This is a genomic window from Pseudomonas sp. FW305-25 (assembly GCF_017351415.1).
GTDB classification, from domain to species: domain Bacteria; phylum Pseudomonadota; class Gammaproteobacteria; order Pseudomonadales; family Pseudomonadaceae; genus Aquipseudomonas; species Aquipseudomonas chlororaphis.
In genome coordinates this window covers 1-56,665 of record NZ_JACNDE010000038.1, presented here as the reverse complement: position 1 = coordinate 56,665, position 56,665 = coordinate 1, and the positions used below count along the sequence as shown (strand labels likewise).

Genomic DNA, 56,665 nt, shown 5'->3' with positions numbered 1-56,665 from the left:
CGAGAGTTGGCGGAGGCCTTCTACAGTCCGCCGGCGGCACGCAATCACTACCTGTCGATGGCCAGGAAGAACTTTCGCGGCTACCTGCAAGGCGACAGCGTGCGGTTCAAGAAGTACTTCTACGTGCTCCGGCCGTTGCTCGCGGTGCGCTGGATCGATCAGGGGCGCGGCCGCCCGCCGATGACCTTCGCCGAGCTGCTGGACACCGTCGACAACCGGCCACTGCTGGACGAAGTGGATGAGTTGCTGGCCTTGAAACGCAGCGCCGACGAGTCTGCTTACGGGCCGCGGCGCCCGGCGCTGCACGCCTTTATCGCCGCCGAACTGGAACGCCCGGTGCCCAAGCTGGCGCGTACCCATCAAGACAACGCTGTGCTGGACGCCTACTTGCGCGACAGTGTCCGGCGCTACGCCTGAGGAATGTGATGAAACAGGATGTCATCGAACTGGACGGCGCCATCGGCGGCGGCCAGGTCCTGCGCAGTGCCCTGAGCCTGTCGATGCTCACCGGCAAGACCCTGCGCATCCACAATATACGGGCCCGGCGCAGTCGCCCGGGGTTGCTGCGCCAGCACCTGACCGCGGTGCTGGCGGCCGCGCAGGTCTGCGCGGCCAGGGTCTCGGGCGCCGAGCTGGGTTCCCGGGCGCTGACCTTCGAGCCGGGGCCGATTCGCGGCGGCGACTACCGTTTCGCCATCGGCACCGCCGGCAGCTGCACCCTGGTGTTGCAGACCCTGCTGCCGGCCCTGATGCAAGCCCCGGAGCCCAGCCGCGTGAGCATCAGCGGCGGCACCCACAACCCGCTGGCGCCACCGGTGGATTTCCTCCAGCAGGCCTGGCTGCCGCAACTGCGGCGCATGGGTGGGCAGGTGGAGTTGCAGCTGCTGCGCCATGGCTTCGTTCCCGCCGGCGGTGGCGAACTGCAAGCCTTTATCCAGCCCTCGACCCTGCAACCCCTGCACCTGGAACAGCGTGGCGAGCTGCTCGGGCGTCGGGCCTGGGCCCTGAGCGCCGGCCTGCCGGAGCATGTGGCGGAGCGCGAATTGTGCCGGGTCGGCACTCGCCTGGACCTGCCTCGGGAACACCTGAGCCCGGTGCGCCTGGATGAGCAATGCGGCCCGGGCAACGTGCTGTTGCTGGAGTTCGTCTTCGAGCACCTGACCGAGCTGTTCAGCGGTTTTGGCCAGAGCAGCCTGCGGGCCGAAAGCGTGGCCGATCGGGCCATCGACCAGGCCCGCGAGTGGCTGGACTCCGGCGCGGCGGTGGCCGAGCACCTGGCCGATCAGCTGCTGCTGCCCATGGCCCTGGCCGGCGGCGGAAGCTTCACCACCCCGCGCATGAGCGAGCACCTGCAGAGCAATATCCGGGTGATCGAGGCGTTTTTACCGGTGCGTATCGACTGTTCGACGGGCGCTCACGGGGTGCTGCACGTCGAGGTTCTAGCCCAGCGTCATTGAGCTTGTCCCTCACCAGACCCGGTTCTCTGCTTGCGGCAAGTTCTTGCTGGTCAAGGCCGGGATGCGGCTGGAGATCGAGCGCTTTGGCATGCTCAATCGCTTGATCCATTTCCTGGTGCGGCGCATGCGGGTTCCCGAGCCGCTGAGCCTTTGCCTTTTGAGCTACCGTGGAAGCGTGCTGCGCGTGCCGGCCGAGGCTATCCATCAGCATCCGACCTATCGCCTCGCGGACTTCCAGCACTGGAGTGAACAACCCGGGTAAGCAACCCGTCAGATGCAAGGCCCAGTCAAGCGAGGGGATGGTCATGTATCAACTTTATGGGACCCAAGGCTCCGGCTCGGCCATCGTCGAGATTGCCCTGGAGTGTTGCCAGGTGCCGTACCGCATCGTCGAAGCCTCGTCCTGGGCGCCGTCGCCCGGGGCCGACGAGCTGGCGCGGCTCAATCCGCTGAAACAGGTCCCGACCCTGCAACTACCGGACGGCAGTGTCCTCACCGAGAGCGCGGCGATCCTGATCGAGCTGGGTTTGCGTTATCCGCGCTCGGCGCTGCTGCCCGAGGATGAGGGCGCCCGGGCGCAGGCCATTCGCGGCCTGGTGTTTATCGCTGCCAATTGCTACTCGGCGATCAGCGTGATCGATTACCCGGAGCGCTGGCTGCAGGGCGCCGATGAAGCGCTGAAAGCGCGGGTGCGGGACGCGGCCCATGAGCGCCTGCACCGCAACTGGGAGGTGTTCGCCGATCAGTTCGCCACGCAGCTGTACGCCAGTGGTTCACCCCTGGCGGCCCTGGATTTCCAGGCGGCGGTGGTGTCGCGCTGGTGCGGCACGCGCGAGCATCTGCGGCGCGAACGCCCCGAGTGTTGCGATCTGCTGGAGCGCATCGACCGCCACCCGCAGGTGGCGCAGGTGCTGGCGCGGCACTGGCCTGGCTGAATACGGCAGGGCGCGAGGCAGCAAAAGCCGTCGATGGTTGGGCGCGAGGCTCTTATACTCGCCGGCTGTCTTCAGGCTCATGTTTCATCGCCTATCGCTCAACTGCCCACTTTCAAGAGGAATGCCCCTTGGCCAACGAAACGGATCAGGATTTCTACAACCGCGCCGATGCCATCATCGAACTGGCAAACACCCATATCGGCGACAGCAGCCGCGGCAAGGCCAGTGCCTCGCTGATGTACGCCAACTCGCGTTTCGCCGCCTGGGTCAGCGCCTGCGGTTGCCGCAACGCCGAAGAACTGGCGGCGGCCAAGCAGCAGGCGGTGGATTATTTCGTCGAGGAATTCCGCCTGATGATGGAAGAGAACCTCACCGACTACATCGAGAATTTCTCGCGGTACATGACTCCCCAGCAAGACTGAATCCTTCCCCCCGACAGGCTTCACAGCCCAGCTGTGAAGCTGTCCCGGCACTCGACTCCTGGCTCTTCGGAGCATGGGCGCTCCGCGGTTTTTTATAGCCTTGTGGTGTCTGCATTTGGCCGTGCATAGCGCTTTGATCTGAGGGCGGCGGGGCCGCGGCAACCGCTGGTCCAGTTGTCTCCCGGGCGCCCAGGGAGCCGGCAACGGCTCGACTACACTGCGCCTGCGGCAGGCAATCCAGAGGCGTTGAACATCCTCTCCAGGATGATGGCGATCATGAGTTGCCAAGGCATTGCTGCGTCAGTGGTTACACCCAGGAACCTACCCAATCAGCAAGGAGTGCCAAACATGATCGTTCTTCCTCAACGTGTGATTGAAAACGGTACTGTCATCTCGCTACGCGGCGACTCGGGCAACTACATGTCGCGGATGGGCGCGACCGGGCTCGAACTGTCCAAGGGCGCCATCGACCAGTACTGCAAGTTCAGGGTCACCCTGATCCAGATCGGTAACGACAAGAAGCTGGCATTGCAGGGCGACACCAACAAGTTCATGTCGCGGATGGGGGCGACGGGGCTTGAACTGTCCAAGGACAGCATCGATCAGTACTGCCAGTTCTCCTATGCCATCGACACCGCCAGCGGGCAGATTTCCCTGCGTGGCGACAACGGCAAGTGGATGTCGCGCATGGGCGAGACCGGGCTTGAGCTGTCCAAGGACGGCATCGATCGCTACAGCCAGTTCCTGGTGGTGGTCGAGGGCTAGCGCCAGGCGGTACCCGGCGTCGGGGCAGGCTTCTTGATTGGCGTGGCCAGCACTCCAGCGGTTGGCCACGAAGTCCCGGCGTCGATCGAGGGGCGATGTCTGGAAGGGGGGACAGGCAGATCGTCCCCCGCTTACCTGTGACGTTGCGTCTCAGGTCCTTACAACCCCATCTCCAGTTCCAGCAGGTCCGCCAGCGGCTGGCGGCGGCGGATCAGTTTCACCTGGCCATCCTCGAACAGCACTTCCGGCAGCAGTGGCCGGCTGTTGTAGTTGGAGGACATGCTGGCGCCATAGGCACCGGTGTCGTGGATCACCAGCAGGTCGCCGACCCGGGCCTGGGGCAGCAACTGCGGGGTCAGGCTTTCGTCGTCCTGGGTGAAGATATCGCCGGATTCGCACAGCGGGCCGCCGACCACGGTGGGCCGCAGTGGACGCTGCACCGCCTGGCCGTTGGCGTCGATCAGGCTCATGGCGTGATAGGCGCCGTACATGGCCGGGCGCATCAAGTCGTTGAAGCCGGTGTCGGCCAGCACGAAGTGATGGTTACCGGCGTCTTTCACCACCCGCACTTCGCTGACCAGGCAGCCGGCCTCGGCCACCAGGAAACGCCCGGGTTCGATTTCCATGCGCACGCCGTGGCCGAGCCAGGCTTCGATTTCCTCGCGGGCCTGGCGCCAGGCATTGGCATAGCGCCGCACGTCCACCGGCTCATCGCCCACGCGGTACGGGGTGGACAGGCCGCCGCCGATGGAGAAGGCCTCGATGTCGTGGTCCAGGGACTTGACCGCGGCCACCATGGCGGCGCCGACCTGTTCCAGGTGCCCGTAGTCCACGCCGGAGCCGATGTGCATGTGCAGGCCTACCAGCTTCAGGCCGTACTGGCGGATCACCGCGAGGGCTTCGCCGACCTGTTCGTGCCAGATGCCGTGCTTGCTGTTTTCACCGCCGGTGTTGGTCTTGCGGCTATGGCCGTGGCCGAAGCCCGGGTTGATCCGCAGCCACACGCGGTGGCCCGGGGATTTCTCGCCAAGCTGGCGCAGCATGTCGATGGAGCCGGCGTTGACCTCGATGTTCAGCTCCACCACCCGTTGCAGGGTGGCGGTGTCGAACAGGTCGCAGGTAAAGACGATGCCGGCCGGATCGCCTTGCGGGCTGAACCCGGCCAGCAACGCCCGCTCGATTTCCCCCAGGGACACCGCGTCCACCCGCACCCCGGCCTCGCGGATCAGGCGCAGCACCTGCAGGTTGGAGCAGGCTTTCTGTGCGTAACGCACCACGTCGAAGGCCTTCAGTTGCTGGATGCGCACCTTGATGGTCCGCGCGTCGTAGCACCACAACGGGGTGCCGTACTGGCGGGCGGCGGCGGTCAGTTGCTCGGGAGAAAAGGGAATGGCCATGGCAATCGTCTGTGGCGAGGAAAGAGGCCTGCATGATGCCGAGGGTGATGTATTCAATAAAATATCTATTCTTTGTATCTCGATTCAGTTTTGATATGGGTTGTGTGAGTCAACGTCTCAAACCAAGGAGCGAGCGGTGGACATTTCCCTGCGCCATATCGAGGTGTTCCGCGCCATCATGCAGGCCGGCAGCGTCACCGGCGCCGCGCGCCTGCTGTTCACCTCGCAACCCACGGTCAGCCGCGAGCTGGCGCGGCTGGAGAGCCTGTCCGGGCTGAGCCTGTTCGACCGCGAGGGCGGCCGCTTGCTGCCGACCGCCCAGGCCATGCTGTTGCTGGAAGAAGTGGAGCGAGCCTATGTCGGCCTGGAGCGGATCAACAGCGTGGCGCAATCGATCCGCCGCTTCGAGCACGGCCAGTTGAGCCTGACCTGCCTGCCGCTGTTTTCCCAGACTTTGCTGCCGCGGGTGTGCAAGCACTTCCAGGAGCAACACGCCGGCATCGGCCTGAGCATCACCGCCCAGGAATCGCCCTTGCTGGAAGAGTCCCTCAGCGCCCAGCGCCACGACCTGGGCCTGACCGAAAGCGAACACCTGCCACGGGGCACCCAGGGCGAACTGCTGTTTTGCGCCGACATGGTGTGCATCCTGCCGGAAGGGCACCCGTTGCTGGCCAAGCCGCTGCTGCACAGCGAAGACTTTCGCGGGGTGGATTTCATCAACCTGTCAGGCCTGGACATTTATCGTCAGACCCTCGACGAGCACTTTCGCCAGGCCGGCGTCGACCGCCGGGTGGTGATCGAGACCACCAATGCCGCCTCGGTCTGCGCCATGGTGCGCCAGCAGCTGGGGGTGGCGATCATCAACCCGCTGAGTGCCATGGAGGAGGCGGGCAGGGGCCTGGCGATCCGCCCGCTGCAGTTGTCGGTGCCGTACCGGGTCATGCTGATCCGCCCGGATTTCCGACCGTCGTCGATTTTCGTCGAGGCCTTCTGCGCCTCCTTGAAACAGGAGGCCTCGGTGTTGGCCGCCGCCCTCGAGCGCCGGCTGCGGCGGGAGTGAAGGCAGCAGGGCCGCCGTTGTGCGCCTAGGCTTGAAGCGACCGGTAGCGTTTGTACCCCTTGAGGACTGTCTGTCATGTCGGAACCTGCAATGAGCGACACCGGAAAGCCCCTGAGCCGCGGCATTCCGCGCACGGTCTGGGCGCTGGGATTCGTCAGCCTGTTCATGGACGTGTCGTCCGAGCTGGTGCACAGCCTGTTGCCGCTGTACATGGTCGGCACCCTGGGCATCAGCATGCTGGCGGTCGGCATCATCGAAGGGGTGGCGGAAGCCACGGCGCTGATCGTGAAAGTCTTTTCCGGCGCCCTCAGCGACTTCATCGGCCGGCGCAAGGAACTGCTGCTACTGGGTTACGGCCTGGCGGCGCTGACCAAACCGCTGTTCCCCCTGGCGAGCTCGGCGGAACTGGTGTTCAGCGCGCGCCTGCTGGACCGCATCGGCAAGGGCATTCGCGGCGCGCCACGGGATGCCCTGGTGGCGGACGTGGCCCCGGCAGAAATTCGCGGCGCCTGTTTTGGCCTGCGCCAGTCGCTGGACACCGTGGGGGCGTTCCTTGGCCCGATCCTGGCCATCGGCCTGATGCTGTGGCTGGCCAACGATATCGCCCAGGTCCTGTGGCTGGCGGTGATTCCCGCGGCGCTGGCCGTGGCGCTGTTGGTCTTCGCCATCCGCGAACCCGAGCATGCCCCCGGCAGCCGGCACTTCCAGTCGCCATTGCGGCTGGCCTCGCTGCGGCGGTTTTCCCGGCATTACTGGTGGGTGGTGGCCATTGGCGCGGCCTTCACCCTGGCCCGTTTCAGTGAGGCGTTCCTGGTGCTGCGGGCCCAGCAACTGGGCTTCTCCGCCGCCTGGGTGCCGCTGGTGATGGTGGTCATGGCCGGGTTCTACATGGTCTCGGCCTATCCAGTCGGCAAATGGTCGGACCGCATCAACCGCAGCGCCTTGCTCAGCGTCGGCCTGCTGTTGCTGATCCTCGCCGACCTGGTGCTGGCCTATGCCGAGTCGGTGCCGCTGGTGCTGCTCGGCGTCGCCCTGTGGGGCCTGCACATGGGCTTCAGCCAGGGCATCCTCGCCACCCTGGTGGCCGACACCACGCCGGCCGACCTCAAGGGCACGGCCTTCGGTGTGTTCAACCTGTTGAGCGGAATGGCCCTGCTGCTGGCCAGCGTGATCGCCGGCTGGCTGTGGCAGACCCATGGCGCGGCGCTGACGTTCTACGCCGGGGCGGGGTTTGCCGGCTTGTCGTTGCTGTTGCTGATGGGCAAGCCGAAGTCACAGTGACAGCCTCTGGGGGGCAAGGCGCTAACGGCTCCCGCCGGGCTGATCGGCCGACAGGCCCCAGACAATCGAGCTGAGGATGCCCAGGTCGAGCAACAGGGCCTGCGAGCGCAGGACCTTGCGCAAGGATGGGTAGTCGGCCTTGGTCGCCTTGAAGCTGGACCTTTCCAGTACATGGATATGCCGGGTCACCACAGTGACGGCGAGGTTGGCCAGCTGCTTCTCGGTGTCGGGCACCGCGATATCCAACTCTTGCAAGCGCTTCTGGAAGGCGCTGATGGCGTCTTTTTCACTGTCATCCCGGGGCTGGTAGAGGATCTTCTGCTCGGGGGCGCTTGCAGTGACTTTCTTGTACAGGGCGACCGACTCGTTGAAGTGCTCCAGGGCTGCTGCCTTGGCCTCGGTGGCATGCAGGGTGTCCCGCAGTTCGAGGTACATCAGCATTTCGTGGAATTTCTGCAAGCCTCGGTGCAGCTCGGCGCCGGCGTTGGTCGAGAGTTTCTCGAGTCCTTTTCTGTCCGCGTCGAAGGAGGGGCCGGCACTGGCCTGGAGGCTGGCCAGCCCCGCCAGCACTATGCAAAAGCCGGTGTAGAGCAGGCATCTGATCGGGCGCATGTTCCGCTCCTCGTTATCGGGTCGATGAAGCAGGCGAAGGACTGGGTGGCATACCGGGCTCTGCCCATGCGGGCTTGAGCGCTGTGATCCGGCTTCGATGGATAAGGCTCCGTGCACCGGCCTGGACTGTTTCAGCCGTGAGTCAGTGGGCAGGAAGGCGTGGAAAACGAGTCTCGCCAGCCGCATGAGTTGAATGTAGCTGACGGGCGGGCGGCTGCCAGCGGCCTCTGGCCGGCGTCTGCCGGGCCGCAAAACGAACCCGGCGCACCATGGGGTGCGCCGGGCGTATTGCCGGCCAGCCGCCGGATGTCGTGGGTCCGAGGGCCGGCCGTGGTGCGCGGTAAGCGTTAGCGTTCGATAGCCAGCGCCACGCCCTGGCCGCCACCGATGCACAAGGTCGCCAGGCCTTTCTTGGCATCGCGCTTGAGCATTTCGTGCAGCAGGGTCACCAGTACCCGGCAGCCCGAGGCGCCGATCGGGTGGCCGAGGGCGATGGCGCCGCCATTGACATTGACCTTGCTCGCGTCCCAACCCAGCTCCTTGCCCACCGACAACGCCTGGGCGGCGAAGGCTTCGTTGGCTTCGATCAGGTCCAATTGCTCCAGGGACCAGCCGGCCTTGTCCAGGCAGCGGCGGGTGGCCGACACCGGGCCGATGCCCATGATGGCCGGGTCGACGCCGGCATTGGCATAGGCGGCGATCTTCGCCAGCACCGGCAGGCCCAGGGCCCGGGCCTTGGCCGCGCTCATCAGGATCACCGCGGCGGCGCCGTCGTTCAGCGACGAGGCGTTGCCGGCGGTGACCGTGCCGTCCTTCTTGAAGGCCGGCTTGAGCTTGCCCAGGGATTCGGCGGTGGTACCGGCGCGCGGCTGCTCGTCGGTGGCGAAGGCCACGGGCTCGCCCTTGCGCTGGGGAATCAGGATCGGGGTGATCTCATCGACGAAGCGCCCGCCCTCGATGGCGGCCACGGCCTTCTGCTGCGAGGCGGCGGCGAAGGCGTCCTGGGCTTCGCGGCTGATGGCGTATTTGTCCACCAGGTTCTCGGCGGTGATGCCCATGTGGTAGTCGTTGAAGGCGTCCCACAGGCCGTCGCTGATCATGGTATCGACGATCTGGCTGTGACCCATGCGCAGACCGGTGCGGGCACCGGGCAGCACGTAATTGGCCAGGCTCATGTTCTCCTGGCCGCCGGCGATGATTACCTCGGCGTCGCCGCAGCGGATCGCCTGGGCGCCCAGGTGCAGGGCCTTGAGGCCGGAGCCGCAGACCTTGTTCAGGGTCAGGGCCGGCACGGCGTGGGGCAGGCCGGCCTTGATCGCGGCCTGGCGCGCGGGGTTCTGCCCGGCGCCGGCGGTGAGCACCTGGCCCATGATCACTTCATCGACCTGGGCGCCGTCCAGGCCGGTCTGGGCCAGCAGCTGGCGGATCACCGCGGCCCCCAGATCGACCGCGGGAATGTTCGCCAGCGAACCCTGGAAACTGCCGACCGCGGTGCGGGTGGCGGCAACGATTACGACGTCTTGCATGGTCTGGTTGCTCCTCAGGCGAACTGCATTTCAGGCACGTGGGCCGGCACGATCAGCTTGCCGGCGGTCTTGCCGACGATTTCCTCGACGCTCACGCCCGGGGCGCGCTCCTTGAGGATGAACGCGCCGTTCTCGATCTCCAGGTAAGCCAGGTCGGTCAGCACGCGCTTGATGCAGTTGGCGCCGGTCAGCGGCAGGCTGCAGCGCGACAGCAGTTTCGACTCGCCGTCTTTCGAGGCGTGGGTCATGGTGACGATGATGTTGTCCGCGCCGGCCACCAGGTCCATGGCGCCGCCCATGCCCTTGACCAGCTTGCCGGGGATCATCCACGAGGCGATGTTGCCCTGCACGTCGACCTCGAAGGCGCCGAGCACGGTGAGGTCGATATGGCCGCCACGGATCATCGCGAAGGATTCGGCGGAAGAGAAAATCGACGCGCCGATGCGCGCGGTGACGGTCTGTTTGCCGGCGTTGATCATGTCCGCGTCGACTTCGTCGTCGGTGGGGAAGGCGCCCATGCCGAGCAGGCCGTTTTCCGATTGCAGCATCACTTCCATGCCGTCGGGGATGTAGTTGGCCACCAGGGTCGGGATGCCGATGCCGAGGTTCACGTAGAAGCCGTCCTGCAGTTCGCGGGCGACGCGTTGAGCCATTTGTTCGCGGGTAAGAGCCATTTTTTATTCTCCGTCAGTCGTTGGGCGGGCGATTACTTGCGCACGGTGCGCTGTTCGATGCGTTTTTCGAACGTGCCGCAAATGATCCGGTCGACGTAGATGCCGGGGGTGTGGATCTGCGTCGGGTCCAGCTCGCCCGGCTCGACGATCTCTTCGACCTCGACCACGGTGATCTTGCCGGCGGTGGCGGCCAGCGGGTTGAAGTTCTGCGCGGTGTGGCGGTAGACCACGTTGCCGAAGTGGTCGGCTTTCCAGCCTTTGACGATGGCGAAGTCGCCGGTGATGGATTCTTCCATCAGGTAGGCGCGGCCGTTGAATTCACGGGTTTCCTTGCCGTCGGCGACCGGGGTGCCGACGCCGGTGGCGGTGAAGAAGGCCGGGATGCCGGCGCCGCCCGCGCGCATTTTCTCGGCCAGGGTGCCTTGCGGGGTCAGCACCACTTCGATTTCACCGCTCAGCAGCTGCTTCTCGAACAGGGCGTTTTCACCGACGTAGGAGGCCACCACCTTGCTGATCTGTCGGTCTTCCAGGAGCACGCCGAGGCCGAAGCCGTCGACGCCGCAGTTGTTGGAGACCACGGTCAGGTCGCGGGTGCCGCGACGCTTGATCTCGGCGATCAGGTTTTCCGGAATGCCGCACAGGCCGAAGCCGCCGGAGATCACGGTCATGCCGTCCTTGAGACCTTCGAGGGCTTCCTCATAGGACGCTACGCGCTTGTCGAAACCTGCCATCTGCACATCCTCTTGTTATTGGTATTTGCGTTGCCAGCCGGCTGGCTGGCCGTATGAAGAGAGTGAGCCGCAGTGTTGCGCCGAGGCATTCATTTGTTAAGTTTATTTTTAAGGTTGATTGATTTATAAAACAGGATAATTGGCTGCAAGCCACAAGCCACAAGCCACAAGCCACAAGCCACAAGCCACAAGCCACAAGCCGCTTCTAGCTTGCAGCTTGCAGCTTGCAGCTGCCTCTCTCTTGGAGCTTCCAATGACCGTCAAACAGATCCGCGCCTTTCTGGCCGTGGCCCAGAGCCTGAGTTTCGCCGTGGCCTGCGAACGCCTGCACCTGTCGCAGTCGGCCCTGAGCCTGACCATCAAGGCCCTGGAGGACGGCCTCGGCGGGCGCCTGTTCAGCCGCAATACGCGCAATGTTGCCCTGACCCCGGAAGGCGAGGCGCTGGTGCCCCTGGCGCGGCGCCTGATCGCCGACTGGGACAACGCCGAGGACGAACTGCGCCAGCGCTTCACCCTGCAGCGCGGGCGGGTGACCCTGGCGGCCATGCCGTCCTTTGCCGGTAACCTGCTGCCGCCGATCCTCAAGACCTTTCGCGCGCGCTACCCGCAGGTCAACGTCACGGTCAACGACGTGATCAACGAGCAGGTGCTGGAGATGGTTCGCGACCGCCAGGTGGAATTGGGGGTGGCCTTCGAGCCGCAGCAAAGCGCGTCGCTGCAATTCACCCCGCTGTACATCGACCGCTTCGTCGCCGTGGTGCCCAGCGATTCCCCCCTGGCCGACCTGAAGGACATCGACTGGCAATCGCTGCTGGAACAGCCCTTCATTACCCTGCAACGGCCGTCCACGGTGCGGGTGATGCTCGAAGAGCACCTGCGGGCGCGGCAGATGAAATTGCCGGTGGAATTCGAAAGCCATCAACTGGCGACAGTGGGGCGCATGGTCGCCAGCGGCCTGGGGGTGAGCGCGGTGCCGGCCCTGTGCGCCGGGCAGATGCGCGAGCTGGGCGCGCGCTGCATCACCCTGCGCGACCCGGTGGTGGAACGCGCCGTTGGCGTGCTGACCAACCCCGGGCACGAACTGTCGAGCGCGGCCCAGGCGTTGTTCGACATTTTGCGCGGGGCCGGCCTGGCCGAACGCTTGTCGGGGGTTGCCTAGGAGGTCAGGCGCTCGGCCAGCAGCGGCAACAGCTGTTCGCAGGAGGCGGCGATCTTCAGGTCCAGCAGCTCGTCGGCGCGGGTCTTGCCGAAGTTGATGGCGATCAGCGGCTTGCCCTGGTCGGCCATGACCTTGCACAGGCGAAAGGCCGAATAGGCCATCAGCGACGAACCCACCACCAGCAGGCCGGCGGCCTGCTCGATGCTGTGCATGGCCTTGGCCGCGGTGGCCTGGGCCATGTTTTCGCCGAAGAACACCACATCCGGTTTCAGCCGCTCGCCATCGCAATGAGGGCAGCGGGGCACCTGGAAACGTTCCTCGAACACCGGGTCGAGCAGGGTGTCGCCGTCGGGCGCCTGCACCGCGTCGATGCCGGCCAGGTAGGGATTGTGCAGTTCCAGCAATTGCTGGATCGCCTGCCGATCGCTGCGTTGGCGGCAATCCAGGCAGACCACCCGGTGCAGGTTGCCGTGCAGTTCGATCACGTCGCGGCTGCCGGCCTGGTCGTGCAGGGTGTCGACGTTCTGGGTGATCAAGCCGGCGATTTTCTGCCGCGCCTGTAAATGCGCCAGGGCCTCGTGGGCTGCATTCGGCCGGGCCTGGCGGATCCGCGGCCAGCCGAGCATGGCCCGTGCCCAGTAGCGGCGCCGGGCCTTGGGCTCGGCCAGGAACTCCTGGTACATCATCGGTTGCTGGCCGCGCCGCACGCCGTCGTTGTCGCGGTAGTCGGGAATCCCCGAAGGGGTGCTGATGCCGGCGCCAGTGAGGACCATGAAGGGGCGCTCGGCCATCAGTCGCTGCAGCTGCTCCAGAGGGGTGTCCAGGGTGTCGGTCATGTGCGTCCTCGTACTCCGGCGGTGGCGCTGCGGACCGCAGCGAGGCCATACCTTGTGCCTGACGAGGAGTTTAGACAAGGGCGCGGGAGCTGGACGGTGGTGCTGCCGTCCAGCGTCCCGGGGAGGCGATTCAGGAGGCGTGCGGGTTGTCGTCCTGGGGTTCTTCGCTGTCTTGCTCTTGCCCCGGCAGTTCGGTGATCACGCTGAAGTCACTGACCTCCACCGCGCCCAGGCCGTAGCCCAGCAGGTGGAAGGAGAAGGCCTTGCGCGATTCCGGGTTGGCGAAGCTGAAGTCCATTTCCAGCGGCTGGTCGGGGGTGACCAGCATCTCTTCCGGCAGGCCCAGGGCCACATCCTGCTCGCGCTCCTTGCCCTTGAGCAGGATGTAGGCGTTCTGCTGCGGGTCGGCCGAGCGCACGGTGAAGCGCACGCGGGTCAGCGAGCCCTTGGGCATTTCCAGGTACTGCGCGCCGATCAGGTTGTCGGCCCAGTCATCCTTGATTTGCGCCTGCAGCGGGATGATCGCCGGGCTGCCGAACTGGTAGTGCAGGTTCAACGGCGATTGCAGCAGGGTGCGGTCCAGGCCTTCAGCCCGGGCGCTGATCTGGCGCGCCCGCAGGCCGCCGTACTGGCCCTTGAAGGTGGCGCTGTCGGCGATGAAGCCGGTGCTTGAGTAGTAGCGGCAACGCTGCTGGAAATCGCACTCGGTCAGGGTGCCCTGGCCATCGTGATAACGCAGCTTGCCGTTGGTGTAGGACATGATCTCCCGGCCCAGGGCGTAGTCGCGAAATAGCGAGCGACCGCTGAGGCTGTCCGGCACCTGGAAGCCGAAGTAGTCGAGCACCGAGGCGCTCAGGTCGACATGACCGTAGGTCCCGGACTTGAGCCTGGGCAGCTGCGCCTGCTCCGGGGCGAGCATCAGGTTGAAACCCCAGGACGAGGCCAGGCGCACGCCATCGATGCCGTGGGACTCGTCCGAGGTGATCACCACCAGGGTGTCCTTGAGCACGCCCTGGCGCTCCAGCTGGTCCATGAACTCACCGATGGCATCGTCCAGGTAGGCCACCGCGGCCTGCTTGGGCGTGTCGAAGCGGTTGAGGTAGTCCTCCGGCGCGGAGTAGGGCTGGTGGGTGCCGACGGTCAGCAGGGTGAGCATCCACGGCTGCTTCTGCTTTTTCAGCTGGCCGACATAGTCCAGCGCGCCTTCGAAGAAGGCCTTGTCGTCCTTGCCCCAGGGGAAGTCCAGGTAGTTGGCGTTGCTGAACCACTCCAGGCCATGGGTCGAGTCGAAGCCGATGTGCGGCATGATCTTGTCTTTGGCCATGAAGCGCAGGCCGGCGCCTTGCAGGTAATGGGTGTTGAACCCCTGCTTGCGCAACTGCGCGGGCAGGCAGGCCTGGTTGCGCTGGCTCTGGGTCAGCAGCTCGATGCCCTTGGGCGTACCGTTGTCGAGCTTGTCGTAGTCGCCGCAGAGCATGGCGTACAGGCCGCGGATGGTCTGGTGGCTGTGCAATACATAGTCCGGGGTGTTCATGCCGCGTTCGGCCCAGGCGCTGAGCTTGGGCATCAGGTTGTCCTGGTAGCGGCTGTGCAGGGCCTCGCGGTTGGTCTTGATATAGGCCCCGGGAATGCCTTCCAGGGCGATCACCAGCACGTTGCGCGCCTGGCCCGGGGTGGCCAGCAACGGCTCGCCGTCGAGGTCGAGCTGGGTCAGGCCGGCCATCTGCACCGGCAGCTCGGGCACATCGCCTTCCAGCCATTGTTCCAGCTGTACCTGGCCCTGGCCGGCGGTGGCCGCGAGCAACTGGTGCGGCAGGTTGAACAGGCGCCATTGATCGGCTTCGCTGGGGTTCAGGTATTGCACGCCGCCATGGGCCAGCCACAGCAGCGCCGGGGCGGTCCAGGCATGGCGCGGCAAGCGCGGGGCGCGGGTGCCGCGGGCCGCCCATTGCACGCCCAGCCACAACGCCAGCCCGGACAGCAGCGCCGCCGCCAGCCAGGGATGGGCCAGGCCGCCGCCGGTGGAGTTGCCGACGAACTGCGGGTCGAACAGGTAATGCAGGTCGGAGGCGTTGGGCAGGCGGCCCACGGCGCTGACCAGCTCGGCGCTGGCGATGCTCAGCAGGCTCCACACCAGCAGCACCGGCAGGGCCAGCCACCAGGGCCGGCGGTACAGCAGCAGGGTCAACAGGCCCGCGGTGCCCAGGTCGGAGAGATAGCCCAGGGGATCGGACCAGCCGAGCAGCGCGCGCGCCACCAGGGGCACGAGCAGCACCAGGCTCAGCAGTGCGCCGAGGGGGGCCAGGGGATGATGGAAAACACGCCGGATGAAATTCACGAAAAACCTGCCAGTCATTAAATCTTCATGCAAATGTGCGCCATGGTAACAACAGCCGGCGGCAAGACGTTTCTTATTCGAGAAGGAAATAAGCTCCCGGGTCGCTGGCGAAACGGCCCGGGGTGCTGCAGGACAGTGGCTTGAAGCCCGTATTCAGGCGCCTGGCGGCGGGGCCAGGGAAGGGCGGATAGCGCTTGGATTTACTATTTCAGAGTGTTTAAAGACGCGCGGCTCCAGGGGTCAGCGCGACCACTTGATGATCAGCCGGGCGAAAAAAGCGCCGCTGACAATCACCGCGAACAGCCGCAGGGTCTGCATGGCCAGCACCAGGCCGACGTCGGAGTGGGTGTCCACCGCGATGATCGTCATGGCGTCCAGGCCGCCGGGGCTGGTGGCGAGGTAGACCGAGAGGAAATCCTTGTCCAGCCAGTGCGCCAGCAGCCAGGCCGACAGTGCGCAGAGGGCGATCAGCAGCACCGCGCCGAAGATCATCGTCGGCAGGCGGGTCCAGACGTAGCGCACGGTCGGCCGGTCGAAGCGCAGGCCGATGTAGCAGCCGATGGCGCCATAGGCCAGGGCCAGCAGCCAGCCGGGCAGGGTGATGTGCAGCAGCCCGGAGATCTGCAAGGCGCCGCCGATCAGCAGCGGTACCAGCAGGGCCCCGGCCGGCACCCGTGAGCCGAGCAGCACGCCGAGCACGATGGTGCCCAGGGTCAGGCCGAGGTTGAGCAGGGTGAAGGTCTGCAGGACCACCTCGGTGCTGTGGGCCTGGCTGCCGCCGGCCGGCACGCCGATCCAGTGGCCGGCCAGGGCGCCGATCATCACCACGCAGACCACTCGCACGTACTGCATGGTGGCCACCACCCGAGAGTCGGCGCCGAAATCGTCGGCCATCGCGACCATGGCCGAGGCCGCCCCCGGCGCAGTGCCCCAGGCCGCGGTGCTGGGTGGCAGGCCGCCGAGGCGCACCAGCGCCAGGCCGACCAGGGCACTGAGGCAGACGGTGAGCACGGTGGCGAACAGCATCACATGCCAGGACTGCACCATCGAGGCCAGCACCGCCATGGTCATGGAGTGGGCGGCCAGGACCCCGACCGAACCCTGGCCGAGGCGAAAGGCCTGGCGCGGCACGCGGATGCTGGCGCCGCTGACGCCGAAACCGATGGCCACCAGCATCGGCCCGAGAAACTGCCCGGCGGGCACCTCGAAGTGGCTCAGCAACTGCCCGGCGCTGCCGGCGAGGATCAGCAGCGCCAGCCATTGCAGGGCAAGGGGGCAGGCGGACAGGGACAAAGGCGAGGGACGAGGCAAGGGCATTCTCCAGCGCGCTGGCCGTTCCTGTTGCGGGACCGTTGCTACCAGCGCTTCGGAGCAAATTATTGATAGCGCAATTGATCAAGTCCAGTTTCTAATTGTGATCAACCAATAACTCTGGTTTATCGATCATGGACCTGCGCGACCTGACCTATTTCGAAACCATCGCCGAGCTCGGCCACCTCGGGCGCGCGGCGCAGAAGCTCAATCGCAGCCAGCCGGCGCTGACCAAGAGCATCCAGCGCCTGGAGGAGTCCTTTGGCACCAAGCTATTCGAGCGTGACGGGCGGCGGATCAAGCTGACGGCGGTGGGCCAGTTGCTGCAACAGCGCGCTCGGCAGTTGCAGCAGAACATCGCCGAGACCCATCGCGAGGTGCGCGATTTTGCCAGCGGCGTGCTCGGCAATATCCGCCTGGGCTGTGCCGCCAGCATGGCCGAGCACTTGCTGCCGCAGATGACCGCAACGCTGCTGGAACGCGCCCCGGACATCACCCTGAACCTGGTGATCGGCCAGGACGACGTGCTCCGCGAGTCCCTGCGTTCGGGGCGCCTGGACATGGTGATCTGCCCGCTGTCCGAGGGTGACCCGCACCTGAGCCATCACACTCTGTTCGAAGACCAGGCCGTGGTGGTGGCCAGCCGCGACCATCCGGTGTTCGACACGCCGATGCGCCTGCAAGACCTGTGCGACTACCGTTGGGTACTGCCGGGAACCGGGGTCTCGGCCCGCCGCTGGATCGACAATGTGTTCCAGAGCCACCAGCTGCCACTACCGGCGGTGCAGATCGAGACCAACACCATTTCCCTGCTGCCGCGGTTGATCGCCAAGACCGGGCTGCTGAGCTTCCTGGCCCGGGAAACCCTGGACGACTTCAAGGGCATCGCCCACCTGCGGGAAGTGCCGCTGGCGCAAACCCGCATGCACCGCAGCATCGTGGTACTGGTGCGGACCGAAGGTTACCTGTCGCCGGCGGCCCAGCTGCTTTTGGATTTGCTCAAGCGCGATGGGCGGCAGTTCTTCACCGCGGGGTAAACGGCGCCTGGTAAGGGGCTACGCATGGCGTGCCTCCGTAGGAGCAGCCGGTCGACGCTCGATTGCTCGCGATAGCCGGCAAGGCCGGTGCAATTGAACGCTGCTGGTCGTTCAGTGTGCTGGGCTTTGCGTCAGCGAGGCGGGAATGTCCCGCATGGCGTGCAGGACGCGCCACACGTCAATGTGGTCGTCGTGCCGGGTGTAGAACACCAGATAGGGATAGCGACTCAATGGCCAGTAGAGAAGCCCTGGCAAATCGAGCTCATGGGTGTAGCGGGAAAGGCCTGAGGCCGGATGCCGGGCGATATGCGCATAGGCGGCTTGCAGGTCGTCGATGAAGCCCAGGGCCGCCTGCTCGGCCTGTTGAGCCAGGTAGTAATCGATAGCGTCTTCTACATCCTGATTGGCCAGGGCCCTTGGAATGACCCGCTGTGCCTTCATTCCTTACGGACCCTGTCGCGAAGGGCGTCGAAGTAACGATCATCCACAGGAGCGCCAGGCGCCGATTCAGCACCCGCCAGCAGCAGACCGCGCAGGTGCTGTCGATCCTGATCCTTGCGGATCAGCTCCCGTACATACTCGCTGCTGGTGCTGTAGCCCCGCTGGCTGACCTGATCGTCGACGAAGGCCTTGAGGGCTTCTGGCAGGGAAATGTTCATGGTGCTCATGGTTTTGTCCACTGTTGACAAAATTTGCCAAAGTATACTCCGCTAACCTGGCCTTGCCACAGTCGATGAGGGGTGATGCTAGGGTGCCCGATTGCGCCGAACCGCGTCGGCGGGATGCTGCAATGGTTTGGCTGTGCAGGAGCCGGTCGGTGGGCCTCTTCGCCGGCAAGCCGGCTCCTGCGGGGGGATGGTAGTGGTGAGGGGAGGGCTACTCGCCGCGAATGTACTGTTCCAGCTGGCGGATCAGGTCGGCCTGTTCGGCGATGGCTTCCTTGACCAGGTCGCCGATCGACAGCAGGCCCAGCAGCTGGCCGTCTTCCACCACCGGCAGGTGCCGCAGGTGGCTGTCGGTCATGATGCCCATGCAGGTTTCCACGCTCTGGTGCGAGTCCACGGTGATCACCGGCGAACTCATGATCGCGCTGACCGGCGTGCCCACCGAGGAGCGGCCGTGCAGCACCAGTTTGCGCGCGTAGTCGCGTTCGCTGATGACCCCGACCACTTCGCCGTTCTGCATCACGGGCAGGGCGCCGACGTTCTTCTCGGCCATCAGCATCAGTGCTTCGAGCACCATCTGGTGGGGCGCGATGGTGTGCACTTGCTGGTTGTGCTTGGCCTTCAACTTCAGTACTTCAGCGACGCTCTTCATGGGGCGCTCCTGTTGTTTTGCCCAAGGCGGCCTGGCGCCGCCCCGAGGGGGTCTCTACAGAATCGTAGAGAGTGAACGAAGGGGCAAGGTTGAAAGCGGCACCCACAGAAGGAAAAACGCCACTGAATCGTTTCTTCCCGGAAAACGCCCCATCCAAGGGCGTGCCCTGTAGCCGCTGCCGAGCCTGCGAGGCTGCGACAAGGCCCGCAGGGCCTTCATGGGTCTTGAGATCGTTGCGTCCCTGCGGGCCGATCGCAGCCTGCGGCAGCGGCTACAGGGTTTTGTGTGGGGGCTAAAAGCAAAAAAGGCGCCCGAGGAGGGCGCCAAGGAGTCACCTGAACCGAGGGAGCCAGGCGAGCCCGTTCGCAGGTGTGTCGCGGTGGTAAGGCGCGACTGAACGGAAGAGGGCAGCGGCGCCCGCCGCGATGGCGGGCGGGCGCGGGGTGTCATTTGCCGAGCTTGATCCGCGTCCAGCCACGGTTCATCACGCGCTGGATGGCGATCGGCTGGTCGGGCACCGCGTACAGGGTGGCGAGCACGGCCTGCGGCGGGTACGAGGCCGGGTCGTTGCGGATGGCTTCGTCCACCAGCGGCGTGGCGGCGGCGTTGGCGTTGCTGTAGCCGAGGCTGTTGGTGACCTCGGCGATGATGTCCGGGCGCATCAGGAAGTTCATGAACAGGTAGGCGTTGTCGACGTTGGCCGCGTCCTTGGGCATGGCCATCATGTCGTAGAAGCTGCCGGCGCCTTCCTTGGGAATGCTGAAGGCGACCTTTTCCTTGTTGCCGGCCTCTTCGGCGCGCGAGCGGGCCTGCAGCACGTCGCCGGAGTAACCCACGGCCACGCAGATATTGCCGTTGGCCAGGTCGGAGATGTACTTGGAGGAATGGAAGTAGGTCACCGAAGGACGGATCTTCATGAACAGCGCCTCGGCCTCGAGGATCTGCGCCTTGTCCTTGCTGGTCACCGGGTAGCCCAGGTAGTGCAGGGCGGCGGGGAGCATTTCCGTCGGCGAGTCGAGGAAGCTGATGCCGCAAGCCTTGAGCTTCTCGGCGTTCTCCGGCTTGAACAGCAGGTCCCAGGAGTTGGTCGGCGCATCGCTACCGAGCACGGCCTTGACCTTGTCCGGGTTGTAGCCGATGCCGATCGAGCCCCACATGTAAGGGAAGGCGTGGGCGTTGCCCGGGTCGCTGGCGGCGACGTTCTGCAACAGCACCGGGTTGAGGTTCTTCCAGTTCGGCAGCCGCGACTTGTCCAGTTCCTGGTAGACCCCGGCCTTGATCTGCTTGGCCATAAAGCTGTTGGACGGGACCACGATGTCATAGCCGGACTTGCCGGTGAGCAGGCGCGCTTCCAGGGTTTCGTTGCTGTCGAAGACATCGTAGATGACGTGAATGCCGGTCTCGGCCTCGAACTTCTTCAGGGTGTCCGGGGCGATATAGTCCGACCAGTTGTAGACACGCAGCTCCTTGTCGCTGGCTTGAGCGCCGGTCACCATCGTGCCCATCAAGGACAGGGTCAGCATGGTTTTGGCGAACAGTGTCCTGCCAAGCATTTTCATCACTACAACTCCATTTCTTATTGTGCAGAATTGCTGCATTCGCAATGCGGTGTGTCAGGGTGGGCGCCATCGCCAGCAAGCTGGCTCCTACAGGGACGGTGCATGTCTGTAGGAGCGAGCGTGCTGGCGATCCAGGCGCCGGCGTGTGTCGTGAACGCGATGGCCTAGGCCGTCGCAGGCGCTGGTGCAGCAGGTTTGCTGGCGGCCGCTGGCTGCCAGGATTCGTTGGCGGTGTAGTCCATGGCTTCCTGGATCGCCCGCTTGCGGGCCGCTTCGGCGCGTCGGCCGAAGTACCAGACCAGGAAGGTCACCAGCGACACCGCCAGCAGGATCAGGCTGGCCACGGCGTTGATCTCCGGTTTCACTCCGAGACGCACCGCCGAGAACACTTCCATCGGCAAGGTGGTGGAGCCCGGGCCGGAGACGAAGCTCGCCAGCACCAGGTCGTCCAGGGACAGGGCGAAGGACATCATGCCGCCCGCCGCCAGCGACGGCGCGATCATCGGGATGGTGATCAGGAAAAACACCTTCCACGGCCGCGCACCCAGGTCCATGGCCGCCTCTTCGATGGACAGGTCCAGCTCACGCAAGCGCGCGGAGACTACCACGGCCACATAGGCCGCGCAGAATGTGGTGTGGGCGATCCAGATGGTGACGATGCCACGCTCCTGCGGCCAGCCGATCATCTGCGCCATGGCCACGAACAGCAGCAACAGCGACAGGCCGGTGATCACCTCCGGCATCACCAGCGGCGCGGTGACCAGGCCGCCAAACAGCGTGCGGCCCTTGAAGCGGGTGACCCGGGTCAGCACAAAGGCCGCCAGGGTGCCCAGGGCCACCGCGGCGATCGCGGTGTAGCAGGCGATCTCCAGGGAGCGCACCACCGAGCCCATCAACTGCTGGTTATCCAGCAGGCCGACGTACCACTTCACCGACCAGCCGCCCCAGACCGTCACCAGCTTGGAGGCGTTGAACGAGTAGATCACCAGGATCAGCATCGGCAGGTAAATGAACGCCAGGCCGAGCACCAGCATCAGGCTGGAAAATCCGAAACGTTTCATGCCCGTCCCTCCATCTCTTTGGCCTGGCTGCGGTTGAACAGCAGGATCGGAATAATCAGGATCGCCAGCATCACCACCGCCAGGGCGGAGGCCACCGGCCAGTCGCGGTTATTGAAGAACTCCTGCCACAGCACGCGGCCGATCATCAGGGTTTCCGGGCCGCCCAGCAGCTCGGGAATCACGAACTCGCCGACCACTGGAATGAACACCAGCATGCAACCGGCAATGATGCCGTTCTTGGCCAAGGGCACGGTGATTTTCCAGAAGTTGTTGAAGTTGCTCGAACCCAGGTCCGACGCCGCTTCCAGCAGGCTCTGGTCGTGCTTGACCAGGTTGGCGTACAGCGGCAGCACCATGAACGGCAAATACGCGTACACCACCCCGATATAGACCGCGGTGTTGGTGTTGAGGATCTCGATCGGCTCCGAGGTCAGGCCGCTCCACATCAGGAAACCGTTGAGCAAACCGTTGTTGCTGAGGATGCCCATCCAGGCATAGACGCGGATCAGGATCGCGGTCCAGGTCGGCATCATGATCAGCAGCAGCAAGACGTTCTGGGTTTCCTTGCTGGCCTTGGTGATCGCGTAGGCCATGGGGAAGCCGATTACCAGACACATCAGGGTGCTGAGCAGGGCGACCTTCAGCGAGCCGAGGTAGGCCGAGATGTACAGCTCGTCACCCACCAGCAACGCGTAGTTGCCGACGTTGAGCAGCAGCTGGAATTTCTGTTCGGCGAAGCTGTAGATCTCCGAGTAGGGCGGAATCGCCAGGGCCGCTTCCGAGAAGCTGATCTTCATCACCAGGAAAAACGGCAGCATGAAGAACAGGAACAGCCAGAGGAATGGAATGCCGATCACCAGCTTGCGACCGCTGGGCAGCACACGGGACAAACGCTGATTGAGAGTCATGCTGGAGGTATTCATGCGCGCAGTACCACGCCGCTGTCGTCTTCCCACCAGACGTACACCTGGTCGTCCCAGGTCGGCCGCGCGCCGCGGCGTTCGGCGTTGGCCATGAACGACTGGACGATCTTGCCGCCGGGCAGTTCGACGTAGAACACCGAATGCCCGCCGAGGTAGGCGATGTCATGCACCTTGCCCCGGGACCAGTTGTAGCGGTGCTCCGGTTGGTTGGTGCTGACCAGCATCTTTTCCGGGCGGATGGCGTAGGTCACCGACTTGTCCTGCACCGAGGTGCTGACGCCGTGGCCGACGTAGATCTGCTGTTCCAGCTCCGGGCAGTGGATCACCGCGTGGCCTTCCAGGTCTTCGATGACGGTGCCGTCGAAGGCGTTCACGTTGCCGATGAACTCGCAGACCATGCGGCTGACCGGGGCTTCGTAGATGTCGATCGGGCTGCCGATCTGGGCGATCCAGCCCAGGTGCATGATCGCGATGCGCTGGGCCATGGTCATGGCCTCTTCCTGGTCGTGGGTCACCATCACGCAGGTCACGCCCACGCGCTCGATGATCTCCACCAGTTCCAGCTGCATCTGCGAGCGCAGCTTTTTATCCAGGGCGCCCATGGGTTCGTCGAGCAGCAGCAGCTTCGGCCGCTTGGCCAGGGAGCGGGCCAGGGCCACGCGCTGGCGCTGGCCGCCGGATAGCTGATGCGGCTTGCGCCTGGCGTACTGGGTCATGTGCACCAGGCGCAGCATCTCTTCCACCCGCGCGTCGATCTCGCTGGCCGGCAGGCGGTCCTGCTTGAGGCCGAAGGCGATGTTCTGCGCCACGGTCATGTGCGGGAACAGCGCGTAGGACTGGAACATCATGTTGATTGGCCGCTCGTAGGGCGGCATGTCGGTGATGTCCACGCCGTCCAGGTAGATACGCCCCTCCGTCGGCCGCTCGAAGCCCGCCAGCATGCGCAGCAGGGTGGACTTGCCGGAACCCGAGCCACCGAGCAGGGCGAAGATCTCGCCCTGGTGAATGTCCAGGGACACATCGTCCACGGCCACGGTTTCATCGAACTTCTTGGTCACGCGGTCGACTCTCACCAGCACCTTCTGCGGTTGCGGGTGACCTTCCAGAGCCTTTCTGTACGTGCTGGAGGCGTTTGCCATGTGGAACTCCCAACAGATGTCAGTCGTCGGGCCAAAACGGCCCGGCTTAATAGATGGATGACAAACCCGCGGTGGCGGGTTTATTCGGCGCTGCCGTCCTGGCGGCCTGACGCTGGTTCTTGTTGTTAAAAGCAGGTTCTCGTAGTGCTGGGTGTGGCTTGAACCGCCCCACGGCCCGGGGCGGGCGCACAAAGGCGCGCCGCCGCCGGCCGGGGGCGTGGCAGTCAATTTCGTGGGTGAAGCTTTTGATCAGTGGCCGTTGCGCTGCGCCGCCCGTTGCCGGCAGGCATCGCCGAAGGCCTGGAAGATCCGCAGGTAGACCGGGTTCGACAGCACCTGCCATTCCGGATGCCACTGCACGCCCAGGGCAAAGGCCGTGCTGTGTTCCACCGACACCGCTTCGATCAGCCCGTCCGGTGCCAGCGCCTCGGCGCGCAGGCCGGGGGCCAGGCGGTCGATGCCTTGGCTGTGGATCGAGTTGACCTGGAATTCCTGGGGCAGGTCCAGGGCCTGGAACACGCCGCCCGCTTGCACCCTGACGGCATGGGCCGGGGCATATTGCACGGCCAGGTCCGGGTGGTCGGCTTCGCGGTGATCGAGGTAGCCCGGCAACTCATGCACCTTCTGGTGCAGGCTGCCGCCGAAGGCCACGTTCATTTCCTGGAAGCCGCGGCAGATGCCCAGCACCGGCACGCCGGCGGCAATCGCCGCGCGCAGCAGGGGCAGGGTGGTGGCATCGCGCTGGGGATCGTGGGCGGTGCCCGGTTCGCTGTCCGGGCCCTGATAGTGGAAGGGCTCCACATTCGACGGCGAGCCGGTGAACAGCAGGCCGTCCAGATTCTGCAGCAGAGCCTCGGTATCGATGAGGTCCGCCAGGGAAGGAATGATCAGGGGCAGGCCCTCGGCCGCGCTGCTGACAGCACGCAAGTACTTGTCGCCGCTGACGTGGTAGGGGTGCAGCCCGATCTCTTTGACGCACGCAGTAACGCCGATCAATGGCTTGAATGCCATTTTTATCACCTCGAAATTCACGCTGGAACGAGTTTTTCCAGAGCTTATCCTCGTTGATTTTAATTAACAACTTCCGTGTAAAAAATTCTAAACGCAACTCGTCGGATATTCGGTATCTGTGTGTCTATTGCCTGCTTGCACGGCCATGTAGGGCAAAATATTTAACGCTGTGGGCCCTGTGTTCGCTATTGACTTCACTTTTCCTTTCGGATTGACTGCTGCCACGAAACCGCTTTGAACATAATAATTAACACATAGGTGCATCATGTCGGTCCCACTGCGTGCCGTTCAGCTCAACGAAGCCAACGCCTTCCTGAAGAACCATCCCGAGATCCTCTACGTCGACCTGCTGATTGCAGACATGAACGGCGTGGTGCGCGGCAAGCGCATCGAACGTACCGCCCTGCACAAGGTGTACGAGAAGGGCATCAACCTGCCGGCCTCGCTGTTCGCCCTGGACATCAACGGCTCCACCGTGGAAAGCACCGGCCTGGGCCTGGACATCGGCGACGCCGACCGCATCTGCTACCCGATCCCCGGCACCCTCAGCGTCGAGCCCTGGCAGAAGCGCCCGACCGCGCAACTGCTGATGACCATGCACGAGATCGAAGGTCAGCCGTTCTTCGCCGACCCGCGCGAAGTGCTGCGCCAGGTCGTTGCCAAGTTCGACGAGCTGGGCCTGACCATCTGCGCGGCCTTCGAGCTGGAGTTCTACCTGATCGACCAGGACAACGTGAACGGTCGCCCGCAGTCGCCACGTTCGCCGATTTCCGGCAAGCGTCCGCAGTCGACCCAGGTCTACCTGATCGACGACCTCGACGAATACGTCGACTGCCTGCAAGACATCCTCGAAGGCGCGAAAGAGCAGGGCATTCCCGCCGACGCCATCGTCAAGGAAAGCGCCCCGGCGCAGTTCGAAGTCAACCTGCACCACGTCTCCGACCCGATCAAAGCCTGCGACTATGCGGTGCTGCTCAAGCGCCTGGTGAAAAACATCGCCTACGACCATGAGATGGACACCACCTTCATGGCCAAGCCGTACCCGGGCCAGGCCGGCAACGGCCTGCACGTGCACATCTCGATTCTCGACAAGCAAGGCAACAACATCTTCGCCAGCGACGACCCGGAAACCAACGACGCCCTGCGCCACGCCATTGGCGGCGTTCTGGAGACCCTGCCGGCGCAGATGGCGTTCCTCTGCCCGAACGTCAACTCCTACCGCCGCTTCGGCGCGCAGTTCTACGTGCCGAACTCGCCGAGCTGGGGCATCGACAACCGTACCGTGGCCGTGCGCGTGCCGACCGGTTCTTCCGATGCTGTACGCATCGAACACCGTGTCGCCGGCGCTGACGCCAACCCCTACCTGCTGATGGCTTCGGTACTGGCCGGTATTCACCACGGCCTGACCAACCAGATCGAGCCCGGCGCGCCGGTGGAAGGCAACTCCTACGAGCAGAACGAGCAGAGCCTGCCGAGCAACCTGCGCGACGCCCTGCGCGTGCTGGACGACAGCGAGGTGATGGCCAAGTACATCGACCCGATGTACATCGACGTGTTCGTCGCCTGTAAGGAAAGCGAGCTGGCCGAGTTCGAAAACTCGATCTCCGACCTCGAATACAACTGGTACCTGCACACGGTCTGACGGCCGTTCCTTATCCTGCGTTGAGTATTTGCCATGACTAAATCCCGCAGCGACTGGGAGCAGCGCTTCCAGTCCTTGACCCTCGAAGGGCGCGCCTTTATCGACGGCCAGTATTGCCACGCCGCCAGCGCGGCCACCTTCGAGTGCATCAGCCCGGTGGACGGGCGCTTTTTGGCCAACGTTGCCAGCACCGACGAGGCCGACGCCAACCGGTCGGTGCAGGTGGCACGCCAGGCGTTCGAGTCCGGCGTGTGGTCGCGCAAGGCCCCGGCCGAGCGCAAGCGCGTGCTGATCCGCTTCGCCGATTTGATCCTCGAGCACCAGGAAGAACTGGCGCTCCTGGAAACCCTGGACATGGGCAAACCCATCGGCGATTCCCTGAGCATCGACGTGCCGGCCACCGCCAACGCGATCCGCTGGAGCGCCGAGGCCATCGACAAGATCTACGACGAAGTCGCGGCCACGCCCCACGATCAACTGGGCCTGGTGACTCGCGAAGCCTCAGGCGTGGTGGCGGCCATCGTGCCGTGGAACTTCCCGCTGATCATGGCCAGCTGGAAATTCGCCCCGGCCCTGGCGGCGGGCAACTCGTTCATCCTCAAGCCTTCGGAAAAGTCGCCGCTGACCGCGATCCGCATCGCCCAGCTGGCGCTGGATGCCGGCATCCCCAAGGGCGTGTTCAACGTGCTGCCGGGCTACGGCCACACCGTGGGCAAGGCCCTGGCCCTGCATATGGACGTGGATGTGCTGGCGTTCACCGGCTCCACCGCGGTGGGCAAGCAACTGCTGGTGTATTCCGGCCAGAGCAACATGAAGCGCGTGTGGCTGGAGGCGGGCGGCAAGAGCCCCAACGTGGTGTTCGCCGACGCGCCAGACCTGCGCGCCGCGGCAGAAGCGGCGGCCAGCGCTATCGCCTTCAACCAGGGCGAAGTCTGCACCGCCGGTTCGCGCCTGCTGGTGGAACGCTCGATCCGCGAGCAATTCATTCCGCTGCTGGTGGAGGCCCTCAAGGCCTGGAAACCCGGGCATGCCCTGGACCCTGCGACCCGCGTCGGCGCGCTGGTGGATCAGCGCCAGCTGGACAACGTGCTGCGCTATATCGGCATCGGCAAGGAGCAGGGCGGCCAACTGCTGGCCGGCGGCGCGCGGACCCTGGAAAGCACCGGCGGCCTGTATGTCGAGCCGACCATTTTCGACGGCGTGACCAATGCCATGACCATCGCCCGCGAAGAGATCTTCGGCCCGGTGCTGTCGGTGATCAGCTTCGACACCGAGGAAGAGGCACTGACGATCGCCAACGACAGCATCTTCGGCCTCGCCGCCGGGGTCTGGACCAGCAACCTCAGCCGCGCCCATCGCTTCGCCCGTGGCCTGCGCGCCGGCAGCGTGTGGGTCAACCAGTACGACGGCGGCGACATGACCGCGCCGTTCGGCGGCTTCAAACAGTCGGGTAATGGTCGCGACAAATCGCTGCATGCCTTCGACAAGTACACCGAGCTGAAAGCGACCTGGATCAAGCTCTAGGCGCTTTACGAAAACTCGTCGAGCGGCGATCAGGCAAGGCAAAAACAGGCGAGGAACGGCCGGGGTCGCGTTCGACTGTAGGGGCCTACATGAGCATTCCGAGCCTGTTTTTAACGCAGCCTGATCGACGCGCAGACAGTTGTCGTTAAGACGACTACCTATAACAACGGCGGGGCGGGCTACGACCCGCACCTGCTGGGGAACTTCATGATGCAAACCTACGTAAACAGCTACTACGCCGCGACCCGCAACCAGACCGCCGACTTTCCTGTATTGGAAGAAATGGTCGAGTGCGACGTCTGCGTGATCGGCGCCGGCTACACCGGCCTGTCCTCGGCGCTGTTCCTCGCCGAGGCGGGCTACAGCGTCACCGTGCTCGAAGCGGCCAAGGTCGGCTTCGGCGCCAGCGGGCGCAACGGCGGGCAACTGGTCAACTCCTACAGTCGCGACGTCGACGTGATCGAGTCGCGTTATGGTGAAAAAAGCGCCGAAGTGCTGGGCAGCATGATCTTCGAAGGCGCCGACATCATTCGCCAGCGCATCCAGCATTACGACATCCAGTGCGACTACCGCCCGGGCGGGATCTTCGCCGCCATGAACAAGAAGCAGCTCAAGGGCCTGGCCGAACAGAAGGCCAGCTGGGAGCGCTACGGCAACCACAACCTGAAGCTGCTGGACCAGGCGCAGATCGCCCGGGAAGTCGGTTCCGACGCCTACGTCGGCGGCCTGCTGGACATGCAGGGCGGGCACATTCACCCGCTGAACCTGGCCCTGGGCGAAGCCAGCGCCATCATCGGCCTGGGCGGCAAGATCTTCGAGCAGTCGGCGGCGCTGGAAATCACCTACGGCGAACCGAATATCGTGCGCACCGCCAAGGGCGTGGTGCGCGCCAAGTACCTGCTGATCGCCGGCAACGCCTACCTGCAGCAGGACCTCGACCCACGGGTGACGCGCAAGAGCATGCCGTGCGGTTCGCAGATCGTGGTCACCGAACCGCTGTCGGAAAAAGTCGCCCGCAGCCTGATCCGCAACAACTACTGCGTCGAAGACTGCAACTACCTGCTGGACTACTACCGCCTCACCGCCGACAACCGCCTGCTGTACGGCGGCGGTGTGGTCTACGGTGCCCGCGAGCCGAACGACATCGAGCAACTGATCCGGCCGAAGATCCTCAAGACCTTCCCCCAGCTCAAGGACGTGAAGATCGACTACCGCTGGACCGGTAACTTCCTGCTGACCATGTCGCGCATGCCGCAATTCGGCCGCATCGAAAAGAACGCCTACTACATGCAGGGCTACAGCGGCCACGGCGTCACCTGCTCGCACCTGGCCGGCAAACTGATCGCCGAAATGATCCGCGGCGACGCCGAACGCTTCGACGCCTTCGCCTCGCTGCCGCACATGCCGATGATCGGCGGCCGCACCTTCCAGGCCCCGCTGACCGCCATGGGCGCGGCGTACTACGCGCTGCGTGACCGCTTCGGTATCTAAGCGACAGGGCACATGGGCATGGCACCCCGCGTTCCTGCTCTTGTAGGAGCGCAGCTTGCTCGCGATGAACGATAACGCGGAGCGCCAGACACTCCGCGTCGCCAGGTTTGGCGCCCGCTGCGTCGGAATGCCGCCCAGGTCGTACGCAGCCTCGCTAACGCTCGACAGCGGCTACAGACCCCAGACGGCCCCAGCACCGGGCCAACCCCGGCTCAACGCCGACCTGTAGCCGCTGCCGAGCCCCAACGCGGCTGCGCCGAGGTTCGCAGGACCTCCCAAGGCCCGCAAACCCACCGTAAAATCCCCGTAAACCCCTCATCGCCAGCCCTTACAGCAGCGCCGTCAAACATGTTTAAATAGCCGCCTTTCAGGCTCCAGAGGCACCCAAATCGCGACAATCGCGACCCAAGCGCCGAATACCCTTAAGTTCCTCTCGCATAAGGCTGTTATGGACACGGGCACCCGACTCAAACTCGTTCGCGAAAGCTACAAACTGTCCCAGCGCGAGCTGGCCCGGCGCAGCGGCGTGACCAACGCCACCATCTCCCTGATCGAACAGAACCGCGTCAGCCCCTCCGTCAGCTCCCTGAAAAAGCTGCTCGAAGGCATCCCCATGTCCCTGGCCGACTTCTTCACCTTCGACCAGCCCCCGCGCGAACACCAATACGTGTTCCGCGCCAACGAACAACCCGACCTCGGCCGCGACGGCGCCCGCCTGCTGCTGATCGGCGCCGCCCTGCCAACCCGCCAGATGCGCTTCCTGCGCGAACAATACGCCCCCGGCGCCAGCTCCGGCGACGAACCCATAGTGCACAGCGAAGGGGAGGAGTGCGGCCTTGTCACCCGTGGCACAGTGGAATTGACGGTGGATGGGCAGGTGAGCGTGCTGAACCCGGGGGATGGGTATTATTTTCCGACGACCTTGCCGCATAAGTTTCGGAATATTGGGCAGGATGAGGCGGAGATTATTAGTGCGAATACGCCGGCGAATTTTTGAGTTGGGTAACTCCTGAAGTGCTCTCTTGATCTTGAGCGGCTAATGATAGCCGCTCATCACGGCTGTGATTTTGCGGGGTGCTTTTGAGCTATCTCCCGGATCTTGGATACTGACGAGTAATGTAGACATCTGCTAGGTGGAGGAGCGTCTGCTTTCCGCCAAAAGTGGTCGTTCGATGGGCGGTCGCAAGGCGATTTGGGAATAACGTCCTCTAACTCAGCTAAAAGACACTGATCCTAGGTAGGCCCAGCAAAAAACACCGTGAGCGGAAGGATTTTTGACGTCGCTCTCAATGATTCACTGAATGTATCGATGACGTGATGATTTCAAAACGATATCATCGCCAGTATCAACTTAACGAAGAAATGGTAATGGAAAACCTTAAAGTCGAATACCTTGCAATAGTCAATTCTAAGGAAGGGTTCTGCAACTCAATTTCCGCATTTAATAATTTAATTCAATCATATAGCAGTATAGAAATAAAAACCAAAGGGCTGGTATTCGACGGGGTAAGGTTTGACTATGATGTTCAACAAGGAGAAATACAGAACAATAGTCACATTTTTTTTCACGTGCGACTAGGCTGTCAAAACAAAGCCGAGATAATAACATTCTTGTCACTATTAAAATCAATAAGGACCATTTTAGCCAAGGCGGCCGAAAGACCGGTTGAGGTCCTATGGGATGATATTAGTAGCAGTCTCTCCTCAGCTGCCTACCCTGTGATACATGAAATTGAAAACATGATGCGCAAGTTAATCACGAAATTCATGCTTACAAAAATCGGTCTAGGCTGGACAAAAGAGGCTGTCCCGAGAGAAGTTTCGGAATCCATAAAAACGAAGAAGAACGCAGCAGGAAACAACTATCTTTTTGAGACCGACTTCATTCAGCTTTCGGACTTCCTATTTAAGCCTTACTCAACTGCAAGCTCTTCTAAGCTTATGGAGAAAGTTCGATCAGCAGTATCAGCCAGCGAAATAAATATTGAAGAACTAAAGGAGCTTGTTCCAACCTCAAATTGGGAAAGATATTTTCAGCCGATCGTTAGCTGTAAGAGCGAGTATTTACAAACACGCTGGGCAAAGCTGTATGAGTTGAGATGTCTTGTGGCGCATAACAACTTTATTGGTCACGATGATTTTGAAAATATACTAAAAATATCCGGAGAGGTTAAGGATAAGCTCGGCGAAGCATTGAGCAAACTTGACAGTATTTACATGTCCCCGGAGCAAAAAGAAGAAGTTGCCGAAAACATCGCGACCACCGTAAATAGCACGCACGCGGAGCTCATTTCTATTTGGATTTCTATTCAGCAGTTGCTCATCGAAACTGCCATGAATGCACTGCATCACGAGCAAGCTCGTAAATTAATAAAAAACAAAACTTCGACGCGGCTTATCATTGACAAGCTTGTAGAGGAAGGCATTATATCTTCCGAGCAGGCCCAGGAATTAGTGAAGCTCCAATTATCTCGCGATATCATCGTACATAACGTCGATGCCGAACTTAACGATTCCGTCTTAATTACTGCAGATCGAGTTAAACATGAGTTGATAGAAGTTCTCGAGAGCTTTGATGAAACTTCAACACTACCACTCACTGACTCGCTGCTCGAAATTAAAGACTTGGCTGGATAGGGTTGTTATTTCTAAACTAACTTTCCTTCTATAGGGGTACGCGGTGTCAGACCACCATATTCATAAGTCGTGTGTGTCTGCGTGTTATAAACATAGTTTGCCCCCGAATTTCTGCTGTTTATTAAAAAAAGGGAGCGGTATTGTTAGCGCCCAAAAACACCAAACAGGGGACGGATTTATTTGATTGAAAGTAGAGACGTCCCCTTTGTCAAATCAGTAGGAAGTGTTGTCTGTTTCACTTGACTGATGTTCACGACTTACCTTGCCCACAATAGGCTCTGCTGCTGGGGCATTAACACTTTTTGGTTTTACGGCGACTTTAGGGACTGCTGGCTTTGCGGCGGATTTGGCAGCAGGCTTCTTTGCAGCGGCTTTAGCGGCTGCCGACTTTACGGCGGGTTTGGCAACAGGCTTCTTAGCAGCGGCTTTAGCGGCTGCCGGCTTTGCTGCAGGCTTGGCAGTATACCTCTTCGCAGTGGTCGCCACCGCTGCCGGCTTCACTAAACTTAAACGGGAAGATTGGCCTGAATCAGACACGTTTGATTTCTTCTGCGCTCCAGACTCTGACGCTTTTTGAATCAAATTATTTACGGCATTACCAAACCCAACAGAAGATAGGAGCTCAGACAGCCCAGTGACGAGGTGCGTAGCATTGTTGCAACTCAACTCCTGGCCATCAAATTTAATTATGCAAGGATATCCTGTAGCGCGTTGCTTCCAGCCTGCTACATCCTCAGTAAATAATCCATTACTCGTCTTAAGTGACAAAAGAATTCTATCATTTCTAAGATAATTCGACTCTACGCCTGCGACAAACTCTGCAATTGACTCGATCTGGGCTCTTGTAGACACACCGCGATCCAAAATTAGTTCACCTGCCGCATATTTTTTTAAATCGGAATTAATGCTATCAAAGATCTTATCAACTTCAGCGATGGCCGCTAGGCACTTATTTGATTTTTCAACACCTTTCTGAACAAAACTGAGGAAATCCATTAAACGACCCTCTTCAAATTACAGGTAATGGGATAATGGTCAGAGAAATCACACCATTTTAAAGTGCTGTCGGATATATTTAAAGTGGTCATTATTTCTACGCCGCTTCCTACGAAGCTCCAGCCATCCTTTAGAAAACCGGACGAAAGAATGATTTGATCAAAAGTTCTCCAATTTGTCATTTGCTGTGAGTCGGTACTAACACAAGTTCCTGCCGGCAAATGGGTTCCAGTTACAAGATCGGTCATTCCAATTAATCGCCAGAAAGGATTGAATAGAGCATCGCTACGCGCCCTCACGTAACTAATATCCCTACTAGCCTTCAATGCCATCTGAATGGATCTGCTGAATGGCTCGTCGTTGAAGTCTCCGCAAATGACAATTAGCGCATTTGGATCATCATCATATATATCCTTAACGTACCCCCTAAGCTCTGAGGCTATCTCTGTCCTAATGTGCGAGTCTTCAGAATACGTACGTAAGCTTTGCCAGTGGCACAAAATCAACCATAGATCTACAGCATTGTGTAATTTTAAGCGTAGTCTTCGGCCGACCTTAAGATGCTTAGCGGACACATCCGATTTGGCATTGAGATCCACTACTTCGCTTGTTGGAGAGAGCTTTTCGTGATTGTAAACAATGCCGTAGTCGTCTATTTTGTTGCCGTCTTTTGAATAAAGAGAACGAACGGTATAGAGCGCATATTTTGGGTCAATCAATGTGGCTGCGAGGATACGACGCTCCAACTCAAGGCAATTATCTTCATTGACTTCGCAAAGGCAAAGAAGGTCGACGCCCGAATCTAGCATGCTCAGAATTACAGTAATAAATTCTGCCGTCACCACACCAGGCTTCGCTTTGGATGCGGGTGCAGATAAATGGCAATTCCACCAGGCGATCTTTAGATCCATGACCTTTCCTATACCCTTAAGTCGCCAGTCTATGACTATAAAACTTCATACGAAGTACTTTTTATACACGAGCATTCGCGCGATTGCACTGCTTTCAATGACTGATGCCAAATAGCCATATAGAGCGTGCCCTTTTAACTCATCGAGGCATAAGTACTTTAATTCGCAACAGGTTTCTTAGACGTCTCTGGCTGGCTGCTTCTGGCCGATTACTGCCCTTGGCGAGAGGCAGAAGACGGCCAATAGCTGCCAGTCACGAAAGGCTATTTTCGACCCAAAGCAGCCGGTGGCGACAGGCAGAAGTCGGCTAATAGCTACCTCTCATCAACAGTAATTACTGGTCGGGCTCTACCCACGGCCGTCTACCTCTCTGCCCCATATATAAGTTCTTGAAAAGGGACACGTCCGCCACTAATACGGATTACATCCCGTAGTGGCTATCCTTTACTCGTCGACAGCATTCAATTGCTGGAGAGTATGTGTCGGATGTCGTCCCACCTGAAGCTTGTAAAGAAGAAATAGGCCTTCCGGCATCGGCAGGCCATCTTCGTAGTCTCGCCAGCGATCTTCGGTAACGAACACAAGCGCTGCGGCTTGGGCCTGGGTCTGCTCCATTGCATCACGCAGCGCGATAATCTCTTCAACCTTCGCTTCACGATGACTACGGCGGGGCCAAAGCCGTGGAAGGCTGCTGTTTTTATTGACAAGCCGAAGTCTAACGTCATCCCAGTCCAGCAATAGGGCGACATCTGCGGTAGTGTCGCCGACGCGTCGAGCACCAAGGCCGATGATTGACTCTGCACCAGCTTCCTTGTACTCGCGGATTGCCAGTTCAATTGCTGACCTGGCTTGTGCTACCTGGTCTTTGGACAAGTTGCGTAGAGCCAGATGCACCTCGCCTACCGCTTGTACACTTCGTCGTGCACGCCGCCGAATATCGATTTTCTGAGGTTGCTCATCCAGAACTCGGAGCTTGAAGTCTTTATCTGCCCTAAGAGTCTCTTTGTTTGCATAAAACGTTACTGTCTCGACCCAGCCGTTGGCATCTCTCATCCGATCATCGTCTGCTACAAAACCGTGCACAGCAGTAGCCTTATGCTGAACGTGGTTCCTTAAACTGCACATAAATCGATAGTCCAAGCTTCGGTAAAATGCCTCATTTAGTTCCGACTTGGCCACCTGGCTGAAGCTAGGAACCAGGTCCAAGCACTTGAAGTCCTGCACCACCTGGTCGGCATAGGCTCGCATAGCGGTAAGCGTATTCACGACATGGCGATTTGCTGTCTCTAGGATTTCAGCTGAATCCATGTACCGATGTTGGGGCTCTACTTTGTTACGCAGGCAAATTTCGGTGAAAGCGAGTTCCATGGCCAGAAAATTGCCAAGCAATAATTCGTATCGTTGCTCGAAAGCCAGTGCCTCGGACAACACGTTTCGTGCATGCGCAAGCTCCTTGTAGCGCTCCTCGGAGATGCTCAGTTGCAAGCGCGGACCAATAATGAATTGTTCAAGAATGTACTCAGCAGTCACTTTCCAACACCTTGTATTCGACTTTCCGTGAGCATAGCTTCGCTGGCAAACCGGTGGCTAGGCTCTACTCGCAGCGGCTACTTGAATGACCGTCCGCTTCTGGCCGAGGGTGTGTAAAAACGTTTTTGAGCGCGACAGGTACTCAAAACTGGACTGGAAATCGCGCTTCTACGCAAGATCCACATCTGCTGACGTGCCGATAAATTTCAAATTTCACGTAGACGCGCACACTTCAATTTTGGCGAAGCGTTTTTACACACTCTGGGCCGTTTTCTGCCGGTCGCCACCGGCAGCTATTGGCCGATTCTGTTGAAAAAGTCGGCCATGGTTTGCGCATCAGAAAAGTACGCGTCCGAGATTGAAATCTTTACTTTTGGCAGGGCTTCCCGGACTCGGATTTCACGTAGCAGCGTGCAAAAAAGGCGCTTTCACCAGTCAATGATCAGGCAGTTTGGGCAGACCGACTTTTTCAACAGAATCGGCCGAAAACAGCCATTCAAAAGCTGATCACGGCATATTTTTGAAACGATAAACCGAACAACCTTCCACCTAAAAGCTGTCCTCGAGCGAATACCGCTTCTATAGTTCAACTCGTCATTGTTGGCTGATGACTGGTCATCGCGGGCCAAAAAACTATGTGCATAGCGCCTCATCCATCAACTGACTCCCTGCTTGGTTGCAGGGTGAGGGCAGGGCTTAAATACTCATGGAGCTTCATCAATGACCCGCACAGAAATTTGCAACCTCGTTCCACTCACCCGCAACGACACCGACCACCCCGTCCTCTACCTGGACGCCAACGCCTCGCTCTCCGATCTCTACACCTGCGCCCAGCAACGTATCGGCGCTGCCTGCAATCTGCTGGAAATCCTCGACTGCGCTTCCGGCGCTCAAGATGTCGCTCAGATCCGCTTTGCCATTGGCCTGCTGCTCAGCGATGGCTGTGATCTGTTGCGCGCCTTGGGTGATACAACCCGGTCCTTGAATACTTAATTCCGACAATCAGCGACCGGGCGTTATAAGTCCGGTTGTCACCTTGGCCTAGCAAAGAGAAAGGCAAGGGGGGAGCCATTTTTGTCTGGGAGTCACGTATGCGAAGGGTGGCGGTTAAACAAAAAGCCCTTACTCAAGGGCTCCCCTTAGTTCTGTTATTTCTGCAGGGGATATGACGCACAGATAAATCGAATCGTCGAGCAGTTTGAAACAGTGCCCACGTGTCAAAATCAACGGCAGTCCGCCAATTATCAATCTGTTCCTCTTTCCAACGCAGGATCAATGCTTCTGTTCGAGGTCGACAAACATTACATCCTCTTTGCTTTGGATGTACCGCCCCATATCAGGATACAACACAGATACTGTGGTTAATCCCTGATGAAACAAGGTGCAAAAGTGCCTTAGGTGCTCAATCGATTGGGCTTCTTGGGGTAGGATCAGGCGATGTTTCATCAGGGAAACTTTACGTTTACTGCTACCGTTCTGGTCAGTGAGTGTCAGCAGTTGCGACGGAAATTGGAAAATTGAGCCACTAGGGTGCAGGTAGGCTATCAAGCCATCGTTGAGGCTAAGGATCACATTATGTCTATGGCAAAACGGGTGTTTTGGATGTTGCTCCGTGTAACAGTCGACGATTTCGCAAAGATGTTTTTGCAGATTGAAGCTGAATGACTCGCAAATCAGGAAAGTGAATATCTGGTCGAGCTCGTCCCGCTCTGGCTCGAAGATGCTATCTCGAACACCTCCACTCTTTAGGGTGTACACGTAAGACGGTTTGTACAATGAATCACGTAAAGACTTGAGCTTTGCCAGCTTGCGTAGCGCCAATTTAAGTTCTGATAGGCTCATGCGTGATTTGATCTCGCCAACTGCACAGACCGACTCAATGGGAAAGAAACGTTGGCGGTGATCATCACGAATTAGTGGAGTAACGGTCTTGTCGTAGATGACAATGTCGCATTGCGAGCTAATACGTCCACCAGAGGTCACAACAAAACCAGAGTCCACTCCCATTCTCTCAGGGCTAAACAGTTTTAGAAAATCGCTAACAATACGTTCTCGATAAACTCCAAACTCCTGGGAGTGCACAAGCTTCCCATTCTCATCGACGAATAGCCGGCGGGAACTCTGAATGAACGAAGCTACAAAACTTCTGATCTTTTCATCTAATAATGTAGAGAGAGCGTTGTCTGGCTGTTGTTTACTCACCTGATACCTCGAAATTGATAGAAGTTAAGTAGTTTACAGGTTTTTCAGGGGAGGTGAAGGTTCATGTTTCTATAAGCTTCATTGGGCAAGAGGTTAGTTGATAGAGGGAGGGGGGGTCTTAGTTCTGAAGGATGGAAAGGAGGTGGATCTATTGTTCTTATCCTAAAGGTTCTTTCTTCGTTAATAGGCGCTGCTCATGAAGAGCAGTTCTTGATCAAAATTAAATACTAAAATTAGAAGCACTATCATTAATGTGGATCTTACATGCGCGACAACAGCGTCGTTTCGTCCGTCGCCCAATTGTATGCGAATCATCACCGCTGGCTGCATCGGCGGTTGAGGCACAGTTCCGATGCCGAGGAGACTTCGCCGGAGGACGGCACTTGCTGATCGAGACACTGTTGCAATTGGATTCGCTGCTGCTGGAGTTATCGTCGTGGGTACGAGAGATTCTCTTTTTGTCCTAACTCGACGACTTGACCTACCCACAGATCGCCGCACAGTCGGGCCTGAGATCAGGCTACGTGAAACCCTGGCAATCTACTGCTCGCTCAAAACAAAAAGGCCCCGACAAGTCGGGGCCTTTTGCTTCAAGCCGCTGCCACCCGCTCAGTTAGTACAAGTAAGCCGTGAATACTTCGGCGGATCTAGCAGGATCCCCGGGGTCATGAAGGTCGAGCAGTTGAAGACGCGGCCCTTGGCGGTGGTGGCTTTGAAGGTCAGTTCCGAGCCGCCGAGGAAGTCTTCCTTGCCTTTGGTGACGGGACCCATGGTGAGTTCGTCGGTCGAGGCCAGGCCAATGGTTTCCGCGGTGACTTTATGTATTTGCAAGACATTGGGGTTGGTCGAGCAACCGGCCAAGGTAGCCGCCAGAAGCAGTAACGCGGGGGCAAAGAGGTGGTTTTTGTTCATGGCATATCTTCCTTAATAGTGTTTCGCCCTGGTTATCAGCGATCCTCAACGGGGCACGTCAGAAAACGTGGAGTCAGGGAATCTGGCACGGCCGGCCCCTGTTAAATCTGACTCAATAGGGGGATTTATTTCAGCATGGCGTTGGAGGGGGGCATATAGGGCAAATGTGCTATGCCGAGGGCATTTCAGGGCCCTGCTAAAACCCGAGCCATTTCCTCGGTGCTGTACAACGCCTGTCGCCAAACTCTAAAATGAGAAGCATTATCATTAATGCGGATCTGACATGCACGACGACAGCTTTGCCTCGCCCGTCGCCCGGTTGTATGCGAACCATCACGGCTGGCTTCGCGGCTGGTTGCATCGGCGGCTGGGGCACAGTGCCGATGCCGAGGACCTGGCCCACGACACCTTTGTCCGCGTGATGCGCTCGCAGGAGGATGTGCGCGAGCTGCGCCAGCCCATGGCGTTTCTCGCGACCATTGCCAATGGCTTGCTGATCAATCGCTGGCGGCGCCAGGCGATCGAGCGGGCTTACCTGGAAGCGCTGGCGGCGCGGCCGGTGGCCGAGGAGCCTTCGCTGGAAGAGCGGCACTTGATGATCGAAACCCTGTTGCAGCTGGATTCGCTGTTGGTGGGGCTGTCGTCGCGGGTGCGGCAGATTTTCTTCTTGTCTCAGCTCGACGGCTTGACCTACCCGCAGATCGCCGCACGGTTGAACCTGAGCGTGGCCCAGGTGCAGCGGGCCATGGGCAAGGCGTTCAGTGTCTGTTACGCGAGCCGTTTTGAATGAGTGGCGCCGTGGTTGATCCGCGGGTGCGGGACAGCGCCATCGACTGGATGGTCCGCGCGCAGTCCGGGCTGATGAGTGATGTCGAGCATCAGGCTTTGCAGCAGTGGCGGCAGGCGAGCGCCGAGCATGAATACGCCTGGCAGCGGGTCAGCAGCTTGCCGCTGATGCTGCAGCCTGGGGCCAATCTGTTGGCCGATGCCACGGCGCGGCGGGCACTGGAGTCGGCCGGTGCCGATCCGCAGCGGCGTCGGCAGGTGCTCAAGTGTCTGCTCGCCCTGGGATTGTTCGGCGGGGTTGCCTGGCAAGGCGCGGATTCCACCCTGGTGCGTTCGGCCCTGGCGACTTACCGCACGAGTATCGGCGAGCGTCGGCGCTGGGCCCTGGCGGACGGTGGCTCGCTGTGGCTGAACACCGCCAGCGCCGTGAACCTGGAGCTGACCGCGCAGCGGCGCAGTGTGCAGTTGGTCGAGGGCGAGCTGGCGCTGGATACGCCGGCGGAATCGGCATCGCTGCAACTGCTGACCCCGGACGCGGTGCTGTACGGCCGCGGCGCCAATCTGCTGGTGCGCCACGACCGCCAGGGCACCCAGGTCACGGTGCTGCGTGGCCTGGTGCAGGTCAGTGCGCGGCGCCATTGGCTACCGGTGCCGCTGCAGGCCGGTTGGCAAACCCGGATCGACAGCCAGGGCGTCGCGGCACCGAGCCGTGTTGATCCGTTTATGGCCCAGGCCTGGCTGCGTGGCATCTTGCCGGCCGAACGCATGCGCTTGGATACCTTGCTGGCTGAACTTTCGCGTTATCGCCCGGGCTTTTTGCGTTGCAGCGAAGCGGTCGCGGCCTTGCGCGTGACCGGCAGTTTCCAGCTCGACGACACCGATGCCGCGCTGGCGCTGGTGGCCAATACGCTGCCGGTGCGCATCGAGCGACGAACCCGTTACTGGGTGACTGTGGTGCCGGCCTGAAAATATTTTTTCCCCGGGGCGCAGTTTTTTCGATCTGGCTTGGCCTTCAGGTATGACCCACCGGGACAGGTGGGTGCCAACCCCTAGGAGCCTTGCATGATCTTCCCCGCCCGAGCCTTGTGTGCCCGCACCTTTGGCCTGCTTTTCCTCAGCCTGCAGCCGCTGTGCGGCGCGGCTGTTTTCGCGGCTGGCGAGCGCCAGCACTACAGCATCGACGCCGGCCCGCTGGACCAGGCGCTGTCGCGTTTTGGCGTGCAGGCAGGCATCAATATGGCGGGCAGCGCCACGCTGACAGAAGGCAAGCGCAGCCAGGGCCTGCAAGGCGATTTCAGCACCGAGGCGGGCCTGGCGCGGTTGCTGGCGGGAACCGGCCTGGGCTATCAGCGCCAGGTTGACGGCAGCTTCGAGTTGTATCGGGCGGGCGGGGATATGGTGCTGCCGTCGCAGAAAGTCGTCGGCGAAGATCTGGAGCAGAAGGAGGTGTATTCGGCGCCGCGCTCCTCGCTGTACATCTCCGGCGAGGACATGCAGCGCTTTGGCGTGATCTCGGTCGGCGACGTGCTCAAGGGCCAGCCTGGGGTGCAGGTCGGCGACAGCCGCAACGGCGGCGGCCTGGATGTGAACATCCGCGGCATCCAGGGCCAGAGCCGGGTGGCGGTGACGGTGGATGGCTCGCAACAGGCGCTGGATGTCTATCGCGGGTATGCCGGCACCCAGCAACGTAGCTACATCGACCCGGACCTGATCAGTGACATCGCCATCGACAAGGGCCCGAGCCTGACCTCCAGCGCCATCGGCGGCACGGTGAAGATGCGCACCCTTGGCGTCGACGACATCCTGCGGGACGGCAAGAACATCGGCCTGCGCTTGAAGGGCGACCTGTGGAACAACGGCGTCGCTCCCGCCTCGCGCGATAGCCATTCGATGACCGAGGAGCTGTTCTCGGAGCCGCATCGCAGCCGTGGTGGACTGTTCGGTTCGAAGGCCGAGTCCGGCAGTGCCGCGTTCGCCTATAGCCATGAGTTTTTCGACGTGGTGGCGGCCTACGCCCACCGCAACCAGGGCAACTATTTCGCCGGCAAGAAGGGCCAGGACCGCTATCGCACCTATGACCGTCATGGCCGTGAAGACATGACGGTGGCCACCACCTATAACGCCGGCGAGGAGGTGCTGAACTCCTCTTCGGAGACTGAGTCCTTCTTGCTCAAGACCACCCTGCGCCCGGTGGACGGCCACACTTTCGACCTCGGTTACCGCCGCTACGATGGGCGCATCGGCGAAATCATGCCGTCGGACATTTTCCGTTTCGGCACCGGCGGCATCTACCAGTACCCCCTGGGCCATACCAAGATCGACACCTACACCGCGCGCTACCACTACCTGCCGGACGGCAATCCGCTGGTGGACCTGACGGCCAGCCTATGGATGACCGACGCGCAAACCAGCCAGCTGACCTCGGTAGCGGCCCCGGCTTCGCAAGCCTATCGCTCGGACCGCAAATGGAGCCGGCAGGCCGACCGCCGCATCGGCGGCGACCTGGCCAACACCTCACACTTGCAGAGCGACTATGGCGATTTCAAGCTGGACCTGGGTGGCTCGTTCCAGGTCGAGGACTTGCGCCCGCAAAAGGGCGTGGTCACCACCCAGGACGACATCAACGCCAACCGCATGCTGCGCGAAGGAGAGCGGCAGGAGTTCAGCCTGAACGGCAAGCTGGAATACCAGCCGGTCGACAGCCTGACCCTGTGGGGCGGCGGTCGTTATACCTATTACCGCAGCAAGGACCACGTCGCCCAAGCGACGGCGCGCTGGGAGGAACGCGACTTGAGGTACCTGCGGGTCTTGAACGCGGACACCTCCGGCAACATGCTGTGGTTCCCGGATTCGAACGGGCAGTACACCGACGCCACGGACCCGCGGTTGAACAATGGCATTGTCTTCAACAACACCAACTATCCGTTCGAGGGCATTCGCTACAACGACTTCGGTGCGACCGACTCGACGGTCTATCCGTCGCAGGTGGGCGAGGTGGTCAGCGGTTATGACTATTCCGGCAAGCAGAGCAACAGCGGCGGCGCCTTTGCACCGGCCTTCGGCATCAATGTCGAAGTGCTGCCAGACACCTTCGTCTATGCGTCCTATACCCAGGGCCTGCGCATGCCCTCGCTGTTCGAAACCAGCCAGGGCGTGTTGCAGACCACGCCGGGCAAAGGCCTGAAACCCGAACGTTCCAGCAACTGGGAAATCGGCGCCAGCACGCTGCACAAGGGCCTGCTGCTGGACAACGACTCGGCGGCGCTCAAGATTGCCTACTTCAACAACAGCATCAAGCACTACATCACCCGCTACTACGACCCGAGCCCGGGCCTGATGGGCCAGATGCGCTTCAGCAACACCGACAGCTTCAAGACCAGCGGCCTGGAGCTGCAGTCGCACTACGACGCGGGCCGGGTGTTCGCGGACTTTTCCTCCACCTACTACCTGAAGACCGAAACCTGCGACTCGGCCTTCGCCGCGCGGCTGCGGGCCAGCAGCAATCGCTATCGGGACTTGAGCAACACGCCGGACTGCACGCCGGGCAGCTTCATGGGCTCGTACTCCAACACCCAGAACCCGCCACGCTTCTCGGCGAACCTGACCTCGGGCCTGCGCTTTTTTGACCAGTCCCTGACCGTCGGCGGGCGCGCCACCTACAGCTCCGGGCCGACGGTCAAGGCCGACGAGAACTGGCAGACCGGCGCGACCACGCCGCAGCTGGTCTACCGCGAGGTGGCGTTGTTCGACCTGTTCCTCAACTACAAGTTGAAGGAGCACACCCACCTCAATGTTTCGCTGCAAAACTTGACCGATCGTTACTATCTGGACCCGCTGGCGCAGAGCTTCATGCCGGCGCCGGGGCGGACGCTGCGCGTGGGGGTGCTGACGAAGTTCTGAGGGCAGGGCGGGGCCATCGGCCGGCGGCAGGTGCTGGTCGATCGTTGCCTGTCAGCGGGCAGGGCTGGCGGTCAGGTCGCCGTCGTCTATCGGCGTCAGCCCTGTGACCAGGGCCTCCAGCAGGACTCTGACCTTGGGCAGCGTTTCACGACTTTTGACCCAGGCCAGGTTGATCGGCATTCCCTCGCTTGCCCGATGGGCAAGCACCTCCACCAAGGTCCCTTCGTCCAGCTGCCGCTGGATGAGCCAGGACGGCAACTGCGCGATACCGCAACCGGCCATGGCCGCCATCACGATGCCTTCGCCATTGCCCACCACAAGCTGGGCGGCGACTTGCCGGCGCGTCGTGGCGCCCTGGTCGTCGGTGAAATTCCAGGGGTTGATCCGGCCATCCACCCAGCCATAGGCGATGCACTGATGCTGTTGCAGATCGTGCTCGGTCAGCGGGACGCCCTGCCTGGCCAGATAGGCGGGGGAGGCACAGAAGAGGTGTCGCTCGCGGGCCAGGCAACGCTGCCCCAGCGTATCGGGCCAGGCATCCGCGCCGCCAATACGCACAACGATGTCCACGCCTTCCTTGAACGGGTCGACGAAACCGTCGGAGAAGGAAATATGCGGCGTCAGCGCCGGATGATCCTGGGCAAGGCGCAGCAGGATCGGCAGCACCTGGGCGCGACCGAAAGCCCCTGGCAGGTCGATGCGAACACTGCCGCGGGCCTCGTTGGCTTCGGCCTTGAGTGCAAACTCGGCGTCTTCCAGGTCGGACAGCACACCGGTGCAGGTGCGATAGAAGGTCATTCCCGCGTCGGTCAGCGCCACGCATCGCGTGGTCCGATGCAGCAGGCGAGTGCCCAGCCGGCCCTCCAGGCGCGCGATGCTTTTACTGACGGCGGAGCCTGTCAGGTGCATTTTCTCGGCGGCGGCCGTGAAGCTGCCAGACTCGGCCACGCAGACAAATACATCGATGCCCTTCAAGCGTTCGGAGGAAAACATAGACATTCCTTATTCGTGAATCTGGCTCCACGCACCCGGTAAAAACCATCAGCAATGAGAACTGGGTTCAGCAGTATGCTTGATCCGCGCCGGCTTTCCTGCGATTGCCACAGCGCGAACCCGACAAAAATAATGGCGATAACGATGAGGCAAGGATGCTGGCCACGCTAAGAAACTATCCGACCACGGTAAACCTGCTGCTTTCAGCGTCCCTGATCCTGACCCTCGCCCGCGCGATCACCCTGCCTTATCTGGTCATTTACTTATCGGGCCACTTCCACTTGAGCATCGCCGATGTCGGCCTGGTCATCGGCAGCACGCTGATCATTGGCTCGCTGTTGAGCCTGTATGGCGGGTTCCTGGTGGACCGGATGTCCAGCTACAGGCTGATCCTGGTCTGCAGTGGTGTGTTCACCGCGGGTTTCCTCGGCACCTTTGTCGCGCGCGATCTCTGGCTGTTCTACCTGTGCCTGGTGTCGATCAACCTGGCCTACGCGGTCATCGATATCGCCGTGAAATCGGGCTTTGGCAGCCTGCTTCCCGCCGCTGGCCGGGGCGAAGTGTTTTCGATCAAATACACGCTGACCAATATCGGTTATGCCGTCGGCCCCTTTCTCGGCGCGGGGCTGGCCGGGCTGGATATCAGCCTGCCCTTTCTGTTGTCCGCGGGGCTGGGCGCAGGGTTCTTGTTTATCTACTTCGTGTGGGGCGACAGGGGCTTGGCGGGCGTTGAGCCAAGCCAGCCCCGCGCGCCGTTCCTGGCCGTGGGCAAGCAGTTGCTGAGCGATCGCCGGCTGGTGTGCTTTACCCTGGGCGGGCTGCTCAGCGCCGTGGTCTTCGGCCAGTTCAGCGCCTACCTCTCGCAGTACCTGGTGGTGACCACCACAGCCGAAACCGCCTACCGGATTATCAGCAGCATCGTGGCCACCAATGCCCTGACGGTGATCAGCCTGCAATACCTCATCGGCAGGAAAATCTCCCAGGAACACTTGAACCTGTGGCTCGCCGGCGGGCTGGTTATGTTTGTCCTGGGGCTGGCGGGCTTCGCCCTGTCGACCACCCTGGTGTTCTGGGTCGGCGCCATGGTCATTTTCACGCTCGGCGAGATTATCGTGTTTCCCGCCGAATACATGTTCATCGACAACATCGCCCCCAGCCATTTGCGGGGCATGTATTACGGGGCGCAGAACCTGAGCAACCTGGGCGCGGCATTGGGGCCGGTATTGTGCGGGGCGGTCTTGGCGGTGCAGCCGCCCCAATACATCTTCTACATGCTGATGCTGTTTATCGTCGCGGGCGGGATGCTGTACTTCCTCGGGGCTGCCATTGCCGGCAATACGGCGCCGGGGGAGGAAGGTGTCGCCGGGGGCTAGCAGGGAAGGGGTTGGAAGGTCGCTGAGAAGTAGCTGGTTCGAGTCGGCAGCGGCGTGGGGCCGGCGGGTTGGCCCGCTGATCGCCCGGGCCATTTCCTATGCCTGTGGGGCCAGCGCCTGTCGATTCAACGGCGGGCGCTGTTCCCCGGCCTGGCCATCAGCTGGAAAGAGCCGCGACCTTGGCCCGCGCCGCGTGCAGCTTCTTGTAGCTGTCGATCAGGCGCAGGTGGCGGTCGATCCCTTCCAGCTTCATGCTGGTCGGCGTCAGGCCATAGAAGCGCACATCGCCATTCACCGAGCCAATCACCGCGTCCATCCGCTCGTTGCCGAACATGCGACGGAAATTGGCTTCGTAATCCGCCAGGTCCAGATCTTCGTCGAGTTCCATCTCCAGCACCGCATTCATCGCCTGGTAAAACAGGCCACGCTCGGCGGTGTTGTCGTTGTACTGCAGGAACATCTCCACGCACTCCTTGGCTTCTTCATATTGCTGCAAGGCCAGGAAGATCAGCAGCTTCAACTCCAGGATGGTCAGTTGACCCCAGGCGGTGTTGTCGTCGAACTCGATGCCGATCAGGGTGGTGATGTCGGTGTAGTCGTCCAGTTCGCTTTCTATCAGGCGCTCGAGCAACGCCTGCAATTCTTCCTCGTTGAGGCTGTGCAGGTTGAGGATATCCTCGCGGAAGAACAGCGCCTTGTTGGTGTTGTCCCAGATCAGGTCTTCCACCGGGTAGATTTCCGAGTAGTCCGGCACCAGGATGCGGCAGGCGGTGGCGCCGAGGTGCTCGTACACGGCCATGTAGGACTCCTTGCCCATGCCTTCGAGAATGCCGAACAAGGTCGCGGCTTCCTGGGTGTTGGAGTCTTCACCCTGGCCGGAGAAGTCCCACTCGACGAACTCGTAATCCGACCGGGCGCTGAAGAAGCGCCACGACACCACGCCGCTGGAGTCGATGAAGTGCTCGACGAAGTTGTTCGGCTCGGTGACCGCCTGACCTTCGAACGTCGGCGGCGGCAAATCGTTCAAGCCCTCGAAACTGCGGCCTTGCAGCAGCTCGGTGAGGCTGCGTTCCAGCGCCACTTCCATGCTTGGGTGAGCGCCGAACGAGGCAAATACGCCACCGGTACGCGGGTTCATCAGGGTCACGCACATCACCGGGAATTCACCGCCCAGGGACGCATCCTTGACCAGTACCGGAAAGCCCTGGGCTTCCAGGCCCTGGATGCCGGCGAGAATCCCCGGGTATTTGGCCAAGACTTCTGCCGGTACATCCGGCAGGGCGAATTCGCCTTCGATGATATCGCGTTTGACGGCGCGCTCGAAGATCTCCGACAGGCACTGCACCTGGGCTTCAGCCAGGGTGTTGCCGGCGCTCATGCCGTTACTGAGGTAGAGGTTTTCGATCAGGTTCGACGGGAAGTACACCACTTCGCCATCCGACTGGCGCACGAACGGCAGCGAAACAATGCCGCGCTCTTCATTGCCGGAGTTGGTGTCGAACAGGTGCGAACCGCGCAGCTCGCCTTCGCGGTTGTAGACCTTCCGGCAGTACGCATCGAGGATTTCGCTCGGCAGCTCGTCGTTGGGGCCTGGCTGGAACCAGCGCTCGTCCGGGTAATGCACGAACGGCGCGTTGGCGATCTCCTCGCCCCAGAACTGATCGTTGTAGAAGAAATTGCAGTTCAGGCGCTCGATGAACTCGCCCAGGGCCGAGGCCAGGGCGCCTTCCTTGGTCGCGCCCTTGCCGTTGGTGAAGCACATCGGCGACTGCGCGTCGCGGATATGCAGCGACCAGACGTTGGGCACGATATTGCGCCACGAAGCGATCTCGATCTTCATGCCCAGGCCGGCCAGGATGCAGGACATGTTGGCGATGGTCTGTTCCAGCGGCAGGTCCTTGCCGGCGATGTAGGTGGTGTGCGCCTCGGCGTTCGGCATCAACAAGGCCTGGGCATCGGCGTCGAGGTTTTCCACCTCCTCGATCACAAACTCAGGCCCGGCCTGTACCACTTTCTTGACGGTGCAGCGGTCGATGGAACGCAGGATGCCCTGGCGGTCCTTGTCGGAGATATCCGCCGGCAACTCGACCTGGATCTTGAAGATCTGGTTGTAGCGGTTTTCCGGATCGACGATGTTGTTCTGCGACAGGCGAATGTTATCGGTGGGGATATTGCGGGTGTCGCAGTACAACTTCACGAAGTACGCCGCGCACAACGCCGATGACGCCAGGAAATAGTCGAACGGACCCGGTGCCGAGCCATCGCCCTTGTAGCGGATGGGTTGATCGGCCACCACCGTGAAGTCATCGAACTTGGCTTCAAGTCGGAGGTTGTCGAGAAAGTTGACCTTGATTTCCATGGGGCACACCGAATAACGAGCAAAACGAAATGGCGGCCATTATCCGGTTTTTCAGCGCGAAGTCTTGCGCTTTTCGGCAAGCGGGCCAGGTGGTTGGGGGGAGGAGGTCGCGGCCTGCGGCATCAGCTCCTCTCACTCATCACCGATTGACATCAGGCTGGCAGCCCACGCTTGGCTGGCAGCGTAGCGAGTGAAATAGGCCCGCTTCTCGGTCTCGCCCAAGCCGGTAAAAAACGGCAGGAAGTACTGGTCGTTGTAGTAGCCCTGGGCACCTTGTAACTGCGTTCCCCACCATGCAGGGTCGTAACCCTCGAAGGCCATCCAGGGCGGCGGAACGGCGAAACGCTGGCGCTGAATGGCTTCGAGAAAGTCAGTGCTGTTGGTTACCAGGCGCACCGTGACGGCGTTGAATTCCCGGGTGGATATAAAACAGATCAGGTGCTGGTGGTGTTGGAGGTTTTCATACTGCCTGACGGGAAGGTCGTTGAAGCTGCGCTCGTGGCTCAAGGTGAAGCTGGATTCGATAAGGGCCTGGAAGGCATGCCTGTCGCTCCCATCGATCAGCAAGGCCCAGTAATAAGCCGGCACGCCTGTGTCTTCCAAGGAAACCACACGCAGTGGAAGGGACAGGGCGGGAGTGTGTGGCAGAGGTTCGGTGAAAACCGCTTGGAGTTCTGACCGGGAGTAGCCAGCAATTTGCTCTTTGGGCGCGCGGTCAAAAAGACCTGCGATACGGTTGAAAAAACTCATATCGTCCTTGATTCAGCTTCGGTGGGTTTAGTGGAATGGCGCCTCAAGGCCATTGATTTAGGGTTCCTTGAAACCCGGAAAACCGTTGGCCGAGCGCCACTCTTTCACGGTCTTGATAATGCCCTCGGCTGAGCTGTCGGCGCCACGTTCGGGGTAATAGATCAGATCGGAGCCGGCGGGGTGCTCGGTGATTCGCTCGAACTCATCGAGTAACGGGTCGAGGACTTCATCAGGAGCCCCTTTGTTTGCGGCGAATAGCTCCTGCATAAAACTCATGAATTCAGCTTCGGTGTAATCAGAAAAAGTTTTTTGCACGGCTCTAGCTCCGATGAATATCAATATGATTTTTAGGAGTGGTTACTCGCAAATTATCAATGTTATATACCTCGCCGCCTTCTGAAACCTGATCTACATGATGGAGCTCAAAGGAGCGTTTTTTTCCTATATGGTCCTGCCTTCGTGCCTTGGGCGCATAGCCATTTTTCATACGTTGTATGTTGTCGGGAACAAATTGGCCACTCAGTTCTGGATTCGCTGCCACAGCCCTCCAAAACGCTTCCCGAAAAGCATCAAAGCTTCTGAACTCCCTCCCGCGCAACTGATCAGCAATCTCCGTGGGTATCGGAGAACCTAACCCGGAGTCGGCCCCCGCGAGCCAGAGACCTTCTACGTCCTGCCCCCGACCCGTAACCGTACCGGGCGTCTTGCGCACGCTCAGTACGATATAGAGCGGCCGAACCCCGGACCCCGGCGGGAACACCAGGATGAAGTCCTTGTACTCCGGCGGGTAGATCGGGTTGACGATGAGGGTGTCCGCCTGTTCGGTGGGCGGAAAGATCCAGATGTGCGGCGCTTGGGGCGCGGCCTCCAGCGGGGGGATGCCGGAGGTGCTGGACGGGTCCACCGCGGGTGTCCAGATCAGGGTGACGCCGTCGCCGAAGTCGGCCACCTGTTGCTGGCCTTCGGCAGCAAAGTGCACCACCGGGACCATTTCCCAGCCACGCTGCTTTTGCGTGTTGTAGCCATAGCCCTTGAGCGTGCCGTCGGATCGTTGTTCGATACGCAGGCGCACGCGGGTGCGGCCTTCTTTCAGCGCGTCGAGTTGCTCTGGCGTGTACAAGGCGCTGTCGCCCAGGCTCGACGGCCAGAGCATGGCCACCAGGCCTGCCAAGGCACCGGTGACGACCCCGCCGGTGGCCACGACGGCTCCGGCGGACGCCACGGCCTCGCCGCCCAGCGCCAGGTTGCCCAGGGCGGCGGGAAGGGCGCCGCTGATTTTCTTGAGCGGGATATTCCCCGTCGCGTCGGTTCCACGACCACCCAGCAAGACAAGCTCGCCATAGTCCTTGATGGCGTCGGTGGGAATCGCCCCGGATGGGCTGAGGTAGTCCATGACCCCGTCGGGCAGATTGCAGGATTTGGTGAATGTGCAGCCGGCCATCGCCTGTTGCTTGCGGGGTGGGCTGGCGAGGCTGTCTGCGTAGGCTTGTTGGCGAACCAGCATCCGTTCATAGGCGTTTTGCCTGGCCTCTTGTTCCGCCCGTTCGCTGGGGGTCATGTCTCGGTAGCTGACATGGTGCCCGTCGCCGGAAGGGGGATTCTTGATCGGGGGGAGTCTGTTGCGCGCCATCGAGCGTTCTGCCTGTCCATCCGTTGCGGTTTTCCAGCCGGAGGCGGGATGGCATCAACCCTATTGGCTATAGCGAGGCATTACTGCGGGAGGAATCTGAAAGGTTTGAAGGGCAAGTCTTTACTTTTACGGACTGACAAGCAGGACGATTCCGGCTAATGCCGATCAGTTAAGGACGAGAGTGGGGGATGGTGTAGGAGCGAGCTTGCTCGCGATGGACTTGAGAGCGCCGCGTTCATCCACTCGACACGCGTTATCGTTAACCGCCATCGCGAGCAAGAACTAGGCGTCCCCCTTGTAAGCTGGTTTTACCTGCTTCAGATCGTGGTTCCCAAAGGTTTCAATATCGTGAGCGAGCCTGAGCCGGCTCAGGCTTCCCGGCCGTGGGCCGCCGCGGCCAACTGCTCGGTATCGACCCGCACGAAGATCGAGTCGCCAATCGCCGTCAGCACATCGCCGGCGTAGACCTCGCAGATCACCCGGCTCTTGCGCCCGACTTCGCCTTCGACCCTGGCGCGCAAGGTCAGGGGCACGCCCATCGGTGTGGGCTTGATGAATTTGATGCCGAGGTTGCCGGTCACGCAGTTGATCCGTGGCTGGCTGTCCAGGGCGCGTTTTTCGCCGCGGTAGTGGTAGGCCATGGCAGTCCAGTTCGAGTGGCAGTCCACCAGCATGGCGATCAGGCCGCCGTACACCAGCTCGGGCCAGCCGCAGTATTGGCTGTCCGGCAGGTGCTCGGCCATCACATGCACCCCATCCTCATGCCAGTGGCTCTTGATGTGCAGGCCATGGGGGTTGCGGCTGCCGCAGCCAAAACAAACGCCGTCCGGCGCGGTGCTGTCTTGCAGGGAGAGTGGGTGCATGTGTCTTACCTTTCTTGTTGTTGGAGAAGGAAAACCTCAGGCCGCCTGTGCCTGTATCTGCAGGTCGCCGTCGATGTCCTTGACCAGCCCGCTGGCCAGCAGCAGGGGCAGCAGGCGCTGGTGCAATTGCGGCTCGACGAATTCCTTGACGGTGTCCAGCGCCAGGTTGCCGCTGGTTTCCAGCTCGGCCTTGGTGTAGGACAGCCAGGCCTTCTTCAGTACCAGCAGTACATCGCTGCCGGCGGTGGTGGCGAAGCGGCGGTGGGTGACTTTACCGCCGAAGTCGAAGCTGTGCTGGTAGGCATAACCGCTCTCGACGCCCGCGCTGGCGACACAACGACCGCAGGTGCATTTGCCGTCGCCGAAGGCCGTGCGCAGATAGGTGTTGAAGTCCACCACGGGCTTGAGCCCCAGGCGCTTGTCGACTTCGAACAGATCCCCGGTCAGTTTTTCTTCAGTGCTCAACGTCCATTTCCTCAAGTCATGCGGCGTGTTTTCACAGGGCCGCACGATACCAGCCAGACGCTTGCAGGGGTAATTTTCTGCCCGGAGGTGGCGAGAAACCCTGCGCCAGGAACCTGGACCGGCGGTTGTTGCCGAGCCTGGCGCCCGTAGTGAACAAGTGGCCAGTAAAAGAGAGGCATATTGCCTTCTCCAATAAGGCCCGATGCTGGCCCCGCGGTCACTCAATCACCGCCAAAATCACTTTAATTTCAGGTGGTTAGGTAGATCGAAAAATGCGCAATGTGTGGATGACGCTGACCTCGTTCGCCTTGGTCAGCGTGGCTGTCGCGGCCGAGGGCAAGGAGTTGCCGGCCAATGACCGGTATGTGTGCAGTTGGGGCGCGGGGACGGCGGCGCGGGCGCAGGAGCTGAAACTGTCGGGCGTTTCGCTGTATGCCGCGCGGCAGAAGCTGCAGACCTACAAGTTCAGCAAGGGCTGGATGCGCATGCTGGCCCTGGGCATTACCGAACAGACCTACGACAGCCCCTCGCGGGCCAAGCCGGCGACGGTGCGGCAGAGTTTTTACGACGATTGCGTGCGCTATAAGCTGGCGCGCAAATAACCGGGGAAGGCACGCGCAATTGCCGGTTGCCCGGGCTGCCATGCTGGCGTGGGCGCCGGCGATCCTGGGTCGAGGCATGTTGGCTTTGCCTCATGTACCCGGACCTTTGGTCCATGGGCCGACAGAGTCCGTCGCCATCTGATCCGTATTTTTCTTCGTCACCTGCGTCTGTATCGGGATCAGATCTGGCCTGACAATAACGCACCCCTCAGGCGCACCGGCCCGCCGGCTGGAGCCTGAGGCTGCGTTCTGCTTTTCGCGCTGGCGAAAACCTATTGTTCAGGAGGCCTTTATGGCGAAGATGGCGATTTTCTTGTTTGGATTCTTGGCACTGACCATCGCGATCGGTCTGCTGGCGACCATCTCCCCGGTCTGAGGGGAAACCTCAGCCCAGTCTCGCCGAGGCGGGCCGAACCGCTATTTGGAAAACTTCCTCGCCCCGGCCACGCACAAAATCACCGCCACGGTCACCCCCAGCATGCCCAGGCTGACCTGTTCATGCAGCAGGGTGGCCGCCAGGGCCAGGCCAAAGAACGGTTGCAGCAATTGCAACTGGCCGACGGCGGCGATCCCACCCTGGGCCAGCCCGCGATACCAGAAGACAAAGCCGATCAGCATGCTGAACAGCGCGACGTACCCCAGGCTCAGCCAGGCGGGCAGGGTAATGCCGCTAAATGAAGGCGGGGCACGCAACAGGCTCAGCACGGCCATGACCGGCAGCGCCAGCACCAAAGCCCAGGAAATCACCTGCCAGCCGCCCAGGGTGCGGGAGAGCTTGGCGCCTTCCGCGTAACCCAGGCCGCAGACCAGGATCGCCAGCAGCATCAGGATGTCTCCGGCCGGCGCGGCGCTCAGCCCCTGGGACAGGGCAAACCCCACCACCAGCAGGCTGCCCAGCACCGAGAACAGCCAGAACACCGGCCGCGGCCGCTCGCCGCCGCGCAGTACGCCGAACACCGCGGTGGCCAGTGGCAGCAAGCCCAGGAAGACGATGGAGTGGGCCGAGGTCACGTACTGCAGCGCTAACGCGGTCAGCAGGGGAAAGCCCACCACCACGCCCAGGGCGACTATCGCCAAGGGCCACAGCTGGTTTCTGTTCGGGCGTTTTTCCTTGAACAGCAGCAACAGGCACAAGGCCAGGGCCCCGGCGATGCTGGCGCGGGCCACGGTCAGGAACAACGGGTCGAATTCCAGCACGGCGACCCGGGTGGCCGGCAGCGAGCCGCTGAAAATCAGCACGCCGATAAAACCGTTGAGCCAGCCGCTCGCGGCCTTTTGCGTGGTGGGGTGTGGCAGGGGGGATGTCCGTTCCATTCAGGGGCTCAGCTCTGTTCAAGGGTAAGCGCTGCGCCGCAGGGCGAGATTGCGCCTGGGCTGCTCAGGCCCCATCCTAGGAGCACTAAGCAATACAATCAAAATATTGTCATGGATACATTCCGCTATGGCCCGTGCCCGCTACAAACAACTGGTCGATGCTTTTGCCGCCGATATCCGTGGCGGCGCACTGCCGCCCGGCGCCCGCCTGCCGACTCACCGCGACCTGGCCGCCAGGGAAGGGCTGGCCCTGGTGACCGCCTCGCGGGTGTATGCCGAGCTGGAAGCGATGGGCCTGATCAGTGGTGAAACCGGGCGCGGCACCTTTGTCCGCGAGACCGCGTTGCCGCCGGGCCAGGGTATCGACCAGCAGGCCACGGCGGCGGGCACTCTGGACCTGAATTTCAACTATCCGGCGTTGCCCGGTCAGGCCGAAGTGTTGCGCGGCGGCCTGCGCCAACTGGCGGCCGCCGGTGACCTGGAGGCGCTGCTGCGCTACCAGCCCCACAGTGGCCGCAGCCACGAGCGGGCCGCGGTGGCGCGGTATCTGGTCTCTTGCGGGTTGCGGGTAGACGCCGAGCAGGTGTCGATCGTCAGCGGCGCCCAGCATGGCCTGGCGACCACGGTGATGGCGCTGCTCAAGCCCGGCGATGTGGTCGCCACCGATGCCTTGACCTACCCGGGGTTCAAGGTGGTGGCCGACGCCCACGGCGTGGAGCTGGTGTCGATTGCCCTGACCGAGCACGGCCCCGACCTGGCGGCCTTCGAGCAGCTGTGTCGCAGCCGACGGGTGCGGGCGGTGTACGCCATGCCGACCCTGCACAACCCCATGGGCTGGGTGCTGGACCTGGCCTGGCGCGAACATTTGGTACGGATCGCCCGGCAGCATCGGTTGCTGATTATCGAGGACGCCGCCTATGCCTTTCTCGCCGAGGATCCGCCCGCGCCGTTGGCGGCCCTGGCGCCGGAACTGACGGTGTATGTGTCGGGCTTTTCCAAGAATGTCGCCACCGGGCTGCGGGTCGGTTTTGTCGTCGCGCCGCCGGCCTGGGTGCCGCTGATCGAACGGGTGATCCGCGCGACCACCTGGAACACCCCCGGGGTGATGACGGCGCTGGTCTGCAACTGGATCGACGACGGCACCGTGGCGCGCCTGGAAACCGAGAAACGCCAGGATGCGCAAGCCCGGCAGGCGCTGGCCAGGGAGGTGCTGGCCGGCCTGGCGTACATCGGGCATCCGGCGTCCTATTTTCTCTGGCTGCCGCTGCCCGAGGAGGTCCGTGCCGATCAGGTGGCGATGGCCTTGCTGCGGGAGAATGTCTCGGTGTCCACCGCCGAGCCCTTTGTCAGCGCCGCGCCGGTGCCCCACGCGATTCGCCTGGCCCTGGGCTCGGTCGATATGGATCAGTTGCGGGTGGCGCTGGAAAGGGTGCGCAAGGTGATTGCTCAATACGCCTATTGAAGGCCCCGCGCGGCAAGGCGCGGGAGCCCGTTGGCCGTCAGACCTTGAACTGGGTTACCAGGCCGTTGAGTTCCACCGCCAGGCGCGACAGGTCCTGGCTGGCGGCGTTGCTCTGGTTGGCTCCGGCCGAGGTCTGGGTCGCCAGGTCGCGGATGTTCACCAGGTTGCGGTCCACCTCGCGGGCGACCTGGGCCTGCTCTTCGCTGGCGCTGGCGATCACCATGTTGCGTTCGTTGATCGAGGTGATGGCCTGGGTGATCTGGTCCAGGGCCAGGCCCGAAGCGCGGGCGGCTTCCAGGGTCAGGTGGGCGCGTTCGTTGCTGTGGCGCATGGCGCTGACCGCGCCTTCGGTGCCTTCTTCGATGGTGTTGATCATGCTTTCGATTTCCTGGGTCGACTGCTGGGTGCGATGGGCGAGGGCCCGCACCTCATCGGCGACCACGGCGAAACCGCGTCCGGCATCGCCGGCCCGGGCGGCCTCGATGGCCGCGTTGAGGGCCAGCAGGTTGGTCTGCTCGGCGATCGAGCGGATCACCTCCAGGACCTGACCGATATTGCGCACATCCACCGCCAGGTGCTCGACCTGCTCGCAGGTGCGGGTCACCTCGTCGGCCAGGTCGCCGATGGAGTCGACGGTGTGCTGCACCTGTTGCCGGCCGTGGTGGGCGGTGGCGTCGGTTTCCCGGGATGCTTCGGAGGTGCTGACGGCGTTGCGCGCCACTTCTTCCACCGCCGCGGTCATTTCGTTGACCGCGGTGGCGGCCTGTTCCAGCTCGTTGCTCTGCTGGTGCAGGGTCTTGCTGGAATCCTCGGTCACCGCATGCAGTTCCTCGGCGGCCGACGCCAGCTGGCTGGAGGAATCGGCGATCTTCTGCAGGGTGCTGCGCAGGCTGTTCTGCATGCGTTGCAGGGCGTGCAGCAGGCGTGCCGGTTCGTCGTTGCCGGTCACGCTGATGGCATGGCACAGGTCGCCGCTGGCGATGGTTTCGGCGACTGCCACGGCCTGGCTCAGCGGCCGCACGATGCTGCGGGTGAGCACGATGGCCAGGCCGACGGTCAGCACCAGCACGATGGCCAGGATCGCCAACACCAGCCCGACCGCGCTCTGGAACACTTCGTTGCTGCGCGTGGCGGCCACTTCGCCGCCGTGGGTATTCACCTCGACCACGCTCAGCAGTTCCTTGAGCATGGCGTCGGCATTGGTCAGGAACGGCCCGCCGTCGACGATGGCGATCGCCTCGTCCTTGCGCCCCTGGCGCGCCAGGTCGAGGACGCGCTGCTGGTCCTTGAGGTACAGCGCCCTGACCCCCAGGTAGCGCGCGTACGCAGCCTTTTCCTCGGGGGCGATACTGAGTTTTTCGTAGGCCAGTTGCTGGGCCGACAGTTGCTCGTCGAGTTGCTTGACCCGGTCCAGCAGGGCCTCGACTTCGGTTCTGTCGCGTACGACCAGCAGGCGCAGGGTCAGGGTACGGATCTGGGTGCTGGTCAGGGCCACGGCGTTGGCCGCGACGATCGAGGGCAGCCAGTTCCTGTCGACCTCGAGCGACTGCTCGTTCATGCGCCGCATTTCCAGCAGGGAGAACGCCCCGAGCGCAACCGCGAGCAACGCGATCAGGGCAAAACTGAGGCCTGCACGGCGGGAAATGTTCATCGATCGTAAAAGCATGACTGTGTTCCTTGTGGCGGCAAAAGGCACAACCTGCGCGGCATCCGGCAGGTTCGCAGCAAAGCGGCGCGCGCTCGGAAAGGCTCCGGGGCGTCGTCGGTTCTTG

General features: G+C 61.7%; 52 protein-coding genes and 1 pseudogene (1 of these 53 cut by a window edge). 22 read left to right on the top strand and 31 right to left on the bottom strand.

Annotated elements, in window-relative coordinates; genetic code table 11:
- The 6 genes from J4E58_RS26520 to J4E58_RS26495 form a co-directional block, all read left to right on the top strand.
- A protein-coding gene (locus J4E58_RS26520) for a nucleotidyltransferase domain-containing protein (protein ID WP_087088275.1) crosses the window boundary here: on the top strand, window positions 1–417 show its 3' portion. 372 nt of this gene lie to the left of the window's left edge; 417 of the gene's 789 nt are visible here — the last part of the coding sequence; the start codon falls outside the window, past its left edge; its stop codon occupies window positions 415–417.
- 8 nt (window positions 418–425) lie between these two features.
- Window positions 426–1,457 (top strand): RNA 3'-terminal phosphate cyclase, encoded by a 1,032-nt coding sequence (gene rtcA, locus J4E58_RS26515; protein ID WP_087088273.1) that lies wholly within the window; start codon window positions 426–428, stop codon window positions 1,455–1,457.
- Between the two features lie 43 nt (window positions 1,458–1,500).
- A complete protein-coding gene (locus J4E58_RS26510) occupies window positions 1,501–1,719 on the top strand; it encodes a hypothetical protein (protein WP_256583246.1) in 219 nt (72 codons plus the stop codon).
- A 43-nt stretch (window positions 1,720–1,762) separates the two neighbouring features.
- A complete protein-coding gene (locus tag J4E58_RS26505; RefSeq protein WP_007932656.1) occupies window positions 1,763–2,392 on the top strand; it encodes a glutathione S-transferase family protein in 630 nt (209 codons plus the stop codon).
- 128 nt (window positions 2,393–2,520) lie between these two features.
- On the top strand, window positions 2,521–2,814 hold the full coding sequence (locus tag J4E58_RS26500) for a DUF3144 domain-containing protein (RefSeq protein ID WP_087088271.1): 294 nt from the start codon (window positions 2,521–2,523) through the stop codon (window positions 2,812–2,814).
- A 348-nt stretch (window positions 2,815–3,162) separates the two neighbouring features.
- The gene (locus J4E58_RS26495) at window positions 3,163–3,579 is read left to right on the top strand and encodes a hypothetical protein (RefSeq protein ID WP_007932660.1); all 417 of its coding nucleotides are present in this window, start codon (window positions 3,163–3,165) and stop codon (window positions 3,577–3,579) included.
- Between the two features lie 158 nt (window positions 3,580–3,737).
- Here J4E58_RS26495 and lysA read toward each other — a convergent pair whose 3' ends face one another.
- On the bottom strand, window positions 3,738–4,976 hold the full coding sequence (lysA, locus tag J4E58_RS26490) for a diaminopimelate decarboxylase (RefSeq protein ID WP_087088269.1): 1,239 nt from the start codon (window positions 4,974–4,976) through the stop codon (window positions 3,738–3,740).
- A 136-nt stretch (window positions 4,977–5,112) separates the two neighbouring features.
- On the opposite strand from lysA, the gene J4E58_RS26485 reads away from it, so the two are divergent.
- Complete coding sequence (locus J4E58_RS26485; RefSeq protein WP_007932667.1) at window positions 5,113–6,036, top strand: LysR family transcriptional regulator; 924 nt, start codon at window positions 5,113–5,115, stop codon at window positions 6,034–6,036.
- Between the two features lie 90 nt (window positions 6,037–6,126).
- Entirely contained in the window at window positions 6,127–7,317 is a 1,191-nt protein-coding gene (locus tag J4E58_RS26480) for an MFS transporter (protein ID WP_370686792.1), read from the top strand.
- A 21-nt stretch (window positions 7,318–7,338) separates the two neighbouring features.
- Here the strand turns inward: J4E58_RS26480 and J4E58_RS26475 are convergent, their stop codons facing one another.
- The 4 genes from J4E58_RS26475 to J4E58_RS26460 form a co-directional block, all read right to left on the bottom strand.
- Window positions 7,339–7,929 (bottom strand): hypothetical protein, encoded by a 591-nt coding sequence (locus J4E58_RS26475; protein ID WP_087088265.1) that lies wholly within the window; start codon window positions 7,927–7,929, stop codon window positions 7,339–7,341.
- A gap of 347 nt (window positions 7,930–8,276) precedes the next feature.
- Window positions 8,277–9,455: an acetyl-CoA C-acetyltransferase gene (locus J4E58_RS26470; RefSeq protein WP_087088263.1), complete on the bottom strand. Its 1,179-nt coding sequence runs from the start codon at window positions 9,453–9,455 to the stop codon at window positions 8,277–8,279.
- A gap of 14 nt (window positions 9,456–9,469) precedes the next feature.
- Window positions 9,470–10,129 carry a CoA transferase subunit B gene (locus tag J4E58_RS26465; protein WP_009043191.1) on the bottom strand — a complete coding sequence of 220 codons (660 nt, stop codon included), beginning with the start codon at window positions 10,127–10,129 and terminating at the stop codon, window positions 9,470–9,472.
- A 32-nt stretch (window positions 10,130–10,161) separates the two neighbouring features.
- Window positions 10,162–10,860, bottom strand: coding sequence for a CoA transferase subunit A (locus J4E58_RS26460; RefSeq protein ID WP_007920583.1), 699 nt, complete (start codon window positions 10,858–10,860; stop codon window positions 10,162–10,164).
- A 253-nt stretch (window positions 10,861–11,113) separates the two neighbouring features.
- On the opposite strand from J4E58_RS26460, the gene J4E58_RS26455 reads away from it, so the two are divergent.
- The gene (locus J4E58_RS26455; RefSeq protein ID WP_087088261.1) at window positions 11,114–12,019 is read left to right on the top strand and encodes a LysR family transcriptional regulator; all 906 of its coding nucleotides are present in this window, start codon (window positions 11,114–11,116) and stop codon (window positions 12,017–12,019) included.
- On the opposite strand, the gene J4E58_RS26450 is transcribed toward J4E58_RS26455, so the two are convergent.
- The 3 genes from J4E58_RS26450 to J4E58_RS26440 form a co-directional block, all read right to left on the bottom strand.
- Window positions 12,016–12,855, bottom strand: a complete 840-nt coding sequence (locus tag J4E58_RS26450; RefSeq protein ID WP_087088259.1) for an NAD-dependent protein deacetylase — start codon at window positions 12,853–12,855, stop codon at window positions 12,016–12,018. The two genes, J4E58_RS26455 and J4E58_RS26450, sit on opposite strands and share 4 nt — an antisense overlap.
- A gap of 130 nt (window positions 12,856–12,985) precedes the next feature.
- Window positions 12,986–15,211, bottom strand: coding sequence for an LTA synthase family protein (locus J4E58_RS26445; RefSeq protein WP_087088257.1), 2,226 nt, complete (start codon window positions 15,209–15,211; stop codon window positions 12,986–12,988).
- A gap of 222 nt (window positions 15,212–15,433) precedes the next feature.
- Window positions 15,434–16,510: an AbrB family transcriptional regulator gene (locus J4E58_RS26440; RefSeq protein WP_087088255.1), complete on the bottom strand. Its 1,077-nt coding sequence runs from the start codon at window positions 16,508–16,510 to the stop codon at window positions 15,434–15,436.
- Window positions 16,511–16,638: 128 nt separating this feature from the next.
- Here J4E58_RS26440 and J4E58_RS26435 point away from each other — a divergent pair, with 128 nt between their 5' ends.
- Window positions 16,639–17,541: a LysR family transcriptional regulator gene (locus J4E58_RS26435; RefSeq protein WP_087088250.1), complete on the top strand. Its 903-nt coding sequence runs from the start codon at window positions 16,639–16,641 to the stop codon at window positions 17,539–17,541.
- 111 nt (window positions 17,542–17,652) lie between these two features.
- On the opposite strand, the gene J4E58_RS26430 is transcribed toward J4E58_RS26435, so the two are convergent.
- The 8 genes from J4E58_RS26430 to J4E58_RS26395 form a co-directional block, all read right to left on the bottom strand.
- Complete coding sequence (locus J4E58_RS26430) at window positions 17,653–17,982, bottom strand: type II toxin-antitoxin system RelE/ParE family toxin (protein ID WP_087088248.1); 330 nt, start codon at window positions 17,980–17,982, stop codon at window positions 17,653–17,655.
- Window positions 17,979–18,209, bottom strand: a complete 231-nt coding sequence (locus J4E58_RS26425; RefSeq protein WP_007930895.1) for a type II toxin-antitoxin system ParD family antitoxin — start codon at window positions 18,207–18,209, stop codon at window positions 17,979–17,981. Before J4E58_RS26425 ends, J4E58_RS26430 begins: the two co-directional genes overlap by 4 nt.
- A 208-nt stretch (window positions 18,210–18,417) precedes the next feature.
- Complete coding sequence (locus J4E58_RS26420) at window positions 18,418–18,858, bottom strand: CBS domain-containing protein (RefSeq protein ID WP_007930897.1); 441 nt, start codon at window positions 18,856–18,858, stop codon at window positions 18,418–18,420.
- Between the two features lie 446 nt (window positions 18,859–19,304).
- Window positions 19,305–20,417 carry a polyamine ABC transporter substrate-binding protein gene (locus tag J4E58_RS26415; RefSeq protein WP_087088246.1) on the bottom strand — a complete coding sequence of 371 codons (1,113 nt, stop codon included), beginning with the start codon at window positions 20,415–20,417 and terminating at the stop codon, window positions 19,305–19,307.
- Window positions 20,418–20,581: 164 nt separating this feature from the next.
- Window positions 20,582–21,478, bottom strand: a complete 897-nt coding sequence (locus J4E58_RS26410) for an ABC transporter permease subunit (RefSeq protein WP_087088244.1) — start codon at window positions 21,476–21,478, stop codon at window positions 20,582–20,584.
- Window positions 21,475–22,356, bottom strand: a complete 882-nt coding sequence (locus J4E58_RS26405; RefSeq protein ID WP_162235127.1) for an ABC transporter permease subunit — start codon at window positions 22,354–22,356, stop codon at window positions 21,475–21,477. Before J4E58_RS26405 ends, J4E58_RS26410 begins: the two co-directional genes overlap by 4 nt.
- Before the next feature lie 41 nt (window positions 22,357–22,397).
- Complete coding sequence (locus J4E58_RS26400; RefSeq protein WP_087088242.1) at window positions 22,398–23,540, bottom strand: ABC transporter ATP-binding protein; 1,143 nt, start codon at window positions 23,538–23,540, stop codon at window positions 22,398–22,400.
- 249 nt (window positions 23,541–23,789) lie between these two features.
- On the bottom strand, window positions 23,790–24,551 hold the full coding sequence (locus J4E58_RS26395; protein WP_087089293.1) for a gamma-glutamyl-gamma-aminobutyrate hydrolase family protein: 762 nt from the start codon (window positions 24,549–24,551) through the stop codon (window positions 23,790–23,792).
- A 265-nt stretch (window positions 24,552–24,816) separates the two neighbouring features.
- Between J4E58_RS26395 and J4E58_RS26390 the strand changes: the two genes are divergently transcribed.
- The 5 genes from J4E58_RS26390 (at window position 24,817) to J4E58_RS26370 (ending at window position 31,845) form a co-directional block, all read left to right on the top strand.
- On the top strand, window positions 24,817–26,193 hold the full coding sequence (locus J4E58_RS26390; RefSeq protein WP_007922908.1) for a glutamine synthetase family protein: 1,377 nt from the start codon (window positions 24,817–24,819) through the stop codon (window positions 26,191–26,193).
- Between the two features lie 33 nt (window positions 26,194–26,226).
- Window positions 26,227–27,717 (top strand): aldehyde dehydrogenase, encoded by a 1,491-nt coding sequence (locus tag J4E58_RS26385; RefSeq protein ID WP_087088239.1) that lies wholly within the window; start codon window positions 26,227–26,229, stop codon window positions 27,715–27,717.
- Window positions 27,718–27,924: 207 nt separating this feature from the next.
- On the top strand, window positions 27,925–29,208 hold the full coding sequence (locus tag J4E58_RS26380) for an FAD-binding oxidoreductase (protein ID WP_087088237.1): 1,284 nt from the start codon (window positions 27,925–27,927) through the stop codon (window positions 29,206–29,208).
- Window positions 29,209–29,656: 448 nt separating this feature from the next.
- Window positions 29,657–30,205, top strand: a complete 549-nt coding sequence (locus J4E58_RS26375; RefSeq protein ID WP_009043206.1) for a cupin domain-containing protein — start codon at window positions 29,657–29,659, stop codon at window positions 30,203–30,205.
- A 371-nt stretch (window positions 30,206–30,576) separates the two neighbouring features.
- Window positions 30,577–31,845, top strand: coding sequence for a HepT-like ribonuclease domain-containing protein (locus J4E58_RS26370; RefSeq protein ID WP_158247367.1), 1,269 nt, complete (start codon window positions 30,577–30,579; stop codon window positions 31,843–31,845).
- Between the two features lie 213 nt (window positions 31,846–32,058).
- On the opposite strand, the gene J4E58_RS26365 is transcribed toward J4E58_RS26370, so the two are convergent.
- The 3 genes from J4E58_RS26365 to J4E58_RS26355 all read right to left on the bottom strand — a co-directional run bounded on the left by J4E58_RS26365 (window position 32,059) and on the right by J4E58_RS26355 (window position 35,282).
- Window positions 32,059–32,841: a hypothetical protein gene (locus J4E58_RS26365; protein ID WP_178082615.1), complete on the bottom strand. Its 783-nt coding sequence runs from the start codon at window positions 32,839–32,841 to the stop codon at window positions 32,059–32,061.
- Window positions 32,841–33,752: an endonuclease/exonuclease/phosphatase family protein gene (locus J4E58_RS26360; protein ID WP_143481868.1), complete on the bottom strand. Its 912-nt coding sequence runs from the start codon at window positions 33,750–33,752 to the stop codon at window positions 32,841–32,843. The genes J4E58_RS26365 and J4E58_RS26360 overlap by 1 nt, the downstream gene beginning before the upstream one ends.
- 444 nt (window positions 33,753–34,196) lie before the next feature.
- Window positions 34,197–35,282, bottom strand: a complete 1,086-nt coding sequence (locus J4E58_RS26355; protein ID WP_087088233.1) for a hypothetical protein — start codon at window positions 35,280–35,282, stop codon at window positions 34,197–34,199.
- Between the two features lie 720 nt (window positions 35,283–36,002).
- Between J4E58_RS26355 and J4E58_RS26350 the strand changes: the two genes are divergently transcribed.
- Entirely contained in the window at window positions 36,003–36,275 is a 273-nt protein-coding gene (locus tag J4E58_RS26350; protein ID WP_087088229.1) for a hypothetical protein, read from the top strand.
- A gap of 279 nt (window positions 36,276–36,554) precedes the next feature.
- Here the strand turns inward: J4E58_RS26350 and J4E58_RS26345 are convergent, their stop codons facing one another.
- Window positions 36,555–37,484 (bottom strand): DUF6602 domain-containing protein, encoded by a 930-nt coding sequence (locus tag J4E58_RS26345; RefSeq protein WP_087088227.1) that lies wholly within the window; start codon window positions 37,482–37,484, stop codon window positions 36,555–36,557.
- A 609-nt stretch (window positions 37,485–38,093) separates the two neighbouring features.
- Window positions 38,094–38,396, bottom strand: coding sequence for a hypothetical protein (locus J4E58_RS26340; protein WP_085530445.1), 303 nt, complete (start codon window positions 38,394–38,396; stop codon window positions 38,094–38,096).
- A 283-nt stretch (window positions 38,397–38,679) separates the two neighbouring features.
- Here J4E58_RS26340 and J4E58_RS26335 point away from each other — a divergent pair, with 283 nt between their 5' ends.
- From J4E58_RS26335 to J4E58_RS26325, 3 genes are all read left to right on the top strand, one after another.
- Window positions 38,680–39,186, top strand: coding sequence for a sigma-70 family RNA polymerase sigma factor (locus tag J4E58_RS26335; protein ID WP_087088224.1), 507 nt, complete (start codon window positions 38,680–38,682; stop codon window positions 39,184–39,186).
- Window positions 39,183–40,148, top strand: coding sequence for a FecR domain-containing protein (locus tag J4E58_RS26330; protein WP_087088222.1), 966 nt, complete (start codon window positions 39,183–39,185; stop codon window positions 40,146–40,148). Before J4E58_RS26335 ends, J4E58_RS26330 begins: the two co-directional genes overlap by 4 nt.
- Window positions 40,149–40,244: 96 nt before the next feature.
- Entirely contained in the window at window positions 40,245–43,082 is a 2,838-nt protein-coding gene (locus J4E58_RS26325) for a TonB-dependent receptor (protein ID WP_087088220.1), read from the top strand.
- Between the two features lie 51 nt (window positions 43,083–43,133).
- On the opposite strand, the gene J4E58_RS26320 is transcribed toward J4E58_RS26325, so the two are convergent.
- Window positions 43,134–44,075, bottom strand: coding sequence for a LysR family transcriptional regulator (locus J4E58_RS26320; RefSeq protein WP_087088218.1), 942 nt, complete (start codon window positions 44,073–44,075; stop codon window positions 43,134–43,136).
- Window positions 44,076–44,230: 155 nt separating this feature from the next.
- Here J4E58_RS26320 and J4E58_RS26315 point away from each other — a divergent pair, with 155 nt between their 5' ends.
- Window positions 44,231–45,448 carry an MFS transporter gene (locus tag J4E58_RS26315; protein WP_087088215.1) on the top strand — a complete coding sequence of 406 codons (1,218 nt, stop codon included), beginning with the start codon at window positions 44,231–44,233 and terminating at the stop codon, window positions 45,446–45,448.
- A gap of 157 nt (window positions 45,449–45,605) precedes the next feature.
- On the opposite strand, the gene J4E58_RS26310 is transcribed toward J4E58_RS26315, so the two are convergent.
- The 6 genes from J4E58_RS26310 to J4E58_RS26285 form a co-directional block, all read right to left on the bottom strand.
- A complete protein-coding gene (locus J4E58_RS26310; RefSeq protein ID WP_087088213.1) occupies window positions 45,606–47,807 on the bottom strand; it encodes an OsmC domain/YcaO domain-containing protein in 2,202 nt (733 codons plus the stop codon).
- Between the two features lie 132 nt (window positions 47,808–47,939).
- Window positions 47,940–48,557 (bottom strand): hypothetical protein, encoded by a 618-nt coding sequence (locus tag J4E58_RS26305; RefSeq protein ID WP_087088211.1) that lies wholly within the window; start codon window positions 48,555–48,557, stop codon window positions 47,940–47,942.
- A 57-nt stretch (window positions 48,558–48,614) separates the two neighbouring features.
- Window positions 48,615–48,872, bottom strand: coding sequence for a bacteriocin immunity protein (locus tag J4E58_RS26300; protein ID WP_087088209.1), 258 nt, complete (start codon window positions 48,870–48,872; stop codon window positions 48,615–48,617).
- A 4-nt stretch (window positions 48,873–48,876) separates the two neighbouring features.
- A complete protein-coding gene (locus J4E58_RS26295; protein WP_087088207.1) occupies window positions 48,877–50,187 on the bottom strand; it encodes an S-type pyocin domain-containing protein in 1,311 nt (436 codons plus the stop codon).
- Window positions 50,188–50,555: 368 nt separating this feature from the next.
- Window positions 50,556–51,050 carry a PaaI family thioesterase gene (locus J4E58_RS26290; protein ID WP_087088205.1) on the bottom strand — a complete coding sequence of 165 codons (495 nt, stop codon included), beginning with the start codon at window positions 51,048–51,050 and terminating at the stop codon, window positions 50,556–50,558.
- 36 nt (window positions 51,051–51,086) lie between these two features.
- Window positions 51,087–51,515: a hypothetical protein gene (locus tag J4E58_RS26285; protein WP_087088203.1), complete on the bottom strand. Its 429-nt coding sequence runs from the start codon at window positions 51,513–51,515 to the stop codon at window positions 51,087–51,089.
- Window positions 51,516–51,787: 272 nt separating this feature from the next.
- Here J4E58_RS26285 and J4E58_RS26280 point away from each other — a divergent pair, with 272 nt between their 5' ends.
- Window positions 51,788–52,117 (top strand): hypothetical protein, encoded by a 330-nt coding sequence (locus J4E58_RS26280; RefSeq protein WP_007924875.1) that lies wholly within the window; start codon window positions 51,788–51,790, stop codon window positions 52,115–52,117.
- 417 nt (window positions 52,118–52,534) lie between these two features.
- On the opposite strand, the gene J4E58_RS26275 is transcribed toward J4E58_RS26280, so the two are convergent.
- Window positions 52,535–53,431 carry a DMT family transporter gene (locus J4E58_RS26275; protein WP_087088201.1) on the bottom strand — a complete coding sequence of 299 codons (897 nt, stop codon included), beginning with the start codon at window positions 53,429–53,431 and terminating at the stop codon, window positions 52,535–52,537.
- Between the two features lie 127 nt (window positions 53,432–53,558).
- Between J4E58_RS26275 and J4E58_RS26270 the strand changes: the two genes are divergently transcribed.
- Window positions 53,559–54,893 (top strand): PLP-dependent aminotransferase family protein, encoded by a 1,335-nt coding sequence (locus J4E58_RS26270; RefSeq protein WP_087088199.1) that lies wholly within the window; start codon window positions 53,559–53,561, stop codon window positions 54,891–54,893.
- A 37-nt stretch (window positions 54,894–54,930) separates the two neighbouring features.
- Here J4E58_RS26270 and J4E58_RS32355 read toward each other — a convergent pair whose 3' ends face one another.
- Both J4E58_RS32355 and J4E58_RS32350 read right to left on the bottom strand, forming a co-directional pair.
- The gene (locus J4E58_RS32355; RefSeq protein WP_370686802.1) at window positions 54,931–55,794 is read right to left on the bottom strand and encodes a methyl-accepting chemotaxis protein; all 864 of its coding nucleotides are present in this window, start codon (window positions 55,792–55,794) and stop codon (window positions 54,931–54,933) included.
- Window positions 55,789–56,544 (bottom strand): annotated as a pseudogene (locus J4E58_RS32350) (MCP four helix bundle domain-containing protein); the annotation flags it as partial. The gene J4E58_RS32355 and the pseudogene J4E58_RS32350, both read right to left, overlap by 6 nt.
- Window positions 56,545–56,665 lie beyond the last annotated feature (121 nt).

Coding starts and splice junctions, on each gene's coding strand:
- J4E58_RS26270 (WP_087088199.1), top strand. CDS start 53,559: ATGGCCCGTGCCCGCTACAAACAACTGGTCGATGCTTTTGCCGCCGAT.
- J4E58_RS26335 (WP_087088224.1), top strand. CDS start 38,680: ATGCACGACGACAGCTTTGCCTCGCCCGTCGCCCGGTTGTATGCGAAC.
- J4E58_RS26465 (WP_009043191.1), bottom strand. CDS start 10,129: ATGGCTCTTACCCGCGAACAAATGGCTCAACGCGTCGCCCGCGAACTG.
- J4E58_RS26455 (WP_087088261.1), top strand. CDS start 11,114: ATGACCGTCAAACAGATCCGCGCCTTTCTGGCCGTGGCCCAGAGCCTG.
- J4E58_RS26315 (WP_087088215.1), top strand. CDS start 44,231: ATGCTGGCCACGCTAAGAAACTATCCGACCACGGTAAACCTGCTGCTT.
- J4E58_RS26480 (WP_370686792.1), top strand. CDS start 6,127: ATGAGCGACACCGGAAAGCCCCTGAGCCGCGGCATTCCGCGCACGGTC.
- J4E58_RS26295 (WP_087088207.1), bottom strand. CDS start 50,187: ATGGCGCGCAACAGACTCCCCCCGATCAAGAATCCCCCTTCCGGCGAC.
- J4E58_RS26325 (WP_087088220.1), top strand. CDS start 40,245: ATGATCTTCCCCGCCCGAGCCTTGTGTGCCCGCACCTTTGGCCTGCTT.
- J4E58_RS26395 (WP_087089293.1), bottom strand. CDS start 24,551: ATGGCATTCAAGCCATTGATCGGCGTTACTGCGTGCGTCAAAGAGATC.
- J4E58_RS26400 (WP_087088242.1), bottom strand. CDS start 23,540: ATGGCAAACGCCTCCAGCACGTACAGAAAGGCTCTGGAAGGTCACCCG.
- J4E58_RS26390 (WP_007922908.1), top strand. CDS start 24,817: ATGTCGGTCCCACTGCGTGCCGTTCAGCTCAACGAAGCCAACGCCTTC.
- J4E58_RS26410 (WP_087088244.1), bottom strand. CDS start 21,478: ATGAAACGTTTCGGATTTTCCAGCCTGATGCTGGTGCTCGGCCTGGCG.
- J4E58_RS26415 (WP_087088246.1), bottom strand. CDS start 20,417: ATGAAAATGCTTGGCAGGACACTGTTCGCCAAAACCATGCTGACCCTG.
- J4E58_RS26330 (WP_087088222.1), top strand. CDS start 39,183: ATGAGTGGCGCCGTGGTTGATCCGCGGGTGCGGGACAGCGCCATCGAC.
- J4E58_RS26275 (WP_087088201.1), bottom strand. CDS start 53,431: ATGGAACGGACATCCCCCCTGCCACACCCCACCACGCAAAAGGCCGCG.
- J4E58_RS26370 (WP_158247367.1), top strand. CDS start 30,577: ATGGAAAACCTTAAAGTCGAATACCTTGCAATAGTCAATTCTAAGGAA.
- J4E58_RS26310 (WP_087088213.1), bottom strand. CDS start 47,807: ATGGAAATCAAGGTCAACTTTCTCGACAACCTCCGACTTGAAGCCAAG.
- J4E58_RS26445 (WP_087088257.1), bottom strand. CDS start 15,211: ATGACTGGCAGGTTTTTCGTGAATTTCATCCGGCGTGTTTTCCATCAT.
- J4E58_RS26470 (WP_087088263.1), bottom strand. CDS start 9,455: ATGCAAGACGTCGTAATCGTTGCCGCCACCCGCACCGCGGTCGGCAGT.
- J4E58_RS26375 (WP_009043206.1), top strand. CDS start 29,657: ATGGACACGGGCACCCGACTCAAACTCGTTCGCGAAAGCTACAAACTG.
- J4E58_RS26360 (WP_143481868.1), bottom strand. CDS start 33,752: ATGGATCTAAAGATCGCCTGGTGGAATTGCCATTTATCTGCACCCGCA.
- J4E58_RS26420 (WP_007930897.1), bottom strand. CDS start 18,858: ATGAAGAGCGTCGCTGAAGTACTGAAGTTGAAGGCCAAGCACAACCAG.
- J4E58_RS26425 (WP_007930895.1), bottom strand. CDS start 18,209: ATGAGCACCATGAACATTTCCCTGCCAGAAGCCCTCAAGGCCTTCGTC.
- J4E58_RS26380 (WP_087088237.1), top strand. CDS start 27,925: ATGATGCAAACCTACGTAAACAGCTACTACGCCGCGACCCGCAACCAG.
- J4E58_RS26305 (WP_087088211.1), bottom strand. CDS start 48,557: ATGAGTTTTTTCAACCGTATCGCAGGTCTTTTTGACCGCGCGCCCAAA.
- J4E58_RS26505 (WP_007932656.1), top strand. CDS start 1,763: ATGTATCAACTTTATGGGACCCAAGGCTCCGGCTCGGCCATCGTCGAG.
- J4E58_RS26495 (WP_007932660.1), top strand. CDS start 3,163: ATGATCGTTCTTCCTCAACGTGTGATTGAAAACGGTACTGTCATCTCG.
- J4E58_RS26340 (WP_085530445.1), bottom strand. CDS start 38,396: ATGAACAAAAACCACCTCTTTGCCCCCGCGTTACTGCTTCTGGCGGCT.
- J4E58_RS26290 (WP_087088205.1), bottom strand. CDS start 51,050: ATGCACCCACTCTCCCTGCAAGACAGCACCGCGCCGGACGGCGTTTGT.
- J4E58_RS26385 (WP_087088239.1), top strand. CDS start 26,227: ATGACTAAATCCCGCAGCGACTGGGAGCAGCGCTTCCAGTCCTTGACC.
- lysA (WP_087088269.1), bottom strand. CDS start 4,976: ATGGCCATTCCCTTTTCTCCCGAGCAACTGACCGCCGCCGCCCGCCAG.
- J4E58_RS26320 (WP_087088218.1), bottom strand. CDS start 44,075: ATGTTTTCCTCCGAACGCTTGAAGGGCATCGATGTATTTGTCTGCGTG.
- J4E58_RS26350 (WP_087088229.1), top strand. CDS start 36,003: ATGACCCGCACAGAAATTTGCAACCTCGTTCCACTCACCCGCAACGAC.
- J4E58_RS26460 (WP_007920583.1), bottom strand. CDS start 10,860: ATGGCAGGTTTCGACAAGCGCGTAGCGTCCTATGAGGAAGCCCTCGAA.
- J4E58_RS26475 (WP_087088265.1), bottom strand. CDS start 7,929: ATGCGCCCGATCAGATGCCTGCTCTACACCGGCTTTTGCATAGTGCTG.
- J4E58_RS26280 (WP_007924875.1), top strand. CDS start 51,788: ATGCGCAATGTGTGGATGACGCTGACCTCGTTCGCCTTGGTCAGCGTG.
- J4E58_RS32355 (WP_370686802.1), bottom strand. CDS start 55,794: ATGCAGAACAGCCTGCGCAGCACCCTGCAGAAGATCGCCGATTCCTCC.
- rtcA (WP_087088273.1), top strand. CDS start 426: ATGAAACAGGATGTCATCGAACTGGACGGCGCCATCGGCGGCGGCCAG.
- J4E58_RS26435 (WP_087088250.1), top strand. CDS start 16,639: ATGGACCTGCGCGACCTGACCTATTTCGAAACCATCGCCGAGCTCGGC.
- J4E58_RS26450 (WP_087088259.1), bottom strand. CDS start 12,855: ATGACCGACACCCTGGACACCCCTCTGGAGCAGCTGCAGCGACTGATG.
- J4E58_RS26430 (WP_087088248.1), bottom strand. CDS start 17,982: ATGAAGGCACAGCGGGTCATTCCAAGGGCCCTGGCCAATCAGGATGTA.
- J4E58_RS26440 (WP_087088255.1), bottom strand. CDS start 16,510: ATGCCCTTGCCTCGTCCCTCGCCTTTGTCCCTGTCCGCCTGCCCCCTT.
- J4E58_RS26365 (WP_178082615.1), bottom strand. CDS start 32,841: ATGGATTTCCTCAGTTTTGTTCAGAAAGGTGTTGAAAAATCAAATAAG.